Source organism: Klebsiella sp. S69 (genome assembly GCF_016516145.1).
GTDB classification, from domain to species: Bacteria; Pseudomonadota; Gammaproteobacteria; order Enterobacterales; family Enterobacteriaceae; genus Klebsiella; species Klebsiella oxytoca.
Map to the genome: position 1 here is coordinate 286,772 of NZ_JACVUU010000001.1, position 51,821 is coordinate 338,592.

A 51,821-nucleotide genomic window follows, 5' to 3' on the forward strand; every position below is an offset into this window, starting at 1 on the left:
TATCGGCATCTTTTTAATGGGCCTGCCGCCGGTCTATCTCCAGACGCTGCCCCTGACAATTCGACCGCTATTAGGCAACGGCTTATTAATCGGCGTGCTGCTGGCGGTGGTGATGGAAAATCTCATTCCCTGGGATCGTATTAAGTAATGACATTAAAAAGGATGAACCATGAAAATAATTATTGCACCGGACTCTTTCAAAGAAAGCGTAAGCGCCAGCCGCTGCGCCCAGGCGATTAAGGCGGGCTTTACCTCTATTTTCCCGCAGGCGGAGTGCATCTGTCTGCCGATCGCCGACGGCGGCGAGGGGACGGTGGAGGCAATGGTTGAGGCCACCGAGGGTAAAATGGTGATGCTGCCGGTCATGGGGCCGATGGGCGATTTTGTCGGCGCTTTCTATGGCCTGAGCGGCGACGGACACACCGCGTTTATTGAGATGGCGGCGGCCAGCGGACTCATGCTGGTTCCCCCCGACGAACGCAACCCCCTGCAGGCCACCAGCTACGGCACCGGTGAGCTGATTCGCCATGCGCTGGACGCCGGCGTCCGTCACATAATTCTCGGTATTGGCGGCAGCGCCACGGTGGACGGCGGAATGGGGATGGCTCAGGCGCTGGGAGCACGCTTTGTTGATGAACGCGGCGAGAGCGTCGGCCTCGGCGGCGGAGCGTTAGAGCGGCTGGTCAACGTTGATTTACGCGATCTCGACCCGCGACTTCGCGAGTGCCGGATTGACGTAGCCTGCGATGTGGATAATCCGCTACTCGGCGAACGCGGCGCGGCGGCGGTCTTTGGCCCGCAAAAAGGGGCCTGCGCAGGCATGGTCGCCGTTCTGGAGCGCGGTTTAGAAAATTACGCTCAGGTGCTGCTGGCGGCAACCGGTCAGGATGTGACGGCGATGGTCGGCGGCGGCGCGGCCGGCGGGATGGGCGCGGCGGCTCGCGTATTCCTTAACGCCACGCTGAAATCGGGCATTGATATTGTGCTGGAGGCGGTTCATCTGGAGGAGGCGCTGCGCGATGCGGACCTGGTGATCACCGGCGAAGGGCGTATGGATTCGCAAACCGTCGGCGGCAAAGCGCCGGTTGGCGTGGCGCGGATCGCCAAAAAGCACGGCATTCCGGTTATCGGCATCGCCGGCGTGCTGGGTGACGGCGTCGAAGCGGTGCATCAGCATGGTATTGATGCGGTCTTTAGCATCCTTCCCGCGCTGGCGCCGCTGGCCGAGGTGCTGGATCGCGGCGAGCAGAATCTTTACGCCTGCGCGCGCAATATCGCCTGCGCCATCAAGCTTGGCCAGACGCTGCCTGCCTGAATAAAAAATGCCACGGTTCACACCGTGGCAAAATCCAACATAGCTAAACAAAAAAGTGAATTCTGGGCGTTTGATAACCAACCTGTTTGAACACTGCGCCCGCGTTTTGGCGGCTGGCGCCTTACCCGGCCTACGAAATTGACGATAGCAAAAAGTTGTACTGAATCCGTAGGCCCGCGTCAGCGGGCAATAGTAACGTTTGCAGCTTGTCAGCCATCAGATCTCAACGTCGCGGTTGCAGTCTTTTGAATAGATGTAGCTGAACGTTTCCCGTCCGACGCCGTATCCCGCCTGCAGGGAGTAAGCGCCCATAAAGATATAATCGCCTTGCTTGACCGGAACCCAGCTGTTGTCGAGGTTATACACTCCCTGGCCGGAGAGAATATAGGCGCCATGCTCCTGGACGTGGGTTTCAATGTAGCCGTGGCTGGCCCCCGGTGCGAAAGAGAGAATATGCATATTCATATCGAAGCCCAGCTCTTTTGGCAGGAAATCGATCAGAATAACGTCTTCCATTCCTTCATAATGAATACGCTCCAGCTGGCTGACGTTGCCGGTGACCAGATAAGGCGCATGGCCCTCTGTCGGAATATAGCGGCGCTTATAGAGGAAGAGCTGGCTATCGGCTGAATGGTTATTACTGAAAGTCATCCGCTCACCCGGCGGGCAGTAAAGATAACCGCCTTCGGTCAGCGCGAAGGATTTACCCTGAGCCCCGGCGATGATTTCTCCCTTAATCACATACAGGAAGGTCTCGATGCCCTCGCCGCCAAAACCGCTTTGATGACCGCCGTTTTCATGCAGCGTGACCAGATAATCAACAAAGGTGGCGCCTAATTTCGGCGTTGACAAAATAGTCACATCGCAATGTTCAAAACCCGGAATAACGTTCTTGACCAGACCGTCTGGCGTCAGCAGCGCGTAATTGCCGTGGCGCACGATGGAACGGCTGGCCAGTAAATCATCGCGATAGCCAAGCACATTATTTAAATAACCCATGATCGTTTCCTTATTCAGTCCAGGCCAGTTGATGCAACATTAAGGCGAGCGTTTTTACGCCTTCCGCCAGATCCTCGATATGCGTGCTTTCCGCCGGGTTATGGCTGATGCCTTTGATGCTCGGCATAAAGATCATGCAGGTCGGGAAGCAGGGAGCGAATATCTGCGCGTCGTGTCCCGCGCCGCTGTGCATCACGCGGAAATTCACCTTCTCTTTTTCACAAAGCGCGGTGAGCTGGGCCACCAGCTTCTTATCCATGGGAACCGGAGCCTCATCCATCCACAGGTCGATCTCAATGCCGATATCCATCTCCTGGCAGATCCGCCGCATATCGGCCTCAATGACCTCAGTAAATGCCGTTAACTCCAGAGCATCGGTATGGCGGCAGTCCATAGTGAAGACGGTTTTGCCCGGTACCACGTTGACGGTATTCGGCTGCGGGTCGACTTTACCGAAGGTGAGCACCAGCGGGTCACCGTGGGCTTTTGCTTTGGCGATAGATTCGCAGCAGATACGGCTAAAGGCGTGGACGGTATCGCGACGGTAGCCCATTGGCGTCGTGCCGGCATGGTTAGACTCGCCGGTGAGGGTGATGGTGTAGCGACGCTGTCCGACTATGGCGTTGACCACGCCGATAGACTGCTTGTTGGTTTCCAGCACGCGACCCTGCTCAATATGCAGCTCTACGAAGGCTTTAATATCCCGGCGCGGCGCCAGCGGAGCGCCGGGTAGGCTGAAACCGCACTGCTTCATGGCATCGATAAACGCCACGCCTTTAGCGTCTTTAATTTCGCGTACGTCCGCTGGATTAGCGATGCCGACGATATTTTTGCTACCCCAGAAGACGTAAGGGAAGCGGCTACCTTCTTCTTCCGCTAACGCCAGCACTTCCACGGTGCGCAGCGGCGCCCCGTAGGTCTCTTTTAGCCAGCGAACCGCCAGCCAGGCCGCCAGCGCGCCGAACTGGCCGTCAAGATTGCCGCCGTTAACGACGCTATCAATATGCGAACCGCTGAGGATAACCTCATCGGGAAAGCGCGTGCCGGGCAGGCGACCATAGAGGTTGCCCACTTCATCAAAGCGCGTTTCCAGTCCGCTTTCGCTCATTCTTTGCTTGAATGCCTGCTGCGCCTGCAGCCATTCTGGCGAATAGAGCAGGCGGGTTATGCCCCCGGTCGGGTCGGCGCCGAAAGAGGAAAGCCAGGGCAATGTCTCTTCTATTGCCTGTCGAAAATAATGAGCCATACGCAACTCCTGTATTTTAATTTATTGAGCAAACGGGGAATTGGTTTCATAAGAGCGGTTATATAAAGCGTCCGAAACCAGATAGTCATAAATCTCATCAACGATCTCGATACCGTTGACGGCGCTGTTTTTCTCATTGATATCCAGGTTCTGCCCGGGGTAATACACCTGGTTAAATCCGGGCGCTGGCGTGATGGCGTTTAATTCACGCATGGTGTCGCTGATATGCTGGCGGAATAGCGCGCTGGAGGAGAAAAATGCCGGGTTGATGACGATATGCAGCTGGCCCAGCTCGCGTCCCTGGCTCAGGTTGTCGTACATAGAGCTGACCTGGCGGCCGAAGGGGAGATTGAGCAAAATGCCGGAGAGGACGTCGATCATCATCATCAGGCCGTAGCCTTTCGGGCCGGCTGCCGGAAGCAGGGCGTGAACGGCAAAAGGATCGCGGGTCGGCGCGCCGTTTTTATCCACCGCCCAGCTATCGGGAATGGTTTCATGGCGCGAGCGGGCGTCGAGAATTTTCCCCCATGCCTGTACCGTGGTGGCCATGTCGAAGGTGATGATATCATCGCCCTCGCCGGGCGCGGCAAAGGCCAGCGGGTTGGTTCCGTAATAGATTTCCGCCCCGCCAAAAGGCACGACCATCGGGTCCGACTGGCACAGCGAAATCCCGATTAGCCCGGCGCGGGCGGCCTGCCGGGTGAAGTAAGAGATCGCTCCGCTGTGGCCCATACGCCGGATGCCGACCACGGCCACGCCGTTTTCCCTGGCCAATTCTATCGCGTGCTCCATGCCCATTTTGGCGGCCACCTGACCGGCGGCATTATCGGCATGCAAAATACCGCTGCAGGGGCCGTTCTTTTCAAAGGTGAAGGTGGGATGACGATTGGTTCCGCCTTTTGAAATACGTTCCGCATAATATTCAACGCGAACCGCGCCGTGCGAATGAATACCCCTGGCATCGGCATAAACCAGTACATCGGCAATGATATCCGCATGATTGCGAGTAAGCCCTGCTGTATTCAGCTTATTGGCAATAAGCTGATGAAGTGTTTCCCGACTGACTTTCATCTGTCTTCCTTTTAACGACGGTGTAGAGCCTGACTGCCAAATAAAATACGGGGAAAATAAACTTAAATTGTGATCTGTATTGGTAAAAATAGTTAGTTAGATTTTATTTAATAATCACCGTGGGTTTGTCAGAAGGGACCCGGTTAATCTATTCATTAAAAAACTCGGGCTAATGCCTTCGGCTTTATTTGAAAGCGTCTTGTAATAATTCTCATGTGATTCCGGTCACGCCGTCGATAATTTTATCCCGTTAGCCTGATGGCAGATTAACCATGCTCATTCAATTGCAATGGGTGCAATTATTGGGGAGTTATTATGATCCATGCCTTTATTAAAAAGGGCTGTTTCCAGGATTCGGTCAGCTTAATGATTATTTCACGCAAGCTGAGCGAGTCGGAAAATGTCGATGATGTTTCAGTCATGATGGGCACACCGGCAAATAAATCGCTGTTGGAAACGACCGGGTTCTGGCACGACGATTTTGCCAGCGCGACGCCAAATGACATTTGCGTGGCGATCCGCACCGATTGCGCGGATGCGTCGGTTACGCAAATGATCGCTGCCCGTCTTGATGAGGCCCTTACCGCCCTGGCGCAGGGGAGCGGGCAAAGTCAGAGCCTGAGCGTGGTTCGCCGCTGGCAAAGCGCAACGCAGAAGCTACCGCAGGCCAATATGACCTTAATTTCCGTTGCCGGGGAGTACGCCGCGGAGCTTGCCCATCAGGCGCTCAGCAGCGAGAAAAACGTCATGATCTTCTCCGACAACGTCACGCTGGAAGATGAAATCGCGCTCAAAACCCGCGCCCGTGACAAAGGGCTGCTGGTCATGGGGCCGGACTGCGGCACCGCCATGATTGCCGGCACGCCGCTGGCTTTCGCCAACGTTACGCCGGAAGGCAACATCGGCGTTATTGGCGCGTCCGGCACCGGTATTCAGGAGCTGGTCTCGCAGATTGTCCTCGGCGGCGAAGGGATCAGCCATGCGATCGGTCTCGGCGGCCGCGATCTGAGCGCCGAAGTGGGCGGTATCAGCGCGCAAACGGCGCTGGAAATGCTGACCCAGGATGCGCAGAGCCAGGTGCTGGCCTTTGTTTCTAAACCTCCCGCCGAAGCGGTGCGTCTGAAGATCATCGCCGCCATGAAGCGCAGCGCGAAACCGGTGGTGGCGCTATTTCTCGGCTATACGCCGCCGATCGCCCGCGATGAAAACGTCTGGTTCGCCCGCACGCTTGACGAGGCCGGGCGTCTGGCCTGCCTGCTGGCGCGAGTGGGGCGGCGTCAGGCAAGCCTTCCCGCGGTGGCGGGCAAGCAAATTCGCGGCTTATACACCGGCGGTACGCTAGCTGCTGAATCCGCAGGATTGCTGGCAGAACGGCTGAACATTACCCCTGATGCGCATCACCCGCAGGGCATGATGCTCAACGCGCAGGGGCACCGGGTCGTCGATCTTGGTGACGATTTTTACACCGTCGGCCGTCCGCATCCGATGATCGACCCCTCTCTGCGCAACCAGCTGATTGCCGAACTTGGCGCGGAAACTCAGGTTGGCGTACTGCTGCTGGACGTAGTGATTGGCTACGGCGCCACCGCCGATCCGGCCGGCTCGCTGGTCGAAGCATGCCAGCGGGCGTGGGCGACCAGAGCCGACGATAGTCCGCTGCACGTTATCGCGACGGTGACCGGAACCGAAAGCGATCCGCAGTGCCGCTCCCGTCAGATTTCAGTCCTTGAAGATGCGGGGATCGCCGTGGTCGATAGCCTGCCTGAAGCTACCTTGCTTGCCGCCGCGCTGATTAGCCCGCCGCGGAAAGCCGCTCCTGCCCCGCGCGCCGGCCTGCTGGACGGCGTGTCGGTGATTAATGCCGGCCTGCGCAGCTTTGCGCTCGATTTACAGACCGCCGGAACGCCGGTTGTTCACTATCAGTGGGCGCCGATTGCCGGTGGGAATAAGAAACTGGCTCGTTTATTAGAACGTTTGCAATAAGAGGTCTCTATGTTTACATCAGTGGCGCAGGCCAATGACGCAGTAATAGAACGAATTCGTAATGCACGTCCGCACTGGCTGGATGTGAAGCCAGCGGGTTCTTTAATCGGGGCGCTGAATCAAAACAAAACGCTGCTCCACGCCGGGCCGCCGATGCGCTGGCAGGAGATGACCGGTCCGATGAAAGGGGCCTGCATTGGCGCCTGCCTGTTCGAAGGCTGGGCGCAGGATGAGAAAACGGCCCACGCGATGCTGGAAAACGGCGAGATTACCTTTATTCCCTGCCACCACGTTAATGCCGTAGGGCCGATGGGCGGTATTACTTCGCCGAATATGCCGATGCTGGTCGTGGAGAACATCGCCGAAGGTAACCGCGCGTATTGCAACCTGAACGAAGGCATTGGCAAGGTGATGCGTTTCGGCGCCTACGGCGAAGACGTGCAGCAGCGCCTGCGCTGGATGCGCGATGTGCTGATGCCCGTCCTCAGTGCGGCGCTGAAACAGATGACGCGCGGCATTGATCTCACCGCGATGATGGCGCAGGGCATCACCATGGGCGATGAGTTCCACCAGCGTAATATCGCCACCTCCGCGCTGCTGATGCGCACGCTGGCACCGCATCTGGCGCGACTCGACCACGACAAACAACAGATCGCCGAAGTGATGGATTTTCTCGCCATCACCGATCAGTTCTTCCTCAACCTGGCGATGGCCTACTGCAAATCAGCGATGGATGCCGGGGCGCAGATCCGCGCCGGCAGTATTGTCACCGCGATGACCCGCAACGGCGATATGTTCGGTATTCGCGTTAGCGGACTGGGCGACCGCTGGTTTACCGCACCGGTGAATACGCCGCAGGGGTTGTTCTTTACCGGTTTCTCTCAGGAACAGGCCAACCCGGATATGGGCGACAGCGCCATTACCGAAACCTTCGGCATCGGCGGCGCGGCGATGATTGCGGCGCCGGGGGTGACCCGCTTTGTCGGCGCTGGCGGAATGGAGGCGGCAAAATCCGTTTCGGAGGAGATGGCGGAAATCTTCCTTGAGCGCAATATGCAGTTGCAGATTCCTGGCTGGGATTTCCAGGGTGCCTGTCTTGGACTGGATATTCGCCGGGTGGTTGAAACCGGTATTACGCCGCTCATTAACACCGGGATCGCCCATAAAGAAGCGGGGATCGGCCAGATTGGCGCCGGAACCGTCAGAGCGCCGCTGGCCTGTTTCGAGCAGGCGCTGGAAGCGCTGGCGGACGAACTGGGCGTGAGTTGAGGTAGCGCGATGGAGAGGATTCGTCCGCTGATAGGCAGCGTCGATGCGCCGGATCATCGCCAACCGTGGCGAACCGGCGGCCTCTGGCGGCGCACCATTAACCTCTATGTTGCAGGCGGCGCGCTGCTGACGCTACATCATCGGGGGCAGGGCGTGAGCCCCGGCGGATGGGTTGTTCGTCATCGCGATTTTATCCGGCTGCACGCGGCGCTGCGGACGGGGGCGTCGCCGATAGCGCGGAATGACGGTATTCAGGTCGGCGATCTTTTGCTGATGCCGCCGCGCAGGCGCTGCTCCCTGCGGCTCCGCTGTCAATCCGTAAACGCTTATCTCCCGCCAGCGCTGATGAGTCGACCGGAGGAGACCGGGCTGTTCGGGCCGCTGTCGCAGGCTATCGAGCTGCGGCAGCATCCCGAGCTGCGCCAGCTTCGCCACTGTTTTGCCTCCGCGCTGGCCGGCAACGCCGTCGACTGGCGCCTGTGGCTGGGCAAGGGGCCGGGCCTGACGCCCAGCCTGGACGACATGCTGATCGGCATGATGCTGGCGGCGTGGCGCTCGGGGCGCATGTCACCCTGCGGCGGAAGGGCATTTTTTCGCGCCTCCGGCGATCTGCGCGCGGCCACCACTCAGGTGAGCGTCAACTATTTACGCTACGCCAGCGAGGGGCGCTTCGCTTCGCCGCTGATGCATTTTGCCTGCGCCCTGCAACGTGGACGACGTCTCGAGCCCGCCGTCGAAGCGCTGCTGGCGATGGGGCATACCTCCGGCGCCGACACGCTTCTGGGATTCTGGCTGGCGCAACATCTTATCTAAGGACTTTTTATGAAAACGCTGGTTGTTGCCCTTGGCGGCAACGCTTTATTACAGCGCGGGGAAGCGCTGACCGTAGAAAATCAGTACCGCAATATCGATAGCGCGGTTCCCGCGCTGGCGCGTCTGGCGCAGACGTATCGGCTGGCCATTGTGCACGGCAACGGGCCGCAGGTGGGTCTGCTGGCGCTGCAAAATCTGGCCTACGGCGACGTTGAGCCCTATCCGCTGGACGTGCTGGTCGCGGAGAGCCAGGGCATGATTGGCTATATGCTGGCCCAGCGCCTGGCGCAGGAATCACTCATGCCGCCGGTATCGACGGTGATGACCCGCATTACAGTCTCGTCAAACGATCCGGCCTTTTCGGCGCCGGAGAAGTTTATTGGTCCGGTTTACGATCCGGAGCTGCAAAAACGGCTGGAAGATGAGTACGGCTGGAGGATGAAGCGCGACGGTAAATATGTGCGTCGGGTGGTTCCTTCGCCGACGCCGGTGAGGATTGAGGAGAGCGAGTCGATTGAGCGTCTGCTGGGTGAGGGGCACGTGGTGATATGCTGCGGCGGCGGCGGAATTCCGGTGCTTGAGAGCGGGCAGGGCGCAGAGGCGGTGATTGATAAAGACCTCGCTGCCGCGCTGCTGGCGGAGCAGATTGATGCCGATGGCCTGGCGATCCTGACCGACGCGGATGCGGTATATGAACATTGGGGCACCCCCATGCAGCGACCGATCCGCGAAGCGACGCCGGAAGAGCTGGCGCCTTTTGCCCGCGACGACGGCGCGATGGGGCCGAAAATCGCGGCGGTAAGCGGCTACGTGCGCCGTCGGGGCAAGCGGGCGTGGATTGGGGCGCTGTCACGTATCGATGACACCCTTGCCGGGCTGGCGGGAACCTGCATTAGGCCCTGATGCACAGATAAAATCACGCGGCGAAGCAGACGCTGAAATATCCTGCGCTCTTTCCCCGGGGGCGGCGCTCGACGCGCCTTGCCCGGGCTACGGGTTCGTGCAGTTTGCGGATTTTGTTGAATGGCTCCGGGGCAAATGATGGTTGGTCTGGTAGCCCGGCTAAGGCGCAGCGCGCCGCAAGCCGGGATTCAGGCGAAGGATTATGCCAGAGAGGTAGCCCGGACAGGTGCGCAGCACCGCCTCCGGGACTGTGGAGAGCTGGATTACGCCAGCTGCGCCTGTGCCCAGAATACACCGCTGGCGTATTCCGGCGGCAGCAGCGGCTTCAGCGCTTCCAGCGTCGCGCTCAGGCGATCGGTATCGCTGTCGGTCAGGTTCAGGTGGCCGACTTTACGTCCCGGACGCACCTCTTTATCGTACCAGTGCAGATGCACCAGCGGTAGCTTCAGCCAGTCATAGTTGAGATCGGTACCGATCAGGTTGATCATCACCGACGGGCTGTTCACTACCGGCGGCGGCAGCGGCAGATCGGTAATCGCCCGCAGATGAAGCTCAAACTGGCTGATGGACGCGCCGTTCTGCGTCCAGTGGCCGCTATTGTGCACGCGTGGCGCCAGTTCGTTAATCAGCAGACCATCAGCGGTGACAAAACACTCCATCGCCATCACGCCAACGTAGCCCAGCTCATTCATGATCGCCGTCAGCATTTGTTCGGCCTGCGCCTGCTGGCGGGCGTTGGCCTGCGGAAAGGCGACGCTGGCGCGTAAAATACCGTCCTGATGCAGGTTGCGGGTCAGCGGATAGAAGACCGTGCTGCCGTCCCGGGCGCGTGCGCCGACCAGCGACACTTCGGCGGAGAAGTTAATCCCCTGCTCAACGATACACTCGCCGTAGTTATCATCCGGCAGCTGCGCGGTTTCATTTTCCCGCAAACGCCACTGACCGCGGCCATCATAGCCGCCGACGCGGCGCTTAACGATAGCCAGCTCGCCGAGACGGGCGAATACCGTCGGCCATTCGCTTTTCTCCGCCAGAAGCTGCCACGGCGCGGTAGCGAGCTCTAGCTTATCGAACAGCTGCTTTTGCGTCAGACGGTCGGCGATAACCGGAAAAACGTCGCGGTTGACGAAGGCGGAATGACGTGCCAGCTCGCGGGTCAGCGCCGTTTCCGGCCAGCGTTCAATCTCTGCGGTAATCACGCTTTGCTGTACCGGCACTGCTTCCGGGTCGGCTTCGAGACCGACCGGCCAGACCGCAATACCCAGCGGTTCGCCAGCCTGGCGCAGCATTCGGCCTAGCTGGCCGTTACCGAGAACGCAAACTTGTTTCATGCCGCACCCCGCGGATCCGGGTTATCCAGCACTTCATCGGTTTGCGCCTGGCGCCAGGCGCTGAGGCGCTGGTGCAGTTCCGCATCGTGCTGGGCGAGGATCTGCGCCGCCAGCAGGGCAGCGTTGGCGGCACCGGCTTTACCGATAGCCAGCGTACCAACCGGGATACCGCGCGGCATCTGAACGATGGAGTAGAGGCTGTCTACGCCGCTCAGCGCTGCGCTCTGCACCGGCACGCCCAACACCGGCACCAGCGTTTTCGCCGCAATCATGCCCGGCAGATGCGCCGCGCCGCCCGCACCGGCAATAATCACCTGAAAACCATTGCCTTGCGCGCCTTCGGCGAAGCTGAACAGTTTATCGGGGGTGCGGTGGGCGGAGACCACTTCGACATGGTACGGAACGTTCAGGGCATCAAGGATTTCTGCGGTAAACTGCATGGTAGCCCAGTCGCTTTTGGACCCCATCACGATGGCGATACGCGCCGAATTATTGCGGGAAGACATGCGTCTTAAAACTCCTGTGGGTGTGTTGCACACTGCTTTAGAGGCCACAGAGAATAGCATGAACTCCCGGCAAGGAAAACGGTTGCGTGCGCATGGCTAGCCCTCTTTTGTCTCGTCGTGACTGGGGGCAACGCGCCGGTTATGGGCGGTGGTCGCGCTGGCAAAAAAGGTAAAAACCAGCACCACTCCCCAGGGCAGCATAAGAATGCTCATGACCAGCATGTATATTTGCACAAAGCGGTCATCATGGGGACGTGTGCAGAGCAGATAGATTGCGTAAAAATAGAGCACCCAGAGTAAAACTGCGATTCCCACTACGCTGAGCGAGCCGAGGTAGATAAACGCCAGACCGAAAAAGCTTACCGTAATCGGGGCGATGACGGCGATAACCATTCCCCAAATCAGGGGCTGACTCCACTTTTGCATGCTCGTTCCTTGAGAGTGGTTTGCTGGAAAATTAACCTGGGGTTAAACGTCAGGACAGCCATTCTGCTGCCTGAAGTGCTTTTTCGGAATAGTGCTTGCTGGAACTCAGAAGGGGAACTGAATCAGTTCGACCTTTTCGGCCGTCACTTTGACCATTGAACCTTCGCTATGCCATGCGCCCAGAACCACGCGATATGCGGATTGACCGTTGGCTTCTAGCGGATGGACGGCAGGACGGTGCGTATGCCCGTGAATTAGCCATTGAACGTGATGTTTTTCCATAACGTCAACGACCGCCTGTGGATTCACATCCATAATTTCCATCGACTTGCTGCTGTTGGCCGCTTTGCTGTCGGCGCGCATTCTGGCAGCGATACGGCGGCGGATAAACAGCGGTAGGGCCAGAAACAGGCGTTGGATCCAGGGATTGTGCACTTTCGCGCGAAACGCCAGATAGCCGGCATCGTCGGTGCAGAGGGTGTCGCCGTGCATAATCAGCACCTTGCGCCCGTAGAGGTCGAGAAGCTTCTCTTCCGGCAGCAGGGTCATGGCGCTTTCGCGGGCAAAGCGCTGACCGACGAGAAAATCGCGGTTGCCGTGAAGGAAGTAGCAGGGGACGCCGGAATCGGCCAGCGCTTTCAGCGCTGAAGCAATTTGCCGATGCAGCGGGTTGGGATCGTCATCGCCGATCCAGGCTTCAAACAGGTCGCCGAGGATATACAGGGCGTCCGCCTTGCGGGCTTCCCCCTGTAAAAAGCGCAGAAAACCGGCGGTAATCGCCGGTTCTTCCGTTTGCAGATGTAAATCCGCAATAAAAAGTGTCGCCACGAATTATTCGCTGACGGTGACGCTTTTGATCACAACATCTTCTTTCGGCACATCCTGATGCATGCCGCTGCGGCCGGTGGCGACCGCTTTGATTTTGTCGACCACGTCCATACCCTCAACGACTTCTGCGAATACGCAGTAGCCCCAACCCTGCAGGCTTTCGCCGGAGAAGTTCAGGAAGTCGTTATCGGCGACGTTGATGAAGAACTGCGCGGTGGCGGAGTGAGGCGCCTGAGTACGGGCCATCGCCAGGGTGCCGCGGGTGTTTTTCAGACCGTTGTTAGCTTCGTTCTGAATAGGAGACTTGGTGGTTTTCTGATTCATGCCCGGCTCAAAACCGCCGCCCTGAATCATAAAACCGTTGATGACACGGTGGAAAATGGTGTTGTCGTAGAAACCTTCACGACAGTAGTCCAGGAAGTTTTTAACTGTTTCCGGCGCTTTGTCGTCAAACGTCTTGATTACGATATCGCCATGATTGGTGTGGAAAGTAACCATTTTTGCATCCTGTTCCGATGATTGTGGTGCCTGCACCCGGTGTCGGGTGAGATATAGGGGGCTGTTATAGCATAACCGCGAGGTTGGATCACCTTGCAATGTGTGCTGCTTCGGGGTTGAATTAAGGTTAGAATACGCGACTTATATCCACACACGTCTACACGGAATCTTCGATGTTAAAAATTTTTAATACACTGACGCGCCAAAAAGAAGAATTTAAACCTATCCATGCCGGGGAAGTTGGCATGTACGTGTGTGGTATTACCGTTTACGACCTCTGTCACATCGGTCATGGCCGTACCTTCGTCTCCTTCGACGTGGTTGCGCGTTATCTGCGTTTTTTAGGCTACAAGCTAAAGTATGTGCGCAACATCACCGACATTGACGACAAAATCATCAAGCGTGCCAATGAAAACGGCGAGAGCTTTGTTGCGCTGGTGGACCGCATGATTGCCGAGATGCACAAAGACTTCGACGCGCTGAATATCCTGCGCCCGGATATGGAGCCGCGAGCGACTCATCACATTGCGGAAATTATTGAGATTACCGAGCAGCTGATCGCTAAAGGCCACGCGTATGTTGCCGACAACGGCGACGTTATGTTCGATGTCCCGACCGATCCGAACTATGGCCAGCTGTCGCGTCAGGATCTCGACCAGCTGCAGGCCGGCGCGCGCGTTGATGTCGTTGACGTCAAGCATAATCCAATGGACTTTGTGCTGTGGAAAATGTCGAAAGAGGGCGAGCCAAGCTGGCCGTCGCCGTGGGGCGCGGGCCGTCCGGGCTGGCACATTGAGTGTTCAGCGATGAACTGCAAACAGCTGGGCAACCATTTTGATATTCACGGCGGTGGTTCGGATCTGATGTTCCCGCACCATGAAAACGAAATCGCCCAGTCCACCTGCGCCCACGACGGCGAGTACGTGAACTACTGGATGCACTCCGGGATGGTGATGGTTGACCGCGAGAAGATGTCAAAATCGCTGGGCAACTTCTTTACCGTGCGCGACGTCCTGAAGTTCTATGACGCGGAAACCATTCGCTACTTCCTGATGTCCGGCCACTATCGCAGTCAGCTGAACTACAGCGAAGAGAACTTAAAACAGGCGCGTTCCGCGCTGGAGCGTCTGTATACCGCGCTGCGCGGAACCGATAAAACCGCAGCGCCGGCCGGCGGCGAAGCGTTTGAAGTGCGCTTCATTGAAGCGATGGACGACGATTTTAATACTCCGGAGGCTTATTCCGTGCTGTTTGATATGGCGCGTGAGGTTAACCGCCTGAAAACCGAAGATGCCGCCGCGGCCAACGCGATGGCGGCGCATATGCGTAAGCTCTCTGCGGTGCTCGGTCTGCTCGAACAGGAGCCGGATGCCTTCCTGCAGAGCGGCGCGCAGGCGGACGACGGGGAAGTGGCGGAAATCGAGTCTTTGATTCAGCAACGTCTGGACGCGCGTAAAACGAAAGATTGGGCGGCGGCGGATGCCGCGCGTGACCGTCTCAATGAGATGGGCATCGTGCTGGAAGATGGCCCGCAGGGTACCACCTGGCGCCGTAAGTAGTCTCATTCTCTCTTTTTAGCCGGGGCCATCCCCGGCATTTTTTTGCCCTGACTCAGGCTAAGAAACGAAGCGCGGTCCTGATTTCGCCTTCGCACGCTCCTAACCAGCGGCTGAAGCGTTCGTCGCAGGCGGAAGTGCAGGTTGCCGGAGGCAGCCAGGGGACCGGCTGTGCTACAAAGGACGTGGTATCGGAAGATGGCGGCGCTGACTGAAGTGCAGGAAAACGAGAGACCATCTGTCGGGGTGGGGGGACAGGCGCCGGTTGCGGCGCCTGAACGTGTTACTCGGTAACGGTAACGCTCTGACCTTCAAAGCTGACCGTCTGACCGGCGACGATTTTACAGCGTTTACGGGTTTCCACCGCACCGTCGACTTTGACCAGACCGTCGGCGATAGCGATTTTAGCCTGCGCGCCGCTTTCGCTCCAGCCTTCCAGCTTCAGCAGATCGCACAGTTCAACGTGCGGGTGTTTGCCTAAAGAAAAATTCGCCATCTCAGGCCTCCTGAATATCGTGATACTCTTCACACGCCTGCAGCGTGTTCTGAATGAGCGTGGCTACGGTCATCGGGCCGACGCCGCCGGGAACCGGCGTAATGTACGACGCGCGCGCGGCGGCATCTTCATAAACGACATCGCCAACCACTTTGCCGCTTTCCAGGCGGTTAATCCCGACATCGATCACGATCGCGCCTTCTTTAATCCACTCGCCCGGAATAAAGCCCGGTTTACCTACAGCCACAATCAGCAGATCGGCGTTTTCAACGTGATGACGCAGATTTTTGGTAAAACGGTGGGTTACGGTGGTAGTACAGCCTGCCAGCAGCAGCTCCATGCTCATCGGGCGTCCGACGATGTTGGAGGCGCCAATGACCACCGCGTTCAGGCCGTAGGTATCAATGTTGTAACGCTCGAGCAGCGTGACGATCCCGCGCGGCGTGCATGGACGCAGGCGCGGGGCGCGCTGGCACAGGCGGCCAACGTTATACGGGTGGAAACCGTCAACGTCTTTGTCCGGCGAAATGCGCTCCAGCACTTTGACATTATCAATGCCGGCGGGCAGCGGCAGCTGAACCAGGATGCCGTCGATAGCGCTATCCGCATTCAGGGTGTCGATAAGTTCCAGCAGCTCTGCTTCGCTGGTGGTTTCCGGGAGATCGTACGAGCGGGAGACGAAGCCTACCTCTTCACACGCTTTGCGCTTGCTGCCGACATAAATCTGCGATGCCGGGTTGCTGCCGACCAGCACGACGGCCAGGCCTGGTGCTCGAAATCCGGCCGCCACGCGAGCCTTCACTTTTTCCGCAACCTCAGAGCGTACCTGCTGCGCAATCGTTTTACCGTCAATAATTTTTGCTGCCATCAGAGAGAGGATTCCATCTGTATCTTTACGAAAGGGGGATGGCGATATTTTGTCAGAAGCCAGCCTCGCTGTCAGTCTTCGTTTAAGATTTTATCTTGCTTTGGTAAGGCGACCGCTGCAATCCCTGCATAATCCTGCCGCGAGCGGAGCCAAAAAGCGCATGGAGTCGAAAGCAAAGTTACCGTGCATAAACATAAGGTTGAATAAACTTTATACTCCTTTCGCAGCTAAACCAGGCAGGTTGCGCAGACAACCGCAGTTTCGCGGCAAAATACATTGACTCATCAGGCGTGGACCGTATAATTCCGGCGATTGCACATCACGAAGCTCCCGCTTCTCAATGCGCCCTTAGCTCAGCTGGATAGAGCAACGGCCTTCTAAGCCGTAGGTCACAGGTTCGAATCCTGTAGGGCGTGCCATTTAAAATCAACAAGTTACGCTAGTTTTAATCCAGCCTGATTTCCTCCTTGTGTCGTATTTGTGTCGCTAGCGCCAAAAATGGCGTCAATTTTCCGTGCGTGTTCGGTCAGGTGGTTCGGTGCCAGGTGAGCATAACGGCGCACCATCTCGATGCTCTCCCATCCTCCCATTTCCTGCAAAACAGAAAGCGGGACGCCGGACTGTATTAACCAACTTGCCCAGGTGTGCCGAAGGTCGTGAAAACGGAAATCCCCGATCCCCGCTTTTTTCAACCCGGCACGCCAGGCGTTATTGTCATCCACCCGCATTTTTCTCACCGCGGGCGTCAACGTTCCATCAGGGCGATGTTTTGCCGTGGTGTGAACGAACACCCACCGGGAGTGCTTCCCTATCTGGTCCCTTAATACCCTGCATGCGGTATCATTCAGAGCTACGCCAATCGCCTTGCCCGCTTTTGCGTTCTCCGGATTTACCCATGCAACCTTTCTCTGCATATCGACCTGCTGCCACTCAAGCCCGATGATGTTTGAGCGGCGCAGTCCGGTCGCCAGTGCAAATATCACCACTGGCTTAATGCTCTCCGGCATGCACTCGATCAACCGCTCAGCTTCTTCTCTGGTCAGCCACCGTATCCGCTTACTGATAGGCTTGCGGGTTTTGATAACAGGAGCTGTTTTTATCCAGCCCCAGTCATTCGCCGCAGCCCTGAGAAGGGATCGAATGAAGGAAAGGTGTTGCGCCTTCGTCGCCTGTGAAACCTGACATGGCTTGTACTCAGGAACAGGCTTACCCTTCCTCAGCGCGGCATCACGCTTACTCTCCCACACCTGCAGGTGTTTACGGTTGATCATCCCGTTAACGGCTTCATGCACTTCCTCCGCCGTTATCTTCGAGACATCACGGCCGGAAAAATGCTGCAGCCAAAACTCAATTTTGGTTTTGTCATCATCAAGCGATCGCTTATGGTCCTTTTCCCGCAGCCACCGGATGCAGCACTCTTCGAAGGTTCTGACGGGCAGGTCGCCAATCTGGTCAACCCGCCACGCTTCCGCCTTCAGCTTGTCGTGGAGCTCCTGAGCCTGCTTTTTGTCCCCCGTGCCAAGAGATCTCCTAACTCTTTTTCCTGACGGCGTAAAGAAATGACAGTGCCACACGCCGCCCCTGAGGGTGATTGACATAAAACTTCTCCTTTATGTTCACCCGCGTTCGCGATGACAGGATCGCGCGGGGTTTTCAAATATGCAATACAAGCCGCCTCAGTTGTTCTGTACTTGTTGCCGACCTTGCGGCCGGCGAGTTCTCCAGATTCGATGAGACGGTAGATCACCCGCGCCGACACGATGAGCAAATCGGCAGCCTGCTGTGCTGTTATCGGTTTGTCAGACGCCATATTTCCTCCCGGTTACGCCGCACGCTGGGCGCGCAGCGATTTAATGTGCTCGCTCGTCTCCAGTTCGGCGCGTATCTGCGTCGCCTCACGGTGATCGAGGTGCTCAAAATCATTGTTAAAACGGTCTACTGAAGCGGTGTTTATCCGGCCCTGTCGCCAGTAGCGGACTATCTGTGATGAGCAGCTGTGGATGATGACGGGCCAACCGTGCTGGTCAGCGTAAATCTGACCCCGTTGAATTAGCTGGAACATTGGTTAACTCCTGCGGCCCCTGCATCACCTGCACTTTTTTGCTACTCCTGCAATTCTTCGCTGCTCCTGAATCTTTTTCTTTCTCCTGCAGCATGAGGAATACAATCGCGACCGCGCGCAGCGGGTTGCGGTGAGTAGAGGTGACTCCCGATTCGTGTGATGCTGTCCATACGGTCTTGCCTGATGGGATGAGGCCGATCCGGCGTTTCTTCATTGCCGGGTAAAGCTCTTCGGCGCGCCGCAGCGGGAAATACCCGGTGTTCTGTACCGTGTTGAACCAGTTCCATGACAGCTGCGCGGCAGAACTCTCGTGCGGGTGAATGGTGGCGCTGTATTTTGGTTTGAGGAAATAGGCCAACCTGACGCTAATCTCCCCATCACTTAGCTTGCTGTAATCCATCATATCCCCCTCTGCTTATTCTTCAGCTCGATAACAGATTGGCATTCCGCGCACGTCTGACAGCCTGGAACGGCAGCGCGCCGCGGCGCTGGGATATCCTCGCCGCATTCCGCGCAATGCTCAGCTGATACGGCGTTGCGGTCGATGCGGTGAGCGGAAAGGGCAGCGTTACGCTGAAGCTCTTCAATCTCTGCTGCGGTATCGATGATGTCGGCCATAGTCAATGCTCCCGGAACTGTCGGTTAATTCGGTTGAAGGTGAACGCCAGCAATAAAAAGGGAGCCTTAAGCTCCATGGTGATTAGTGCCTTCATGCTGCACCGCCTTCATTCTTCTCGGCTTCGACCGCCATCTGCTCAAGACGTCGCGATAACTCGGCGGCAAGCGTCTGGAACTCTTCCTCGGTAGCCACCGGGATCGGCACAAAGCGAATCCCGATGTGTGCGAGGTGGTTGGCGATTTCGAGGCTTTTCCTCAAATCAACTGGTGATGCTCTGTTCATGCTGCACCGCCAACGTTTCGCAGCCAGATGCAGACGGCGCCATCTTCCGTTTCGTGAATTGAACCGACAAACCAACCATCACCGGCAGGGGGTTCGGGCTGCCACGCTGAGATGTCATAACCGTCCACATCGGGATCGACATCATCCTCATCGCGGAACTCCACTTTCCACTCAAGGCCGTTCTTATCCAACCAGGCGTTAAATTCATCAGGTGAGATAGACTCGCGCCCATCGCAAAATTCATCGTAAAGCGGGTGAGTCCAGTAGCCGTATTGGTCGCGTTCGACGGGTAGGGGTTTAAATTCTGTTGTCATTGTTCGGCTCCAAACCGCCCATTTAGGCGGCCAGTTTTGACGACGAACTCCAGGAGGCTAACTCCCAGAGCTTCAATTTTCTTGTGATGCTTGTTGATGATGGGAGGCACCGTTTCGTTCCAGTTAGGCTTTGGCTTCTTGCGCATGGCTTGCTGGATTTCATCGGTGCGGCGGCAGGCGGCGCGGATGGCGTTTTCATTTGCTGGTGTCATGCGGCCTCCCTGCGGGCGAGAAGTTTCGCCCCGAAAGCCATCAACTCGTCCCGGTCCACAGTTGCGAAGTGGCAGTGTGTACGCGGATACGGTCGCCAGATGATAAGCATCGAGCCTTTGTTATTTCCCGAGACAGGTTTACCGGTGACCGGGTTGATAAATGCCAGCCGCCCGGCGGTGATGAAGCGAACCTCGCTAGCAGTCTGGATCGCCTCTTTGAACCAGCCAACAGAAGTGTCTGCCGGAACCAGCATGACTGTGCCGATCTGATTGGCGCTCTCGGCGGCGGCCTTCTTAACAAATGGTGTAATGTCGCTGTATGGCGGGTTCAGCCAGACGTAGCCAGGCACATTAAGGTAATCAGCCCATGGCGTTTCAAGCGTATTCTGCTCGGCGGTGATGAACTTCCGGCATAGCGCGTTATGCGGCGCTGCGGCGGCATCAAGCTGGAAGCAAAACTCAGCATCAAGGGAAGCGAAAAGGGCTGGTGGAGTTCGCCAAAGGTCGCGCTGATCCGCTGGTGTTTTTGTTTCGTATACGTAATCCATCTTCACCTCACTATGAATTTTTGAGGATGGAGAATGCTGCCGCTGCCACTCGAGGAACCTGTCCATTGCCAAGGGCTTTAATTCGGTCCACCCTATGGGCCAGCCCATGAACCACTCGACCCATTCCGGGTTCAGCTGTCCATCCTGGTGTGGCTGCGACCCATCCGGCAATGGACGCATCTTTATCGCACTCGGTAAGTCTGGAGTTCTGCGTAGCCGCTCGCTTGGACAGTCGCCTCGGATCGTTGACTTCGCCGTGGGCCACAATCCACATCCTGTCTCTTTCATGGGGCGCCCCGCAGTTCGATGCTGAAAGACGAAACCACTCGCAGCCATACCCCATCTCGGCAAGGTCACCGATGACCACGGCAAGACCTTTTCCCCTGAGTCGCGGCGAATTTTCCACGCAGACGAATGCAGGTCGTACTTCACTGACGATTCTCGCCATTTCTGTCCACAGTCCGGAACGACGTCCGTTGATGCCGGCGCCATTACCATTTGCGCTAATGTCCTGGCAGGGAAACCCGCCAGAAACGACGTCAACAATTCCTCGCCATGGCTTTCCGTCAAAACTGCACACGTCAGACCAAATCGGGAAAGGTTTGAGGATTCCATCATTTTGTCGTTGCGCGAGAACTTGTGCGGCGTAGGCATCACGTTCAACTGCGCATACTGTCCGCCAGCCAAGGAGGATACCTCCGAGTATTCCTCCGCCAGCGCCTGCGAAAAGAGCCAGCTCATTCATGCCACCTCCTGCCTTTCCCGATATTCCTCAGCGAGCCGCTGCGCCTTTAATGGATTGCTGACCACTTCACCCAAAGGCATTAGCCAGCCGTTACCAATGAAGGGAAGGCACAGTGTGCCAACCCTGATGTCGTCGTGAGCGTGAGTCATAGCACTGACTCCATTTCGTCGATGTAGAGGCCCTGAGCAATCAGGCGGCGACGGCGGGCGGCACGCGCTATGCAATCCTGCCGTCTACCTTCCTGCGAGTGCTCTATGGCGCGCCGGGTGAACAACCGCGACTTACCCTGCGGCGTAATGACTTTTGGCTTTGTGACCAGGTCGAAAGTGCGGTCGCAGATGCCGTCCTCGTTAAGCCATTTTTTTGACTCAACTATCTGCGCTATCTGCCCTGAGCCGCGGGTAATGCCATTGGCCACCCGGTTAAACTCGATGAGAGTTACGCCGAATTTCTCAGCAATTTCGCTACCGGTGACCGGGCGGCCGCGCGTCTGAATCATCCAGATAACGCGTTCACGGAGGCCGGAGAATTGCCCGGTGCGCCCGGGCCGACGGTAGAAGGGTGTGCGTTTCATTTCCACTGCTCCCCGAACGTGAATCCGATCTCCGCCAGCGCCTCGTCCATCTTGCTGATGAACTCCGGCACCATTTCGTTGAAGTCGGACATGTATTTGTCGTCGCGCTCAACAACCACGTGGTGAATGCCTTCTCTCTTCATGCGAGGATCATAATTCGCGAAGTACCAGGCATCCTTGCCGGTTACCCACATGCTGAATTGCACCTGGGCCATGTAGGCGGATTTGATAGCCTCAAAGCCGCCAAGCCGGAATTTCATGAAGTCGCGAGAGGTGAAGGGGCACTTCAGCTCAAGGCCGCGGCCATCACTGCACAGGCCGTCTGGTGAGCAGGCGGTACGCATGCCTTCGTCCCGGAACAGGATCGGTGACTCGGTGACCTTCAAGTCAGTGGTGAACTCAAACAGCGCCCTGGCGTCGTCCTCGTACTGCTTCCCCCAGGCCAGGGCTTTGGCGTTAACTTCCGGCGCAGCGCCGGTACACACTTCGGCAAGGAGCGTAAGGAAATAGGACATCTTCATATCAGTCCACTTTTTGCCAGATCTTGGCTTGGCAATGACGTTGTGCACTTCAGAGGCAGTAATAACGCCGAGCCTGAGTTTATGCCACGCCTCATCCCCCTGTTGGATAGTGGTTACGTCAATACCGGTCCGGGCCAGGATAATATCTGGTGTCATGCTGCCGCCTTTTGCCTGAGGAACCCGAGAGCCTTAATACCTTCCAGTTCTGTCAGGTCGGCTGGCTGCGAGATAGGGCGTTTGAAAATGCGTGAACAGAGAGGGAGAAGATCGGCATCCCATGTCTTATCCAAGGAGACAAGCAGGTCGTTAATCTCTTTCTGCGTGGTTTCGCTAAGCGGCGTTATATCGCGCTCAGGCTGACGCTCTGCTGTAAAGTTGATACCTTCTTCGCCCTCGGTGTTAACGTGGTCTATGGCGGCGTCCAGGCGCTCACGGCGAGGCCAGTATTTTGCTGCCTGCTTCACGACTGTTTTGAGGATCATCTGTTCTTCGTCAGTGACCCATGGACACTTTTTACTGTTGTCAGATTTGTACTTCTTCCATGCTTCAGACCGGTCACGGATGGAGTAGATGGCATCGATGCGCATCGTATGGGTGAGGTAATCACCATCGTCAGTTTTTACCGTTACATACGCGCCTACGATGTCCCCGCGCTGCTCTTCAGTATCGAAGTCGTTGTAGATGTGGATCGGCGGCTTATCGAGCCCCTCGCGGCGGAACTGGTCGTTTCTGCGAACAATTGCCGACTGGCACCACTTAATGGCGCCAGACTGCTGCGCAATGTGCATCAGGCCCATGTAACTGATGTCGAGGCAAATTGCCCCTTTACGCGGAACCAGGTAAGCCAGCTTCTGGGCTGGGTTTAGCGAAATGCCGATGGCCGCAACGTTGATGATCGCGTTCTGCGTGCTGGTCTGGTTCTGGAATGCAACTTTCGCGAGGTAGTCGTTGTTCTGAAATAGCTGGATGGCGAACTGACTTTCCTTCGCCCACACCATCCGCTCGTCAGTGGCCGCCTTAATGAAAAGCGGCTCCTGTTGTTTGACGAAATCAACAAGGGTTAAGCTCATAATCCCTCCTTAAAAAGGGCAGGTTGAATGAAGGCGGTCCCACTCTTCTTCTGCACGGTCATAGCAAAGGTGAGTGATATAGTCGTTGTAATGCTCTAGTGCTCTATCACCGGTTAGCACTAGAGTGGCTGCTGTTGGAAGGAAGAGGGAGCGCATTGAAAGCGGGTCTTTCGGGAACATGGCGATCAATTCTTTCGCCCGCTCGTCGATCCATTTCTCTTTCTCGTCGGTGAGCTGCTGCTCAACCCAGCGCCGATCTTCAATGCGGTCGTAAGTGAGGTATGCGTTCATGGCTGAACTCCTGAAATTTGGATGTACGAATCCCGCCCGCTTGAAGCCAGGCAGATCGGTTTAATTGGTTGGTTAGTTGCTTAAGCCGTTTCCGCGTCCATCAAGGTAGATTTCGATAAGCAGGGCTTTGGTGTAGGTACGCTCGCATCCGCGGTGAAGGTACAACTTGCCGCGCTTGTGAGCTGATGCCGTCCAGGTGCCATCGCGATGCTTAACCAGCATGCCTGGCTGAACGGCACCGCGGTTAACGGTCTGGGTACCGTAGTGCTGACTAATCACGCAGGGCCTCCATCACAAACAAGGATACCAGCAGGTATATGGCTATTAAGCCAATGCAGATGCGGGTCAGGTTTCGCCAGCACCGGCGCGACATACCGCAACGACCATCATCAAATTCATCGTGATTCATATCACCCTCGTTGCCTTATCGCCGGCCAGCGGAACAAGAAAGACTTCTGCGCTTAATCTCTGGCGGTGGATGGCCGCCGGTTGTCATAAATGGGCAGACTCGAAAATCTGCCTATGTATGGCCGATAAAAAACCCGCCGGAGCGGGTCATGACACCTTCTGTAGTGCTGATGTGCGTGGGTAGTAAAACTTCGGTTTCGCCGTCGACCCTTCCTTCGGATCAACCTTTACGGTGTAACGCGTTTGTTTTTTGTATTCCCACACTTCCGTAATCACACCAGTTTTCGTCTTCCAGCTGCCCGCAGCCTGGCTTGACCACGTAACAACATCTCCTTTCTTAAACTCCATCGCCTTACCCTCTGTCGTTACCCGCTGATGCGGGAGAAATGCTTTGGCGATTGGATGGCCGGCGCTGATCTCCGGCTTACTGGTTAGAGCGCCCGCACTACCAGTGACTCTGTCTTGAGGCGCAGATTGGTTACTGCTTGCCATGAGCGCTGTGAATACATCGGTCGAGCATCAGCCTGCTCATTCATCCAATCCCAAAACATTCCCTGTTTTGGTCAGCGCCAACTCCCTGCCAGTGTTGCCCGTTCTCACGCCGTTCTCGCTCTCGCGCGGGGATACTCTCTCACCGACCGGATCGCACCCGGTGATACAGCACGTTTCTCGTGTAAGGGTCTAAACAGGTCATTGACGCTGTAAATCTGCATGTTGTTAAAAAGCAGGCGACTTGCTGTCCGCCGCTGGCTAACTTCGCTCAGCTGTCGATGTTTCGTTTCGATGGATTGATAATAGCTATGAGTATTATTGATATCAATACGTATTGGTATTGTTTAATAGCAATTGAAATTAAATGACTGATAGAGAAAGGAATTTATTTTTGTAAAAGATGCGTGACATGCTCAAAAAAAACATCAATGAGGGTATGGCTATGGCGCTAGGTATGGATATGGATCGGGATGAGTTACGCGAAGAGCGTGCAGCGTTTATCGCTTGCGAGATAGGTGGGGCGGTAGTTGATCTGATTATTGAGGGTGTAGCAATCAATCGTGACGTTATCGTTGACCAGCTGGAAGCAAAGCGCCGCTCCGTTGGGAACGTTATTCACAAAGGGTTACTACGGGATTCTGCGGAGTTCATGAGGAAAGGGCAGTAAAAACCCGGCGCGGTGGCCGGGTTAGGTTATTTCTTTTTGGTGGCTAATGCAGCCTGTTGAGAGCTGCTGCCACTACCAATCGGGAACTTAGCTGCTGCAAGTGCCTTGTAGGCGTTATCCACTACCTGTTGTAAGCTCACGCTTCCCCCCATCATTTTCTCTTAAAAAATTGATAATTCAGTTCTTTATCAAAATAATGCTTGCGTTTCATCCAAACGAAACCATCACCCTTAGATAATACAGCAACGTCAATAGGTCCGCCAACACTGTCGCTATCATTTGAGACCTTACGCTTAAAGGCGGTGAGGTTTACAAGTGATTCAGCCATATAACCTAAATCAACCTTGGCTAGAGAACCCAGCACTGAAAGCACTTTTTGCACATGATTTAACGTCATATGGTTTTGAATTGCTTCAAGAGTATCACCTTGAGTTGTTGCAATGGTTGCATCGAAGGCTGCTTCAATCTCATATCTAGAGATTGACGGATGCTGTGCCGATATCAACCCAGTCACTTCCATTTTTAATTTCTGAAGAGAGCCAAAGACTGAATCTTCTACACATTTTATAATTCCTTGGCTACACCCTTGCATAAAGGTGTGCACCTCATCCTCTTGCGCGAAAGGGAAAATTCCAATTGAAGAGCCAGTATTGTCTTTATCCTTGGTGCTTGGTTTCATAATTTTCCCATTATAAACACCGTAAATATGATGTGACTCAATTGCTGGATAAAATTCCTGATCCCCATAGCCAGCAAAAACAATCCCTGAATAAGTCTGCAAATCATTTTCTTTACACATATAAGAGGAAAGAAGCAATGCTAGCGCTTCCTTTAATGATTCAGGATATGGGTTGTCAGGATTGTCAATGTTGGGTTGTATTCTTAAGGCGCATAATTGATATGTTATTGGAGAGAGTTCACTAAATGCTAATTCGAAATCTTCTTTCGTAAAGGAATCAAAAAATGGATTCTCATATATCTCAGAGAATTTTCTTCGACAGCGTTGCTCAATAAAATCGTGGTATTCATCAAAAGATGGGGCGGCATTATTTATTTTAATAAAGCCAGCAACGTCCTCATCCTGCACATCCTTTAACAACTTTGGTAAGATAGCATCTGAAAACAAGCTAAAGAAATATTTCCCCTGCATATCAACGGTGACAATATTCTGATTATTCTGAACGAAACTAAAGAAATCGGCAGCATACTCGCTAATAAAGTCAAAAGACTTGTCACCAAGGCTTTTTCTGTAAGCTTTGATCATCAATTCCCATGGGGCACCGCATATACCCGCGTTATTATATATCATCAGTGCGACGGGGTGATGCTTTGAAAGCTCAAATAATTTATCTGCGTTATTATATATTTTTTCGGAGAATCCATTTGTAGTAGTTACAGCTGAGTCTGCGGCCAATGCTATGCCAGAACGATTATAAACTGCAATTTCTGCTGTCATCTTTTGCTCCATCACGTCGGGATTAAAATATTAATAATAAATGTCAGTCAAATTTTGCTTCATTCACTGATTAGTAGTTTTGGCCCTAGTGATGCTTTTGAGCCTTAATGGCGTTATTGATGTGAGATATAATACCGTTCACCATCTATGCGCCGACCAGAACACCTTGCCTCTGAGCCAAACGTCTCTTCAGGCCATTGCTATAGCTTGTTGTAAGCAATTGATTCGTGAATGAGCGCCTTCCCCATGATGTAAAGCTGGTCCTGGTTCTCCTCAGTCACGTACCAATCCTTATATGCCGGGTTATCTGATAGTACAGCTAACTGCAAGCCCTGCATCTGAAGCCGCTTGACGTGAAAATGCTGCCCAAATACGAAAGCGTAAACACCATCAACCTTGAAGCTTCTTACTGAAACGTCAAAGAACAGACGATCGCCTGATTGGATTGTTGGGCACATACTATCGCCGTCAACAGTCATTACTTTCACATCTGCTTGTGAACGGTTACCAAACAGAGAACGCGCATGTTCAGTGGTGAATTCAATGGCGTGAAGGACCTCGACGAATTCGGATATCATAAATGAGCCAGGTCCCGCGCTTACAGTAAGGTCAAGTACATCGACCCTGAAAACACCTGCAGGGGAAGTGTTCTGCTTTGGTGGGGCAGATACAGGTTCTTGCCCATCATCACGCATCGGACCAGACCCAGTTGAAAGCCAATCTGTTCTCACTCCGAGAGCCTTTGCTATCTCAACTATTTTTGTTGAGCCACGAGCATTCCCACTAGTTAACCTCCAGATCGTTGGCTGAGCCACTCCAGACGCCTTCGCCAAGGCACCCTGAGACATACCAGATAGTTCCATCGCCAGGTTAAGGCGATCTGCAAGAGTTTCTTTTTTCATAACATTAAATTTATACGCTTGCGTATTGGTGGTCAAAACACGTTTAGCTATTGCCATAATCAATACGCATTGCTATTATTAATTCAAACCAATACTCATAGGAATTGGAATATGACGAACAAAACCATCCAGCGCGCGATTGATATTGCTGGTAGCCAAAAAAAGTTAGCCGACTTGTGCGGAGTAGCGCAGCCGACTGTATGGCGCTGGTTGCACGGCGGTGGCATCGACGCTCGTTACGTAATGAAGATTGTCTCTGCTACCAACGGAAAACTAAAACCAGCAGATATCCGTCCTGATCTTGCTCAACTGCTTGGTGCTAGTAATACATCCGCCTGAGCCGCGTTAAAGCTTAACGCTCTTTAACAATCAGGAAATTAAATCTAACGGCTGAATTATCAGCCATTTGGAAACTATTTAACTAAGGGAATGCAAATGCAATCACTTACGTATCAACACAATACCGGATTCGTTCCGGCCGCGATGATAAATCGCGCTCAAACAGAGCAGGGTCACGATCATGACCTGATCCGAGATGCAGTAAGAGCCTGGGCGTCGGCTATCGACAATCAGGACGTGGTATCAGCATTGATTATCAATGAGTACCGGGAACAGGGCGGCGATTCAATCAGCTTTCCTGGCGATATCAGCCGGGCCCGGCAGAAACTCTTTCGCTTCCTGGATAACCGGTTTGATTCCGATCAGTACCGCGAGAACGTTCGTCAGCTGACACCGGCAATCCTGGCTGTTCTGCCGCTGGAGTTTCGCAACCGCCTGGTGCCTCAGAACGACACGATGTCTCTGATTGCCTCTGCAATGAAAGAGTGTGCAGAAGCAAAGCAGGCCGTTCTGCTGGGCGCTCCAGAGCACCAGAAGCTGAAGGAGGTAAGCGAGGGTATCGCTTCGCTGTTTCGCCTCATGCCGGAGCAGGTAGGCCCACTGATGACGATGGTGACATCGATGCTGGGGGTTATGTGATGGGAAGTCTCAATAAAGGCGAAAGCCGCGCTGTTGGTAGCAGCTACGGCTTTCAAGACACTGTGTTACGCCAAGTAACGGGAGTAAGTATGTCAAATACCGCAAAAATTCTCAACTTTCCTGATGTAGTTTCGGGAATACAGGAGCTGCGAGTGGCAGATCTCGACGATGGGTTTACGCGCATCGCCAATGAGCTCCTTGAGGCTGTCATGCATGCAGGCTTGTCGCAGCATCAGCTTTTGGTGTTCATGGCTGTCATGCGCAAAACATACGGTTTCAATAAGAAATCTGACTGGGTCAGTAACGAGCAGATTTCGGAGCTGACCGGCATTCTCCCGCATAAGTGCTCAGCTGCAAAAAGCGTCCTGGTTAAGCGTGGGATATTAACTCAAACCGGTCGTGTTATCGGGATTAATAAAACGGTCAGCGAATGGTCATCTTTACCTGTAAAAGGTACAGAAAAAAAACCTTACCTGAAAAAGGTAAATTTACCTGAATCAGGTAAGAAAAGTTTACCCGAATCAGGTAACGGCTATTACCCAAATCAGGTAAACACAAAAGACAAACATACAAAAGACAATAAAGACAATAGTAATAAACCCCCTAAATCCCCCCGGGCGGTTTCGTTCGATGCGGCCAGTGTTCAACTGCCTGACTGGCTGTCCGTAGTAACCTGGTCTTCGTGGGTTGAATACCGTCGTGACCTGAAAAAGCCGATCAAGTCTCAGCAGACCGTGACGCAGGCCATCAACCTGCTCGACCGCTGCAGGCTGAACGGATACGCGCCTGAAGAAATCATTAACCGAAGCATCGCCAATGGCTGGCAAGGTCTGTTTGAACCTGACGGACAGGCGAAGCGCAGCCGAGATGCAGGGCAGGAAGGCCTCCACTGGAACAGCCCGGATGCATGGAGGGATTTCCTGTGAAACCTGAACTCTACCGCGCAATAAACAATCGGGATGGTGCAGCGATGGCAAGCATGGCCGGGGGCACCCCTGAGCATGGCCGGGTTGTGAATTCAGACGCTGAGCGCCTTGTTGACGCGCTGTTCATGCAGTTGAAGCAGATTTTCCCGGCAGCAACGCAAACCAACCTCCGATCCGATGCTGACGAGCGAGTGGCTAAGCAGCAGTGGATTGCGGCATTTTCGGAAAACGGTATCCGCACCCGCGAACAGTTATCCGCCGGTGTGCGCCATGCAAGAGCCAGTGAGTCGCCGTTCTGGCCATCGCCCGGACAGTTCATCAAGTGGTGCAAGGACAGCGGCACGGTCCTCGGTATCAAGCTGGCTGATGTGATGGGTGAATTTCAACGTTACAACCGCGAGAAGGGGCTTCACACCGGAGGCGCGGAACGCTTCCCCTGGTCTCACCCGGTCATGTACTGGATTGTCACCGATACCCGGCGGGCAATGTATCAGCGACAGCTCAGCGAGGCGGAAACCGAGAAATATGCCGCCAAAAAGCTGGAAGACTGGGCGCTTAAAGTCGCCGCCGGAGAGCAAATACCGTCACCGGTACTGGCGCTGGAGAACAACCAGGAGGCAATTCCGACAAACCATGTCAGTCGGCAGCAGGGTTTTCATCCGGAAGGCAAAAGCTTTGGCTGCATGCCTGGCGCCGCATCACTCGGCGCGCTAACCCCGGCTCAGTGGCTGCGGGACGAATACCTGATTGGCAAAGAAAAGGGGCTGATTCAATGAAACGTATATCCGGAACTCAAATCGTCATCAATTTTATCGGCAGTCATCCCGGTTGCACTTTTTCAGAGATACGCACCGGAACGGGCCTGGACTCTTCTGTCGGTATCGTTTGTGGAGCGTTTTAGCCCCCGCCCGCCAGTACTGGCGAGGGTTTTCATATTTCATGCATGTGCATGAAAACTGCTACAGAAAGCGGGCAGGCGTGGCGGGGATACGAGCGCGCGTTCAGGGCGCAAAGCTAGCTGAAAGCAAAGGTGATTAAGTCTTAAAATGGGCGTTGAACCGTTTTATGAGTACCATTTTGACGTTTTTTGTCATAAAGTGTCCTAAGATTTGGTTGTTGGTGACGTTTGTTGCTTTTGCAACTAAGATTATTCAACCACCAGGAGGGGAAAAATGCTTATTGAATTCAATGTTGAGAACTATCTCTCAATCAAAAACAAACAAACATTTTCACTTATTGCTAACAAAAGTAATGAGTTAGAAGAGAATATCTTTACAGTTGAAGGAAACGTTAACCTTAATGTTCTCAAGTCAGCTGTTATTTACGGTGCTAACGCAGCGGGAAAATCGAATGTGCTTCTCGCTGTCAGAGCTATGATGGATATCGTTACTCAATCTGCATCTAATACTCAGGCTGGCGAAGAGGTTCCTGTATTCCCTTTCAAGCTTGATTCAGATTCAATTAAAAATCCTACTGAATTTGAAGTTACTTTTATTGCAGAGGGCATTCGGTATCAGTTTGGTTTTTCTGCTACAAATGAAAGAATTATTGATGAATGGCTCTTTGCGTACCCAAAAGGAAGACCTCAAAAGCGGTATTTCAGAGCTTGGGATGAAGAGAAACAGGAATATGAGTGGGATTTTGGCGCATCACTGCTTGGTGAAAAACAAGTTTGGCAGCGCTCAACTAGAAATAATGCCTTGTTCTTATCTACAGCTGTTCAATTAAATAGTGAGCAGCTTAAGCCTGTATTTACTTGGTTTAAAAAAACACTGAGACTTTCTGGTATTAAAGGATGGGCCAATACATTCTCCGCCAAACGCTGCACTGAGGATACGAAGAAAGATATCTTGAATTTCTTGAAAGCTGCAGACATTGGCATTGATGATGTTTTAGTTACAAAAGAAAAATTTAATCCAGACGATTTGCCCTCTGATATGCCAGATGATATCAAAAAAATCGTTATTTCTAACATGAAGGATAAAGATATCCTTGATGTTACTACCGTGCATTATAACGATAAAGGGGAGCCGGTTAGTTTTTCTCTTGAGGAAGAGTCTCATGGCACTCAAAAACTTTTTTCTTTAGCTGGTCCATGGCTGGACGCCCTCGATAATGGATATGTACTATTTATCGATGAGCTTCACGATACATTGCATCCAAAGCTGGTTAGTTTTTTGGTAAATCTTTTTAATAGTCCTGATACTAATAAAAAAGGTGCTCAGTTAATTTTCTCAACGCATGAGACATCCATTCTGAATCAAAGCATTTTTAGACGCGATCAAGTCTGGTTTTGTGAGAAAAATGAACTCAGTGAAACCAATCTATATCCATTGACTGATTTTAGCCCAAGAAAGGGAAGGGAAAATCTAGAAGCCGCATACCTAGACGGTAGATATGGAGCATTGCCGTTCATCAAGAAATTGACGGGGATTTGATATGGGAAGCGAGGATTTATTTAAAAAGAAACGTGGTCCTAAAACTGCTAAGGATCTGGCAAGACGTAATGCAGTTAAATCCCCTCTCGCTAAAATATTAATTGTTTGTGAGGGTAAGAAAACTGAACCAAACTATTTTGAGGATTTGATTAACCATTATGAATTACTTACAGCAAGTGTAATTGATGTAACTGGTGAGTGTGGCTCTAGTCCAATGTGTGTTGTTCGTCATGCAAAAGAAAAACATAAAGAAATGACTGAAAAGGGGGCTCCTTATGATCAAATCTTTGTAGTGATTGATAAGGATGCCCACACTGACTATGTGGCAGCACTCGATGCTCTCAGGAGAAGTAAACCAAGTTCAAGTTGGTTTACTGTAAATTCAGTACCTTGTTTTGAGTATTGGTTACTTCTTCATTATACCTATTCGACAAAGGCATTTAGAAATTTACCGGGTAACAGTTCGGGAAATCAAATTGTCAGTGAGTTAAAAAAATATATTAAGAACTATGAGAAAGGCGCAAAAGGGATTTTTCATAAAACCCTTAATGCTCTAGATTCAAAAGATTTAAATGAAGTAGTCCTGAGGGCTAAGAGAAGTTTACAGGCAGCTGATGCTAGCGATACTGATAATCCAAGTACAAAAGTTTTTGAGTTGGTTGAAAGACTTATCCAGCTTAAAAAACAAATAGAGTCGAATCGTAAACAGAAACGATCTTAAGAGCGTTTTGATTGCCCCCCTAAACCACCTTTTGGGGAGGTGGTTTAGGGGGGTAATCAAAAACCGCCCGGAGAAGGGCGGTTGTTATCAAAGGTTGACAAGCTGCGCGTCAGTCTTCATCGGTCAGGTATGGGTTAAAGCGTATAACTTCGTCACCCAGCCACTAGTTAACTTCAGTGATGCGGCACTGCAGCGGTGTCAGCTCGTTGCGTACGAAAACGCGCGCCGCTTTTTCAACATCACCGAACCCGCCAGTATTTGTTGGAATAATCCCCATCAGCTGCGGCGGCACGCGGTGAGCTGCCAGCATGTCATCACGGCTCACGTTCTTAATGTTTAGAAACTCATCCTTTGCCGCTACTTCTGACAGTGGAATGATCTGGATGCCGTTTTTTTTCCCGTTGGGGGAGTACATAAACAGGTTGCGGAAGTTGCCCGGTCCCTTGGAGCATTTCATTACTCAAAGCCGCGCAGCACGCGCGGCAATGATATATAATCTCCTCATAACAAGAGGGGTTTAATTATGGAAAGAAAGAACATATCAAAAGAAATCAATAAATTAAATACGCAAACAGCCCTGTCTGCGTCTTTTGCCTTAATCGTGCTTGTAGGGTTAATTGTCAAATTGCATCTGATGGGCGCTGACTTCTATGCGTTTTTAGTATTTGCCGCAACAGCACTATATGTGTTTTTTTTTGCAAAGCAGATTATAACCTCCAACAGCATGTTAACTGAGTTAGCAAGAAAATATGATATCTCTGAGGTTTATTCGGGGAATACATGGCTATTCCCAAAGCGACCGCAAGAGCAGCTCAAGGTTGTTCTAAGTGTGAGAGCCATCAATGAGATTTCAAGTGAAGCAGATATCGAAGGTGCACTATCTGAAAGTACATATAAATCCCTAAAACAATCAGAAGATATTAAGTTTTATGGTATTGATAATATACCTTTGTTATCACAAGCCTCTCAGTCTTTAGGCATTCCACTTAGCAATGAGATACAGATCGTTTCTGCGATGGTCACTAAAAGCGAAGAGATTGGAAAGCACTTTGATATTTATCGTGACTATATGGCTAATGGCTATCGTCGTTAGTCGGTACGTGAAAATTGTCGCATAAAGGCTGAGAAAAGAAGGAGGGAAAGACATGTCAGGATATAACATTGCAGCTAAACTAAAAGACGAGCAGGACAAGGTTAACGTTGACCTTGCCGGGTCCGGCGTCGCCTACAAAGAGCGCCTTAACATGCCTGTCGTTGCCGAAGTAGTCGCCAGAGAACAACCGGAGCCTTCGCGAATACTTCATGGAGCGCGTGCGCTACTACCGCGAGCAGAGCATCCAGTGGCCCCGAGCATCAGATCCACGCTACATCGAAATGGTATAGCTAAATAAAAAATAAGGAGAGGTATGGAGCGACAAATTTTAGTTTTTCGCGGCGAATTCGATTCCTACGTTACGTGTCAACCATATGTTGGAAGAATCCCTCCTGAGATACGGTCCATAGTTTTAGAGAATGAAAAATATTCTTTAACGGTGTATCCGTACGAAGGAGAAAGCTTTCTGGTTGCCCACCAGAGAGAGATAAAACATGAATCACTTGAGGAAGCGATCAAGATTTATAAACCGAAGCCATTAAATTGATTTTACGTTATCAACCAGCCATAATCATGTCATCGGAGCCTGAACAACTCCGGTGACTTCTGCGCATTTAAGGGGACTTAAATGCGACCACAATCTGAACTCCTCACTTTGTCACAGATGCAGAAATGCACCTGCGACTTTCTACATTCTGCGGTTTCCGTTAAGGAGGCCGTATGACTCTTCCAGTAGACGGCATCAAACTCCATCGCGGCAACTTCGCGACCATCGGCCAGCAGATTCAGCCGTTGCTGGATGCCGGGCAATGCTTCCGCCTGCAGGTTAAGCCATGGCGCGAGAAGCGCAGCCTGTCGCAGAACGCGCTCAGCCATATGTGGTACACGGAAATCAGCGACTACCTCATCGCCCGCGGTAAGGCCTTCGCTACGCCTGAGTGGGTCAAAGACGCGATGAAGCACACTTATCTCGGCTACGAAAGCAAAGACCGGGTAGACGTCGTGTCCGGAGAGGTGACTACGGTTCAATCCCTCCGCCATACCGCCGATCTGGAAACCGGCGAGATGTACATCTTCCTGTGCAAAGTCGAAGCCTGGGCGATGAATATTGGGTGTCACCTGACCATTCCGCAGAGCTGTGAATACCAGCAACTGCGCGATAAGCAGGAGGCCTGATGTCTACTCCACTTTCCCGCGTCATCACAAACGAAATCTTCCGCGTACCGGCGCGCCGCCAGCGCAAGGCCGTGGTTAAGCCGTCCGAAATCCCGACCATGAAGGACTACACCGCCCGCCTGGTTGATCAGAAATGGCTGCGTCTCGCGGCGAGGAGAAAATCCGCATGAGCATGTATCAACGCATTAATGGCGCTGACTGGCGCAATATCTTCGTCGTCGGCGATCTGCATGGGTGCTACACGCTGCTGATGAGTGAGCTCGAAAAGGTTTCGTTCGACCCGGCTCGTGATTTGCTGATCTCGGTTGGTGACCTTGTTGACCGCGGCGCGGAAAACGTCGAGTGCCTGAAGCTGATTACTATGCCGTGGTTCCGGGCTGTGCGCGGAAACCATGAGCAGATGATGGTAGACAGCCTTTCAGAGTACGGAAACGTCAATCACTGGCTGGTAAATGGTGGCGGTTGGTTCTTCAATCTCGACTATGACAAAGAAGTGCTGGCTAAGGCTCTGGTTCACAAAGCGGCTGATCTGCCATTCGTCATCGAGTTGGTTACCGCTGAACGGAAGGTTGTTATCTGCCACGCTGACTACCCGCATAACGAATATGCGTTCGATAAGCCAGTATCAGAAGAAATGGTGATCTGGAATCGTGAGCGGGTTAGCGACGCTCAGGACGGCATTGTCTCGCCGATAGCCGGTGCTGATCTTTTTATTTTCGGACACACCCCAGCCCACCAGCCCGTGAAGTATGAAAACCAGATGTACATCGATACCGGCGCTGTGTTCTGCGGAAACCTAACGCTGGTGCAGGTTCAGGGTGGTGACCATGCGTAAACCATCCCGCCGTAAATGCAAAGTATGCGGTGAATACTTCGTGCCGAAATTCCACGATATCCGGATCCGCTGGTGCTGTCCGGAGCACGGCACAATCATCGCGATGGAAGAACGAGAAAAGGAGAAGGTGAAAGCCGCGGCTAAGCGCATCAAGGAGCAGAAGGAAGCCGAGAAGGCTGGGCGAAAACGCCGACAAGAAAAGCGTGAGTCACTAAAGTCTAAATCCCAGTGGGATAAAGAGGCTCAATCGGCCTTCAACCGCTACATCCGTATCCGGGATGAGGGGAAAGAATGTGTCAGCTGCGGCAATCCACTCTTCGGAAAAAGCAATTATCTGACTGGTAGCGCCATCGATGCCAGTCATTACCGCTCGCGCGGCGCTGCATCGCATCTTAAATTCAACGTGTTTAACGTCCACTCCGCCTGCACCCGGTGCAACCGTCAATTGAGTGGTAATGCCGTCGAGTACCGTATTCGGTTGATTGAGCGCATCGGGCAGGAACGTGTAGAGCGCCTTGAGTCTGATAATGAACCGCGCCGATTCGACATCCCGTACCTGCAGCGCATCAAATCCATCTTCACCCGTAAAGCCCGCGCGCTGGAAAAACGCCGGGCCCGCCGACAGGAGGCCGCATGAACCACGCCGACTTCCTCCAATACCAGGCAGAAAGCGTTAAGCGCGCCAGCCTGCCACCAGTAGCAAAGCACAGCCAGACCAAAACCAACCAGCCACATAAGGAAGCCGCATGAACAATCAGCAACTGGAATACGTACGTCAGCAGCTCATTGTGGCGACCGCAGATCTTAGCGGGGCGACGAAAGGGCAACTGGTAGCTTTCGCTGAGAACGCGCAATTCACAGCAACGGCGCGCAGCCGGGGAAGGAAAAAGGTATTCGACAAGGATAAGCAGCGCATGGTGAACCCGGACGGCCCAGCGATGGCCGGCAGCCAGTCCCGCACGAAAGGCTCCGCAATCGCCCTCGTTCTGCCCGTTGAGTATTCGACGGCGAGCTGGCGCCGGGCATTGCTTTCGCTGGAAGAGCATCAGAAATCCTGGCTCCTCTGGAACTACAGCGACAATATCCGCTGGGAGCACCAGGAGACGATAACCCGGTGGGCATGGGAGCAATTTAGCGAGAATCTTGCCGGCGTTCGCATTGCAAAGAAAACTGTCGATCGCCTGCGTCAGCTTATCTGGCTGGCGGCGCAGGACGTGAAAGCAGAGCTGGCGGGCCGTGATACTTACGAATATCAGAAGATGGCGGAACTGGTCGGTGTAACGCCAAAGAACTGGTCCGAGACGTTTACGGAGCGCTGGATTGAGATGCGCCACATCTTCCTGCGCCTAGACAGCGGTGCTTTGTTGCAGGTTACGCGATCACGTTCACAACAAAAGGCGACAAATTTCGATAGAAGTCTTGCAAAACTGGATTGAAACGCATATATTTCATGTAAATCTGATATCGTCGCCAAAGCTTTGATTGTCGACACAAAGAATTCAAGCCCGAGGTTAACACCTTGGGCTTTTTGCTTTCCGGCGATACGACAGGGGGATTCGCGAGATACTTTGCATCAGTACCCCTGTCACATCGTCGTATGGCATTGAAAAAAAATTGGTCGGATGTAAAATTTCCGGCGTGGTGAATCCTCCGGTGCGGAGGGGCGGAAGTGACAAGGCGGCATCATGATGATAATGCCATATGAAAAATTGACCGCGAGCAATGGTTGGTCAGCCAAAGGCTCACCGGGAGGCATCCGGCACCACAATCACCTCAAAATTAGAAACAGCAGTGGCAGGCTCGCTTCGGCGGGCCTTTTCTTTAGGCAAAAAAAAGCCCGCATGGTTTCATGCAGGCAAGGCAGTTACATTTAGATTTTGTCCCGGTATATGTTTTTTTGTCCGGAAATCGAAAGATAATTTCTCGAATTCATTTTGTAAATAACGGATTCAAATCACAGGGCCATGCATTTGCATGGCTTTTTTATTATCAGGTCCCGCGGGAATCATCATCGACACGCTTCGTTGTTAAATCCAGCCTGACGGGCCTGACCCTTTTCAAACACACACAGCGCCAACCGGAAATACCGGAGGTGAGAGATATGCGTATGCCCTACAAACAAGATTTCATCGCCGCTCTGCTGGCAGCTAAGGAGCAGGGCATTGGCGCACTACTAGCTTTTATGATGGCGTACCTACGAGGCCGGTATAACGGTGGCGCCATGACGAAGACGCTAATTGATGCGCTTATGTGCGCAATGATTGCCTGGTTCGTTCGTGATCTACTCGACTTTACGGGGTTGAGCAGCAATCTCGCCTACATCGCCAGCGTGTTCATTGGCTATATCGGTACGGACTCGATCGGCAGCCTGATTAAGAAGTTCGCCGCCAGAAAAGCAGGGGTTGATGATGCAGGAACTCAATAAGCAGCGTAGAGCATTTCTGGATATGCTCGCCTGGTCTGAAGGTACCGATAAGGCAGGTCAGCCGACAAAGAATCGTGGTTATGATGTGATTGTTGGTGGTTCGTTGTTCAGCAATTACGCCGATCATCCCCGAAAACTAGTTACGTTAAACCCCAAACTAAAATCTACGGCTGCCGGGCGGTATCAGCTGCTGGCCAGATGGTGGGATGCGTACCGGAAACAACTTGGTTTGAAAGACTTCTCTCCGGCATCGCAGGACCAGGTCGCTCTCCAGCAGATTAAAGAACGTGGCGCGCTGCCGCTCATTGATAGCGGGCTGATTCGTCAGGCTATCGATCGCTGCAGCAATATCTGGGCGTCATTACCCGGCGCCGGCTATGGCCAGTTTGAACATAAGGCCGAAAACCTCATTGCAAAATTTAAAGAGGCTGGCGGTACGGTAAAAGAGTCAAAGTCATGAGCCGATTAACTGCACTCCTCATTGCTGTTGTCGCCTGCATCATCGTGTCGCTTGGCTGGGCGCTTAACCACTATTACGACAACGCCACCAAGTTCAAAGAGCAGCGCGATAAAGCAACGGTCAGAGCGGAAAACGCCGAGACTGTTAGCAATAGCGTAATCACTGCCATGAACCTAATCAATGACATTTCCCGGATAACCCAGAATGCAAAGACCGAACTTTCCCAGGCAGGTGAGCAGCGTGTTATCTACATCAGGCAGGCGCTTGAAGGCGATCAGTGTGCTAAGCAGCTTGTTCCTGCTGCCGCTACTGACATCATGCGGGAATACGCGGACGGTTTACGTGCCGGCGCCGGTGGTCCCGATTAGCGCTGACCTTACTGCAGACACAACGATCCCCAGAATGGATGTTCCGTTCACGTGGCAGGCTAGTCTGGAGTTAAACGCGAAGCTTTACTCTGCGCTGGGGCAGTGCAATCTGGATAAGGCAGGGATTAGAAGTATTGAGAAAGCTCGACAAACAGAGAATGAGCATTCAAAGCAAGTTCAATAGCAGCATTAAAGAACAGGCAATAGGAAGCGGCCAAGTCGACATAATATTTTTGTTTCATAAATCCTCCATTAAGTTCAGATAGCGCCAAGTGTTGGCTTCTATTGTGGCACTTAAATCATCTGCACCATGAAGGATGTCTTGTCTCTTATAGTAGACAAGTGCTCTTATTGTGTACGTTAAATGAGTCTGCAGCAATCACTCTCAAAGTAGGGTTGTGACCATGCTCCTACTCTTCATTCTCCTGTCTATATGGCTCTGTTGACTACCGGAGAAACTGGGCTGGACAGAAGTCAGCCCATCCATCTCACAGCGGGTGCTCGTAACCGAGCATCCGGCACGCAGCAAGGGGCTGCGATGAGATAAGAGCCTGCATTACTGAAGCCACTCTCTGGAGTGGCTTAGATAATTATAATTTGCAAAAATGTTTAGATGTCTAGATTTTTGGTTGTGTCGATACCTAATTGTTCGTATATAGATTTGGCATAAGCTGTGTAACCGAGAGTATTAACAAGGCTTTCTACAGACTTATTCTCGAAAATCTCATGCTTTAAAAGTACGTCATCGTTAGACGTAAGTGTCATGAGCCAATGACCTTTCTCAGTATCATAAACACGCAAAGCTGTGTCTTCTTCCCGGATATGTTCGTAAGCCACTTCTTCACCATTAAATGCAATATCAGGGCCATTTTTAACTTTTAAAGTAACCTTTTCCATTATAAAACCTCATTGAGAAACATATGGCACTCACCGACAAGCAAGAAATGTTCTGTCGCGAGTACCTCATCGATTTAAACGCCACGCAAGCGGCTATTCGGGCGGGGTACAGCGCTAAGACTGCTAACCGCATTGCCGCTAAGTTGTTGTCAAAAGTTGACATCCACAACAGGATCGCCGAACTCAAGAGTAAGCGCAACGAGGATGTGGGCATCGATGCAGATTATGTGTTGCGTCGTTTGGTTGAAATCGACCAGATGGATGTTATGGATATCCTTAACGACGATGGCAGCCTGAAGGCTATCAACCTCTGGCCAAGGTCGTGGAGAACGACGCTCACTGGGCTGGATATTAGCACTACTATCCAGAACTTCGATGAAGAGTCGGCCGAGACCATCCTCAAAAAGATTAAGTGGCCGGACAAAGTGAAAAACCTCGAATTGCTGGGCAAACACGTCCGAGTGCAGGCTTTCAAGGAGCAGGTTGAACAGAAGGTAACTGCAACTCATAGCATTATGCCCGTTCCGACCTGCGATAACGTTGATGAATGGGAAGCGGCAGCGCAAAAGCAGCAGAGCGAGGTTCTTGGTGGATGAATTACAAAGCTGTCTGGAAACCTTTGCCGGGGTCACAGTCGCTGTCCCTGAGTTGTCCGTGTAACGAAATCCTCTACGAGGGAACGCGTGGGCCTGGTAAAACCGCCGCACAGCTGGCGCGCTTTCGTCGCCTCGTGGGTCTGGGATATGGCTCTTTCTGGCGCGGTGTCATTTTCGATACCGAGTATAAGAACCTCACCGACATTATCACCCAGTCAAAGCGTATGTATCGCTTGTTTAATGACGGCGCGCGCTACCTGGCATCAGCCTCGGAATTGCGTTGGGTGTGGCCGACTGGTGAAGAGCTTCTCTTCCGGTTCGGGAAAGAAGAGAGCGACTACTGGGATTATCACGGGCAGGAATTCCCCTTTATCGGATTCAACGAACTGACAAAGCAGCAATCTGCCGAGTTCTACGAAATGATGTTCTCCTGCCGGCGCTCATCGTTCAGGCCAGAGAATTACCCGCTTGCTAACGGCTCTCTGCTTAAGCCGATCCCGCTGGAGACCTTCAGCACGACCAACCCCTTTGGCATCGGCCACACATGGGTAAAGAAACGATTCATAGAGCCAGCTCCCCGAGGGACTATCATCCGCGAAACGCAGCGGGTATTTAACCCGCAGACGGAGAAAGAGGAAGATGTGACGCTCACCCGCGTTGCAATCCACGGCTCGTTCAAAGAGAACCCGTATCTTGATCCGCAGTACATCGCGACCCTGATGGCTATTAAAGACCCGAACCGGCGTAAAGCGTGGGTAGAAGGCTCATGGGATGTCACCAGCGGCGGGCGCTTTGACCACCTGTGGAATGAATCGCTGCACGTCATTAAGCCGTTCCGCATACCGGATAGCTGGACCGTCGATCGTTCTCATGACTGGGGTGAGTCGAAACCGTTCTCTAATCTATGGTGGGCGCAGGCTGATGGCACTGCCGCCGAGCTGCCAGATGGTCGACAGTTCTGCCCGCCGGCAGGTTCGATAATCCTGATCGGAGAATGGTACGGCTGCCCGCCTGACGAGCTGAACAAAGGCCTGAATATGTCATCCACCAACGTCGCGAAAGGCGTGGCGTGGATTGACAAGCGGCTGGCGGGCGAAGACGTCGACGAGCCGGAAGAGATTCAAATCGACGGTGTCACCCAGGGCCAGCTTCACATTATGCCTGGCATCTGCAGCGAAGTTATTCCTGGACCGGCTGACGGCGCGATATTCAACACTGGTGATAACGAGTTATCTATCGCGCAGAAGATGGAAGCGCAGGGAGTTACATGGTTGCCTGCTGACAAAAAGCCCGGCTCCCGCATCAATGGCGCATCGTTATTCGCTGACATGCTGGAAGCTGTTATCGAAGGTAAAAAGCTGGAATCAGGCGTGCCTGAGAAGCCAGCATTCTACGTTTTCGACTACTGCCGAGGCTGGATTAGCCGTATCCCTGTGCTTGTCCGCGACGATAAAAACCCTGACGACGTAGACACCCAGCAGGAAGATCATGACTGGGATGGTACTCGTTACCGCGTACTGCACTCACCGAAAAAGGTTGGCGCAGTCTTCTTCTAAGGAGCTCATCAGTGAGTGAATTAAGCACCGGGGAGCAGTTCCTCGTTAATGCCCTTGCTGATGCAATTGGGCGCCAGCGCATGCTCTACGCAGGGCGTAATGGCAACGTCAAACGGACAAAGTTATGGGACGAGTTCGGTTATCCGGACACACTAACTTTCGACAACTTCTATCGACAGTATCGCCGCGGTTCAACCGGTTTTGCAGCAGTTCATAAATTGCTTGATTCCTGCTGGATGGACAGGCCGACCATTATCGATGGTGATGAAGACAGGGAGTCGACCGAAACCACCCCATGGGAAAAGTCAGTTACCAAACTGATGAAAAAGCACTGGGCGAAAATTAAAGACGCTGACCGCCGCAATATGGTTGGGCGTTACTCAGCACTTCTGATTCAGGTGAAAGATAATCGAGACTGGAGTGAGCCTGTTGATGTGGCACTGGTTCAGAGGCTAGGTAGTGCTGCACTGGTTAAACTGATCCCGGCATGGGAGCCGCAAGTCAAACCTGGCAACCTTGATATTGATACTTGGTCGGAAACCTACGGGCAGCCCGTCAGCTATCAGTTTAATGAACAACCGATAGGCGACGAGGGCACGTATAGCAGCCCTCGTTCGGTTCAGGTGCATCCTGACCGTATCATTCTGCTCTGTGAAGGCTCAGAGGATGAGAATATCCTGTCGGGAATCCCGCTTCTTGAGGCCGGCTACAATGACCTCCTTGATATTGAGAAGACGAAAGGCGGTAGTGCTGAGGGGTTCCTGAAGAACGCCAGCCGTCAACTGGCGATGGAGTTCGACGCCGCCACCCAAATTGACACGCTCATCAAGCAAGCCAAAGATGCTGGATATAACAGCCTTGGCGATGCGATGAATGACAAGGTGAATAAGCTTAACCGCGGTACGGATGCGGCAATAGCCATGCAGGCAGGGAAGGCGAGCGTTCTCTCTGTCGCTGCTGCTGACCCAACCCCAACCTGGACAGTATCGGCAAACTCATTCGCTTCGACGATTCAGTGTCCGTTCAACATCATGTTCGGCAAACAGACTGGTAACCTCGCATCAGAGGAAGATAAAACGGCCTGGGCCAACCGATGCAACGAGCGTCGCTGGGGTTTTATGTCCGACGTCATCACGCGAGTGATAGAGCGATTTTGGACCATCGGCATTATCGACCCTCCGGCATCGGGCGAGGTCACGCTGGTATGGTCTGACTTACTGGCGCCAAGCGAGAAAGAGAAGATCGCAAACATGGATAAGATGGCCGATGTGGCGCAGAAAACTCAGCAAGCCTTCGGCACCCCGGCGGTCGATGAGAACGAGGTAAGGGCAGTCGGCGAGCTTGAGCCACGCAAAGAGGTCATTCCGCCCAACCCCGAAGACAAGGTGACAACCGATGATCCTCTTTCCGATGACTCAGGAGCAAAAGAGTAAAGTCGGTACGCCGATAATCCCCCGCAGCAAAGTCGACCCAACTCAATCAGCCAGGCCGGTTAGCAAGATGTTTCAGGATATCGAAGGCCGGTATCTGAACATAAAGCGCAGGCTAAAGGCACTATTTGACCAAAGGCTTACAGGGCTGCAGCGAGAGGCGAACGCACATCAGTCGTGGATGATGTGCAACAACGAGGGTTCCGACCCTTCGCTGTATCAGGTCAACGCCGGTAAGTTCATCTATGACATGACCGCCGCTGAGCTGGCCGACCTGCTGCAGGTTGTGCAGTCAATTTTGGATGATGAGCTTCTCGATGGCGGCAACCAGAACCTATGGGCGATGGACTACGTCATTGCGGAGTATGACCGCGGCACGCTAAACGCCTTCACCAACCTTTCGGTGCAGTCGCAGGTATATGCCAGCCAGACAACTCTACAGCAGCTTTTAAACAGCCCCGGTTATCTGAACCAGATAGCGGCGGCCAGGCTTACAACGTTCAGTGACTGGAAGGTCATCAGCGACACCACCCGCGGCGACCTGACCAACATTATTACCGATGCGGTTGCGCGCGGCGTGAATCCTCGTGAGACGGCAAGCGTCATCAGCAAGCGTCTCGATGTGTCGATGTCGAAGGCTAAGACCATCGCTCAGACTGAGCAGGTCGGCGCGCTTCGGCAGGCACAGTGGAATGAAACTGACTGGGCCGCTGACCGGCTGGGGCTGAATACCGGCCTGCTGTGGCTGTCGGCGCTCAAGCCAACGACGCGCACCTGGCACGCCAGCCGTCACGGCAAGGTCTACACCACAGAAGAGGTGCAGGACTTCTACGCCGAGAACGGCAATCGTTACAACTGCTATTGCAGCCAGATTCCGGTGCTTCTCAGTGACGATAGAAGCATATTCAACGAAGGGTTGGCTGATAAGTTAAAAAAAGAGAGGATAAGCTGGAAGGAAGGAGCATAATTATCATTCATTCAATGCCATAGAGGTAATCATGCTAAAAAAATACTTCGTTGCTTATCAGATCTTAAAACATGGCGAGCAACCTATTTATGGTTCTGCTGTTCTATCCGATCATGACGATGTTGAACCAGATGTTTTCTTCAGCAAAGTAGCAAGAGAAATAGCCAAAAAACATATGGTACTGCCTGAAGGGGTAATCATCACAGCCTTCAATCGGGTTAATTAACTACTAGATAAATTAATTTTGGCGTAACTCAATTGGTAGAGTAACGCATCAACGCGACCATTCTATTGTTGGTCGTGCTCGGTACGGCATGATGTTGACGCTTGACGAGAGCGCTGGTTCGAATCCGGCAGCCAAAAACAATTTCTGACCCAGCCATAGCGCTGGGTTTTTTATTGCCTGTAATCCACCAATGAGGCCCATATGTGGACACTTAGATACGATGGACGCGGTTGGGTTTATTCGAAGCCGGGAGTAACGATAAAGCTACGGTATGAAGACGGCGAGGTGCTTAATGTCGAAGCATCCTGGTGGTTCCCTGTTAAACCCACAAAGAAGCAACTCCGCCAAGCGCGCAAAAATAAACTTTACTAACGAGGACCCAGCATGAAACGCAACCGCGTTAACGTGCTGACCGTCGTCAACTCCGCTTCAAACATCACTACTGAAACCATCGACGGCAAGCCACATATCGTGGTTCGCGGCATCACGCCTGTCGTGGACGATATCGTGATGAACCGGAAGTTGTACCCGGCAGCAGAAATCGAAAAGGCCTACAACACGCTCGAGCGTAACCCGATGCCGCTGGGCCACCCGAAAGTGGACGGCAAGCATGTGTCGGCGCGCGATGTCCGGGCGGTGAACGAGTACCACGTCGGCGCCTGGCTACAGAACGTCAGCCACAAAGACAGAAGAGTGACGGGAGACATGTACGTCAACCGCCAGTACGCCGAATCCAGCGATAAGGGCAAGCGCCTGATTAACCGCCTGGATGAGATGCTGGCCGGTACCAACTCAGAACCCATCCACATCTCCACAGGATTGCTGTATTCCGGCATTGCCGCTAATGGCGAGTCAAAAGGCAAAAAGTACAACGAGATCGCCACCAACATGATGTTTGATCATGTGGCGGTGCTGCTCGATGAACCCGGCGCCGGAACGCCAGAAGAAGGAGTCGGCATTTTCGTAAATGCTGAAGGCGACGAGCTTGAAATTGAAGTAGTGAACCTCGCTGATGCTGACGTTCCAGACCCGCAAGATGCCTCATTCAAAACATTTTTCAACCAGCTAAAGGCGTTTTTCAGCGCCAACAGCGATTCAACCCAGAAGGAAACAGACCCGATGAAAGAGCTCATCGTTAATGCGCTGAAGGCCAAAGGTAAATCGGTTGACGGTAAAACCGATGCCGAGCTGATGGACGCGTACAACCAGATGCTGGCAGAAAACGCCGACAGCAAAGAAGAAACGCCTGAAGAGAAGGCCGCACGTGAGAAGAAAGAAGCGGATGACAAGAAGGCTAAAGAGCAGACCACCAACAGCGAAGAAATGCCAGCGTGGGCGAAAGTCCTTACTGAGCAGGTCACCGCACTTAACAGCCAGATCAATGCCAACGCTGACAAAGAGAAGGGCGAAAAGCGCGCAGCTGTGAAGCTGGCGATGAACATGAGCGATGAAGAAGTTGCAGATCTGGACGGTAAGGCGCTCGATGCAATGTACGCCAAGTGCCAGACCTCTTTCGGCCTGAACGCTGCATTCCGCAATCAGGCAACCAACACCCAATCAGTCAGCGAAATGCCGGAGTAAAAAATGGCTAAAGACGGAAAACATATTATCCACGCCGGCGGCGTGTTCCCTAATCCGCTACTTAACCGTGAAGGCGGGGCAGTTGCATCGACTCTGCCTGGTACTGTTGGCTTCTTCAGTACTGCTGACAAGTTCACGGCCTCTGTAGCCGGGGCAGAATCCGCCATCAAGTATGTGGCAAACAAAGACTACCTGCGCTGCCTGAGTGTTGATGACGCAATCCCAGCCAATGAATTGGTTGTTGGTATTCATCCGCTACCTGGCATGTTCCTAAACGTGCGAGCAGCAGCGGGCACCTACACCAAAGGCCAGCCGGTTGCAGTAGCCAACGGTCAGATCACTGCGGTTGCAGACGATGCCGCCGTATTCGCCTATGTCGAAGAAGATAAAGCAGTCACTGCGGTGGCGGGCGATCTGATTCGCGTTGTGTTCAAATAAGGAGCACTGAATGTTTGTATTCTCCAAGTCTATCGGCGAGAAGACCGGTAACCTCGCGGTAAACCAGGCGCAATGGCGCGCTCTCGAACTTGAACGAAACGCCAGTGCTCAGGCAGCAGCTGATTTTCTGGCGCGCACTCAGTTCCGTGGTGATGCAGAAAACGCCCCTTATCTCGACGCGGTGAACGCAGTTGACGATATCCGCCGCCTGTATCGGGCTTTCGACACAACTGTGCTTCAGCAGTTCGAGCCGAATACCGAATTCACTCTACTAAACGATCTGATGCCGCTGTCTCGCTCCGTGCGAATTGAGCAGTCTCGTTACGATTACGCTCGTACCGGCGGCCGCGGCTGGGCACATACTTCCATGTCCGGTCAGGTCGGTGCGGCGCTGGATGCTCGCAGCTATTCCTTCGACGGCACCATGGTACCTATTCACGACTCTGGCTTTAAGTTCGAATGGCGTGATCCAATCTTCAACAGCCCGCAGGCATTGCAGTCGCAGTCGGATGCGCAGCGTGGTTCCGTTGAAGACGTTCAGCGTCGTTACGTTGACTACATTTTCAACGGCTTCCGTGACAAGGCTGGCAACTTCGCTGTGTTCGACGGCCTGACCTGGAAAGGGTTGCGTGACGATGAGCGTGTAGCGCAGATCGACCTTGGCGCCTCTGGCCTTAACATCGACTTCACCTCTGGCACAGCAACATCACAGGCTATCCGCGCTGGCGCAATCGCACTACGTGATCAGATGCGTCGCGTGAACAACCAGTATGCAGAGCAGACCTGGTACGTATCCGGTGAAATCATCTCCAACCTGGAGCGCTATTTCTCCGACAACTTCCAGTCCGGCACGATCATGGATGAAATCCTGAAACTGACCGGTGTAGCGGCGATTAAAGAAGACAGCCAGCTTTCAGGTAACGAAATTGTCATCGTTCCGCTGTCTGCTGGCGTCATTGCTCCAATCGTTGGCCAGGCTATCGGTACCGTTGCCTCCCCGCGTCCGGAATACAACAGCGACTACATCTGGCGCACCTGGGGTGCAATGGGGTTGATGGTTAAGCAGGACATCAACAATAAATACTCCGTAATTCACGCATCAAGCTAAGGATAAATCATGGCACTGGTAGAAATCGTGGCAAGCAACCTGCACGCCGGTGCCAGCCTCCGCAAACTGGAGGTTGGTTCGGTGGTGGATGTAGACGACGCAACGGCGGAGCGCTGGATCAGCACTGGCAAAGCAAAGGAGACCGACAAGAAGAAAGGCGAGAAGCTTTCCTTCGAAGTGGCTACTCCGTCCACGCCTGCAGCAGAACTGACTGCCCTGCAAAAGCAACTCGCCGACGCGCTGGAGCTGAACCAACAGCTAATCGCCGATGGTGAAGCGAAAGACAAGGCTCACGCCGACGCGCTGGCAGCAGAAACAAAACGCGCAGACGAAGCCGAAGCCGCACTGGCAGAAGCAACCAAGAAGGCGAAATAACCATGGCTGACCCAATCACAGCGGCAGACGTGCAGGCGTACCTCGGTGAATTGGGTTATTCCATTCCCGGCGCGCTGCTGGATCCGATCCTCTGCGTGGTTAACAAGATTATCCCGTGCCTTGATGGTGCGGGATATGACGACTGTACGGCAAAACTTATCCTGATGTATGCCGCTGCGCTCATGGCGACGTCTTCTGGTGCTCGGCGAATAAAATCGCAGGGGGCGCCGTCCGGGGCGTCCCGCTCGTTCGATTACGGAGACGATGGCATTACCTGGCTGCGCGACTCCCTTGCGAAACTCGATACCAGCGGCTGCACCGGTGAGCTGCCAATCAGCGCCGGTAACAGCGTCGGCTTGTTCATGGTGGTCGGGGGCTGCTGATGGAATGGAAATCCGTTAAACAGGCCATGCCGCGCTCTTTCGCCAGGGTGTGGGTGATGACCGATACCGGGCGGGAGACTACCGGCTACGTGAAATCGGATGGCGAGTGGTTCATCAACTGCCCGCGCATCCGGGAGACTGGCGCGAAGGTGCTGAGGTGGAAAGAATGAAGCGAGGCGGGTTACTGCAAAACAGGCGACTTTATCGTGTTGGCGAGGCAGCCATGAGCTCGTTCACTCCACTAAATGCACTCAAGCGCAGCGAGAAACTTAAAGGCCAGAGCGGAAACGTGACGGTTGTGCTGCGCTGTAAGGAGGGCTGATGTCATCGGTAGCGAACTGGTCATACACCGCGACGGCAACCATCTGGCGGCGCATACGCGATGCCGACGGTAGCGATACCGACGGCGGAGGCCAGCCGTACGGTTGGGAAGCGCCGATCGCTATTCTTTGCGACTATCAGGGCGGGCTCTCTGCGAAAATCGGTGACCTCGGCCGGGAGATCGTGGTTAAAAACACGATATGGACCGAGTCCGCAACGGCGCGGGAGGGAGATTACATCCTGATTGGCGCGTCGACCGATGCGGCTCCGCCGGACGAGGCCGACGAGATACGGCAAATCGTTCAGTTCGCTGATACGTTCGAGCGACTGGCGGACGATTTCGCAATCATTACACAGGTGTAATTATGGGCGCTAAAGTTCGCGGCATCCGCCAGGCCAAGGCCAATCTCGACCGCATCATCAAGGGCGTACAGGGGCGCAAGGTTGTGCGCGCGCTGCAGTCGGCGATGATGCTTATCGGCACCCGGGCGGCATATTACACCCCGATCGACACCTCAACTCTGATTAATAGCCAGTTCCGCGAAATCGACGCTGGCGGGGTTCTCATCACTGGGCGCATCGTTTACTCAGCCAACTATGCTGCGTACGTGCACGAAGCGTCAGGCAAGCTGAAAGGCCAGCCGCGCGCGCACTTCGGCGTGACCAGTAACCGGTCTGAGTTCGACCCGCAGAAACCGAAAGAATTCGGTGGCGGGACAGGAAAGGGCAACTACTGGGATCCGCATGGTGAACCGCAATTCCTGACCAAAGGCGCAAATGATGAGCGCGATAACGTTGATGCGGTGATGCGCAAGGAGCTTTCGCTATGACACCTCCGATGTATATGCGCCTCAAAGACCTCTTTGTGGCTGAGGGGCTCACCGCGGGGTTTAAGGTCCAGTGGCGGCAATGGCGCGATACCGGGAAAGATGCCGATCAGTTCATCGTGTTCCGGCCTTCCGGCGGCACCGACATCATCTACGACCTCGGCGGCGACTGGTATGTGATGGTCGACGTTGTTTCCTCGAAAGCTAATCCAGATGCTGCTGACGCCGCGGTGAATGCCATCGTTGAATACGTCAGTGCGCAATCTGGTGCTGATGACTGCGTCGGCGCGTTGCGGCTTGTCGGCAATGTCCCGGCGGCTATACCCACCGAAGAGGGCCGGTTAGTAACCCGGCTGCTCATCTCCTGCACATACGGCGAATAATCGTCAGAATCACCCATCAGGCTGCCATCGGGCGGCCTTTTTATTTTGAGAGGTACACATGCAAGGCTGTGCTAATGATACCGGCAAGCTGATTGGTAAGGTGGCCGTGCTACGCATGGCTTTTGGCTGTGCTGACACAATGCCAGCGCTAAGCGCATTTATGCGACTTGGGGCGTTGACCACCAAGGGGATTGACTACTCGATGAACACAGTCAGCTCTGAAGCTGATGATGCGAAGGGTATTGTCGAGAACCTGGTAAACAACATGGACCTGACCATTTCCGGGGAAGGGGAGTTACGCAAATCTGATAAGGCGAGCGAAGTCGGTGCCTGGCGTCTTTCAAAGTACATTTTTGACGAGATTCAGGCGGGCCGTCAGCCGACCTTGTGGGTGCGTCTTGATTTTGTTGGTGAAGATGCTGGTACCTACATCGTGGGTTATTTCAACACCACGTCATGGTCTACGGATATGGGGACCAGTGATATTGCCACCTTCTCCGGTGAGTGGAAAGTTTACGATGCCGATAGTGTGCAGTTTGTGTTGGCTAACCCGATTGCTGTTACCGGCGTTACTGTTGCACCGACTACCGCAAGCCTTGTTGAGGGTAGCACCCAGCAACTGAATGCGACCATCGCACCGGCCAACGCAACCAACCAGGCTGTAACCTGGACAACATCTGATGAAGATGTCGCGACGGTAAATGCTAACGGTCTTGTAACTGCGGTTGGTGCTGGTACTGCAACCATAACTGCCACCACTGGCGACGGTAGCAAGACCGCGACCAGCGCAATCACAGATACTGCGTCGTAAGCAGACCAAAGGGTGGTTTCGACTGCCCTTGATTCTGACTATGGAGTAACTATGACCCCCATTAAAGAATTAGGCGAATGCATTATCGGATTCGGTGACCGGGAATTCTTTTTCCGGCCGTCGTTCCGCAACATGGCGCGCATCGGTGAGCCTGCTGAAATCGTCCAGACGTTCTATGACCTTTGCAATGATGAGGCTACGCCATTCGCGCAGCGCGCGGCTCAGGCCTATATCCGTGACGAGTACAGCCGGCTTCCTGATTGCGTGCTGCGATACATTCAGAGCGGACTACTGACACGCAAAGCCATTATGGCCGCGCATACGGTGCTTACGGCATGCTGTGACGACGATATCGGCGATCTGGTTGGATGGATGAAGCCAGCTAAATCACGTAAGCGTGGCTTTGTCTGGCGCCCGGGCAGCATGCCGCCGGAAAGTATGGTCATCGTCGCGCAAAACCTGATGATGCATGGCATCATCGGCAAAGCGAAGGTGCGCAAGCTGCAGCGTTACGAAACGAACGAGACAACTGCAGAATTCCGGGCAGCCGACTACATCATGGCGGCCCGTAACCATTTCTGCATAAGCCGGGAAGAGGCTGAGAACCTCACGATGACAGAATTCAGCTTACTTCTGAATGCTAAATATCCAAACCAAAAGGGCTTCACCAGAGAGGAGTTTGATTCCGTAATGAGTGAAGATGATAAGCGCTGGAATGCAATGCTTGCAGCTGAAGAAGTTGGTAAAATGAACAAGCGCCTAGGGTAGCTCCCGAAAAGGCGGAACGTAGACCGCTCTGGCGCACCTGCCATCTACGGAACCTGCTACGAGGTTTAGAATGAATGACCATTTAAGTCAGCGCTATCTTTTAGAATGCTTTGATTATGCGCCCGATACAGGTTTGCTTTCCTGGAGACGCCGTCCAATCCATCATTTCACTAGCGAAGTCGCTATGAATCGATTTAATGGTAGGTTTACCGGAAAGGAGGCGTCCAGCTCGTTGAACGGACGATATTTATATGTTTGTGTGAACAAGAAGCATCACCTTTGCCATAGGATTGTATGGTGCATGCATCATGGGTCATGGCCTGAAGACGATGTGGATCATATTAACGGCAATAAGTGTGACAACCGCATAGAAAACCTACGATGTGTCAACAGAAGCCAAAACATGTCTAATGTTGGTATGCAAAAAAACAACAGCTCTGGTTTTATCGGTGTCTTTTGGGCG

70 protein-coding genes, 1 tRNA gene and 4 pseudogenes (2 of these 75 running past the window's edge) are annotated in these 51,821 nt (G+C 53.3%); 45 read left to right on the plus strand and 30 right to left on the minus strand.

Going from position 1 to position 51,821, the window contains the following annotated elements; all coding sequences use genetic code 11:
• Both IAE27_RS01320 and glxK read left to right on the plus strand, forming a co-directional pair.
• Positions 1–148, plus strand: the end of a protein-coding gene (locus IAE27_RS01320) for a uracil/xanthine transporter (RefSeq protein WP_154022502.1). The gene continues 1,160 nt to the left of window position 1, outside the view; only the last 148 of its 1,308 coding nucleotides appear in the window; its start codon lies beyond the left edge, outside the window; the stop codon is at positions 146–148.
• 21 nt (positions 149–169) lie between these two features.
• The gene (glxK, locus tag IAE27_RS01325) at positions 170–1,315 is read left to right on the plus strand and encodes a glycerate 3-kinase (protein WP_004099756.1); all 1,146 of its coding nucleotides are present in this window, start codon (positions 170–172) and stop codon (positions 1,313–1,315) included.
• Between the two features lie 216 nt (positions 1,316–1,531).
• On the opposite strand, the gene allE is transcribed toward glxK, so the two are convergent.
• The 3 genes from allE to allD are packed head-to-tail and all read right to left on the minus strand — an operon-like array spanning position 1,532 to position 4,631.
• On the minus strand, positions 1,532–2,314 hold the full coding sequence (allE, locus tag IAE27_RS01330; protein WP_004111069.1) for a (S)-ureidoglycine aminohydrolase: 783 nt from the start codon (positions 2,312–2,314) through the stop codon (positions 1,532–1,534).
• 10 nt (positions 2,315–2,324) lie between these two features.
• Positions 2,325–3,560, minus strand: a complete 1,236-nt coding sequence (allC, locus tag IAE27_RS01335) for an allantoate deiminase (RefSeq protein WP_049128585.1) — start codon at positions 3,558–3,560, stop codon at positions 2,325–2,327.
• 21 nt (positions 3,561–3,581) lie between these two features.
• Positions 3,582–4,631: an ureidoglycolate dehydrogenase gene (gene allD / locus IAE27_RS01340; RefSeq protein WP_004099759.1), complete on the minus strand. Its 1,050-nt coding sequence runs from the start codon at positions 4,629–4,631 to the stop codon at positions 3,582–3,584.
• A 315-nt stretch (positions 4,632–4,946) separates the two neighbouring features.
• On the opposite strand from allD, the gene IAE27_RS01345 reads away from it, so the two are divergent.
• Genes IAE27_RS01345 through IAE27_RS01360 form a run of 4 tightly spaced genes read left to right on the plus strand, consistent with a single transcriptional unit; the run spans position 4,947 to position 9,599 of the window.
• Entirely contained in the window at positions 4,947–6,614 is a 1,668-nt protein-coding gene (locus IAE27_RS01345; RefSeq protein ID WP_064370505.1) for an acyl-CoA synthetase FdrA, read from the plus strand.
• Positions 6,615–6,623: 9 nt separating this feature from the next.
• Positions 6,624–7,883 carry a DUF1116 domain-containing protein gene (locus tag IAE27_RS01350; RefSeq protein WP_004099762.1) on the plus strand — a complete coding sequence of 420 codons (1,260 nt, stop codon included), beginning with the start codon at positions 6,624–6,626 and terminating at the stop codon, positions 7,881–7,883.
• Between the two features lie 9 nt (positions 7,884–7,892).
• The gene (locus tag IAE27_RS01355; RefSeq protein ID WP_004099764.1) at positions 7,893–8,696 is read left to right on the plus strand and encodes a DUF2877 domain-containing protein; all 804 of its coding nucleotides are present in this window, start codon (positions 7,893–7,895) and stop codon (positions 8,694–8,696) included.
• Positions 8,697–8,705: 9 nt separating this feature from the next.
• Complete coding sequence (locus tag IAE27_RS01360) at positions 8,706–9,599, plus strand: carbamate kinase (protein ID WP_154022503.1); 894 nt, start codon at positions 8,706–8,708, stop codon at positions 9,597–9,599.
• A 263-nt stretch (positions 9,600–9,862) separates the two neighbouring features.
• Here the strand turns inward: IAE27_RS01360 and purK are convergent, their stop codons facing one another.
• The 5 genes from purK to ppiB form a co-directional block, all read right to left on the minus strand.
• Positions 9,863–10,930, minus strand: a complete 1,068-nt coding sequence (gene purK, locus IAE27_RS01365) for a 5-(carboxyamino)imidazole ribonucleotide synthase (RefSeq protein ID WP_053064670.1) — start codon at positions 10,928–10,930, stop codon at positions 9,863–9,865.
• On the minus strand, positions 10,927–11,436 hold the full coding sequence (gene purE / locus IAE27_RS01370) for a 5-(carboxyamino)imidazole ribonucleotide mutase (protein WP_024273859.1): 510 nt from the start codon (positions 11,434–11,436) through the stop codon (positions 10,927–10,929). The genes purK and purE overlap by 4 nt, the downstream gene beginning before the upstream one ends.
• Before the next feature lie 96 nt (positions 11,437–11,532).
• The gene (locus IAE27_RS01375) at positions 11,533–11,862 is read right to left on the minus strand and encodes a hypothetical protein (RefSeq protein WP_070557225.1); all 330 of its coding nucleotides are present in this window, start codon (positions 11,860–11,862) and stop codon (positions 11,533–11,535) included.
• Positions 11,863–11,967: 105 nt separating this feature from the next.
• Complete coding sequence (gene lpxH / locus IAE27_RS01380) at positions 11,968–12,690, minus strand: UDP-2,3-diacylglucosamine diphosphatase (RefSeq protein ID WP_070557226.1); 723 nt, start codon at positions 12,688–12,690, stop codon at positions 11,968–11,970.
• A gap of 3 nt (positions 12,691–12,693) precedes the next feature.
• Entirely contained in the window at positions 12,694–13,188 is a 495-nt protein-coding gene (ppiB, locus tag IAE27_RS01385; RefSeq protein WP_004099775.1) for a peptidylprolyl isomerase B, read from the minus strand.
• Positions 13,189–13,361: 173 nt separating this feature from the next.
• On the opposite strand from ppiB, the gene cysS reads away from it, so the two are divergent.
• Entirely contained in the window at positions 13,362–14,747 is a 1,386-nt protein-coding gene (gene cysS, locus IAE27_RS01390; protein ID WP_070557228.1) for a cysteine--tRNA ligase, read from the plus strand.
• Positions 14,748–15,027: 280 nt separating this feature from the next.
• Here cysS and ybcJ read toward each other — a convergent pair whose 3' ends face one another.
• Positions 15,028–15,240 (minus strand): ribosome-associated protein YbcJ, encoded by a 213-nt coding sequence (gene ybcJ / locus IAE27_RS01395; RefSeq protein WP_004099787.1) that lies wholly within the window; start codon positions 15,238–15,240, stop codon positions 15,028–15,030.
• Between the two features lies 1 nt (position 15,241).
• Entirely contained in the window at positions 15,242–16,108 is an 867-nt protein-coding gene (gene folD, locus IAE27_RS01400) for a bifunctional methylenetetrahydrofolate dehydrogenase/methenyltetrahydrofolate cyclohydrolase FolD (protein WP_004099791.1), read from the minus strand.
• 342 nt (positions 16,109–16,450) lie between these two features.
• On the opposite strand from folD, the gene IAE27_RS01405 reads away from it, so the two are divergent.
• Positions 16,451–16,527, plus strand: a tRNA-Arg gene (locus tag IAE27_RS01405).
• A 15-nt stretch (positions 16,528–16,542) separates the two neighbouring features.
• Here the strand turns inward: IAE27_RS01405 and IAE27_RS29510 are convergent.
• From IAE27_RS29510 to IAE27_RS01480, 16 genes are all read right to left on the minus strand, one after another.
• The gene (locus IAE27_RS29510) at positions 16,543–17,700 is read right to left on the minus strand and encodes a site-specific integrase (protein ID WP_320159724.1); all 1,158 of its coding nucleotides are present in this window, start codon (positions 17,698–17,700) and stop codon (positions 16,543–16,545) included.
• On the minus strand, positions 17,583–17,918 hold the full coding sequence (locus tag IAE27_RS29910) for a helix-turn-helix domain-containing protein (protein WP_004151317.1): 336 nt from the start codon (positions 17,916–17,918) through the stop codon (positions 17,583–17,585). The genes IAE27_RS29510 and IAE27_RS29910 overlap by 118 nt, the downstream gene beginning before the upstream one ends.
• Positions 17,919–17,930: 12 nt before the next feature.
• Positions 17,931–18,170, minus strand: coding sequence for a DUF4222 domain-containing protein (locus IAE27_RS01415; RefSeq protein WP_200091532.1), 240 nt, complete (start codon positions 18,168–18,170; stop codon positions 17,931–17,933).
• The gene (locus IAE27_RS01420) at positions 18,133–18,573 is read right to left on the minus strand and encodes a hypothetical protein (protein WP_227685206.1); all 441 of its coding nucleotides are present in this window, start codon (positions 18,571–18,573) and stop codon (positions 18,133–18,135) included. Before IAE27_RS01420 ends, IAE27_RS01415 begins: the two co-directional genes overlap by 38 nt.
• Positions 18,570–18,788 carry a TraR/DksA family transcriptional regulator gene (locus IAE27_RS01425; RefSeq protein ID WP_200091535.1) on the minus strand — a complete coding sequence of 73 codons (219 nt, stop codon included), beginning with the start codon at positions 18,786–18,788 and terminating at the stop codon, positions 18,570–18,572. Before IAE27_RS01425 ends, IAE27_RS01420 begins: the two co-directional genes overlap by 4 nt.
• A 91-nt stretch (positions 18,789–18,879) precedes the next feature.
• Positions 18,880–19,071, minus strand: a complete 192-nt coding sequence (locus IAE27_RS01430) for a DUF1382 family protein (RefSeq protein WP_022650956.1) — start codon at positions 19,069–19,071, stop codon at positions 18,880–18,882.
• Positions 19,068–19,385, minus strand: a complete 318-nt coding sequence (locus IAE27_RS01435; RefSeq protein ID WP_200091538.1) for a hypothetical protein — start codon at positions 19,383–19,385, stop codon at positions 19,068–19,070. Before IAE27_RS01435 ends, IAE27_RS01430 begins: the two co-directional genes overlap by 4 nt.
• Positions 19,382–19,597, minus strand: coding sequence for a hypothetical protein (locus tag IAE27_RS01440; protein WP_200091541.1), 216 nt, complete (start codon positions 19,595–19,597; stop codon positions 19,382–19,384). Before IAE27_RS01440 ends, IAE27_RS01435 begins: the two co-directional genes overlap by 4 nt.
• On the minus strand, positions 19,594–20,145 hold the full coding sequence (locus IAE27_RS01445; RefSeq protein ID WP_200091542.1) for a phage N-6-adenine-methyltransferase: 552 nt from the start codon (positions 20,143–20,145) through the stop codon (positions 19,594–19,596). Before IAE27_RS01445 ends, IAE27_RS01440 begins: the two co-directional genes overlap by 4 nt.
• A gap of 10 nt (positions 20,146–20,155) precedes the next feature.
• A complete protein-coding gene (locus IAE27_RS01450; protein ID WP_200091544.1) occupies positions 20,156–20,890 on the minus strand; it encodes a DNA cytosine methyltransferase in 735 nt (244 codons plus the stop codon).
• On the minus strand, positions 20,887–21,039 hold the full coding sequence (locus IAE27_RS01455; protein ID WP_200091546.1) for a DUF1317 family protein: 153 nt from the start codon (positions 21,037–21,039) through the stop codon (positions 20,887–20,889). Before IAE27_RS01455 ends, IAE27_RS01450 begins: the two co-directional genes overlap by 4 nt.
• Positions 21,036–21,464 (minus strand): regulator, encoded by a 429-nt coding sequence (locus IAE27_RS01460; protein ID WP_200091548.1) that lies wholly within the window; start codon positions 21,462–21,464, stop codon positions 21,036–21,038. The genes IAE27_RS01455 and IAE27_RS01460 overlap by 4 nt, the downstream gene beginning before the upstream one ends.
• The gene (locus IAE27_RS01465) at positions 21,461–22,141 is read right to left on the minus strand and encodes a lambda exonuclease family protein (protein WP_200091550.1); all 681 of its coding nucleotides are present in this window, start codon (positions 22,139–22,141) and stop codon (positions 21,461–21,463) included. Before IAE27_RS01465 ends, IAE27_RS01460 begins: the two co-directional genes overlap by 4 nt.
• Positions 22,138–23,055 carry a recombinase RecT gene (locus IAE27_RS01470; protein WP_154023047.1) on the minus strand — a complete coding sequence of 306 codons (918 nt, stop codon included), beginning with the start codon at positions 23,053–23,055 and terminating at the stop codon, positions 22,138–22,140. The genes IAE27_RS01465 and IAE27_RS01470 overlap by 4 nt, the downstream gene beginning before the upstream one ends.
• A 9-nt stretch (positions 23,056–23,064) precedes the next feature.
• Positions 23,065–23,346, minus strand: a complete 282-nt coding sequence (gene gamL, locus IAE27_RS01475) for a host nuclease inhibitor GamL (protein WP_154023046.1) — start codon at positions 23,344–23,346, stop codon at positions 23,065–23,067.
• A gap of 72 nt (positions 23,347–23,418) precedes the next feature.
• The gene (locus IAE27_RS01480) at positions 23,419–23,625 is read right to left on the minus strand and encodes a phage encoded cell division inhibitor protein (RefSeq protein WP_015705909.1); all 207 of its coding nucleotides are present in this window, start codon (positions 23,623–23,625) and stop codon (positions 23,419–23,421) included.
• Positions 23,626–24,706: 1,081 nt separating this feature from the next.
• Between IAE27_RS01480 and IAE27_RS01485 the strand changes: the two genes are divergently transcribed.
• Positions 24,707–24,913: a hypothetical protein gene (locus tag IAE27_RS01485; protein ID WP_200091658.1), complete on the plus strand. Its 207-nt coding sequence runs from the start codon at positions 24,707–24,709 to the stop codon at positions 24,911–24,913.
• A 151-nt stretch (positions 24,914–25,064) separates the two neighbouring features.
• Here IAE27_RS01485 and IAE27_RS01490 read toward each other — a convergent pair whose 3' ends face one another.
• Positions 25,065–26,369 carry a hypothetical protein gene (locus tag IAE27_RS01490; protein ID WP_200091552.1) on the minus strand — a complete coding sequence of 435 codons (1,305 nt, stop codon included), beginning with the start codon at positions 26,367–26,369 and terminating at the stop codon, positions 25,065–25,067.
• Between the two features lie 200 nt (positions 26,370–26,569).
• The gene (locus tag IAE27_RS01495) at positions 26,570–27,328 is read right to left on the minus strand and encodes an XRE family transcriptional regulator (RefSeq protein WP_227685207.1); all 759 of its coding nucleotides are present in this window, start codon (positions 27,326–27,328) and stop codon (positions 26,570–26,572) included.
• 54 nt (positions 27,329–27,382) lie between these two features.
• Here IAE27_RS01495 and IAE27_RS01500 point away from each other — a divergent pair, with 54 nt between their 5' ends.
• From IAE27_RS01500 to IAE27_RS01525, 6 genes are all read left to right on the plus strand, one after another.
• Entirely contained in the window at positions 27,383–27,610 is a 228-nt protein-coding gene (locus IAE27_RS01500; RefSeq protein ID WP_200091560.1) for a helix-turn-helix domain-containing protein, read from the plus strand.
• A gap of 96 nt (positions 27,611–27,706) precedes the next feature.
• On the plus strand, positions 27,707–28,249 hold the full coding sequence (locus tag IAE27_RS01505; RefSeq protein WP_200091564.1) for a toxin YdaT domain-containing protein: 543 nt from the start codon (positions 27,707–27,709) through the stop codon (positions 28,247–28,249).
• Positions 28,250–28,338: 89 nt separating this feature from the next.
• Entirely contained in the window at positions 28,339–29,175 is an 837-nt protein-coding gene (locus tag IAE27_RS01510) for a replication protein (RefSeq protein ID WP_200091572.1), read from the plus strand.
• Positions 29,157–29,951: a replication protein P gene (locus tag IAE27_RS01515; RefSeq protein ID WP_200091576.1), complete on the plus strand. Its 795-nt coding sequence runs from the start codon at positions 29,157–29,159 to the stop codon at positions 29,949–29,951. The genes IAE27_RS01510 and IAE27_RS01515 overlap by 19 nt, the downstream gene beginning before the upstream one ends.
• Before the next feature lie 396 nt (positions 29,952–30,347).
• Positions 30,348–31,613 (plus strand): AAA family ATPase, encoded by a 1,266-nt coding sequence (locus tag IAE27_RS01520; RefSeq protein ID WP_200091580.1) that lies wholly within the window; start codon positions 30,348–30,350, stop codon positions 31,611–31,613.
• 1 nt (position 31,614) lies between these two features.
• Positions 31,615–32,334, plus strand: a complete 720-nt coding sequence (locus IAE27_RS01525) for an RloB family protein (protein ID WP_200091584.1) — start codon at positions 31,615–31,617, stop codon at positions 32,332–32,334.
• Positions 32,335–32,497: 163 nt separating this feature from the next.
• Here IAE27_RS01525 and IAE27_RS01530 read toward each other — a convergent pair.
• Positions 32,498–32,791: pseudogene (locus IAE27_RS01530) on the minus strand (capsid portal protein); the annotation flags it as partial.
• Positions 32,792–32,857: 66 nt separating this feature from the next.
• Between IAE27_RS01530 and IAE27_RS01535 the strand changes: the two are divergent.
• From IAE27_RS01535 to IAE27_RS01580, 11 genes and pseudogenes are all read left to right on the plus strand, one after another.
• Positions 32,858–33,427, plus strand: a complete 570-nt coding sequence (locus IAE27_RS01535) for a hypothetical protein (protein WP_200091586.1) — start codon at positions 32,858–32,860, stop codon at positions 33,425–33,427.
• Between the two features lie 52 nt (positions 33,428–33,479).
• Positions 33,480–33,717 (plus strand): annotated as a pseudogene (locus IAE27_RS29915) (DNA polymerase III subunit theta).
• 430 nt (positions 33,718–34,147) lie between these two features.
• Complete coding sequence (locus IAE27_RS01545; RefSeq protein WP_200091588.1) at positions 34,148–34,603, plus strand: YbcN family protein; 456 nt, start codon at positions 34,148–34,150, stop codon at positions 34,601–34,603.
• Positions 34,603–34,773, plus strand: a complete 171-nt coding sequence (locus IAE27_RS01550) for a NinE family protein (RefSeq protein WP_182409946.1) — start codon at positions 34,603–34,605, stop codon at positions 34,771–34,773. The genes IAE27_RS01545 and IAE27_RS01550 overlap by 1 nt, the downstream gene beginning before the upstream one ends.
• Positions 34,770–35,438, plus strand: a complete 669-nt coding sequence (locus IAE27_RS01555) for a metallophosphoesterase (RefSeq protein ID WP_200091590.1) — start codon at positions 34,770–34,772, stop codon at positions 35,436–35,438. Before IAE27_RS01550 ends, IAE27_RS01555 begins: the two co-directional genes overlap by 4 nt.
• Complete coding sequence (locus IAE27_RS01560) at positions 35,431–36,075, plus strand: recombination protein NinG (RefSeq protein WP_200091592.1); 645 nt, start codon at positions 35,431–35,433, stop codon at positions 36,073–36,075. Before IAE27_RS01555 ends, IAE27_RS01560 begins: the two co-directional genes overlap by 8 nt.
• Complete coding sequence (locus IAE27_RS29525) at positions 36,072–36,188, plus strand: hypothetical protein (protein WP_227685208.1); 117 nt, start codon at positions 36,072–36,074, stop codon at positions 36,186–36,188. Before IAE27_RS01560 ends, IAE27_RS29525 begins: the two co-directional genes overlap by 4 nt.
• Positions 36,185–36,874: a bacteriophage antitermination protein Q gene (locus tag IAE27_RS01565; protein WP_200091594.1), complete on the plus strand. Its 690-nt coding sequence runs from the start codon at positions 36,185–36,187 to the stop codon at positions 36,872–36,874. Before IAE27_RS29525 ends, IAE27_RS01565 begins: the two co-directional genes overlap by 4 nt.
• Before the next feature lie 665 nt (positions 36,875–37,539).
• Positions 37,540–37,863, plus strand: coding sequence for a phage holin, lambda family (locus tag IAE27_RS01570; protein WP_200091663.1), 324 nt, complete (start codon positions 37,540–37,542; stop codon positions 37,861–37,863).
• The gene (locus IAE27_RS01575) at positions 37,847–38,323 is read left to right on the plus strand and encodes a glycoside hydrolase family protein (protein ID WP_200091666.1); all 477 of its coding nucleotides are present in this window, start codon (positions 37,847–37,849) and stop codon (positions 38,321–38,323) included. Before IAE27_RS01570 ends, IAE27_RS01575 begins: the two co-directional genes overlap by 17 nt.
• Positions 38,320–38,691, plus strand: a complete 372-nt coding sequence (locus IAE27_RS01580; RefSeq protein ID WP_200091596.1) for a DUF2570 domain-containing protein — start codon at positions 38,320–38,322, stop codon at positions 38,689–38,691. Before IAE27_RS01575 ends, IAE27_RS01580 begins: the two co-directional genes overlap by 4 nt.
• 609 nt (positions 38,692–39,300) lie before the next feature.
• On the opposite strand, the gene IAE27_RS01585 is transcribed toward IAE27_RS01580, so the two are convergent.
• On the minus strand, positions 39,301–39,588 hold the full coding sequence (locus IAE27_RS01585) for a hypothetical protein (protein ID WP_200091598.1): 288 nt from the start codon (positions 39,586–39,588) through the stop codon (positions 39,301–39,303).
• A 23-nt stretch (positions 39,589–39,611) separates the two neighbouring features.
• Between IAE27_RS01585 and IAE27_RS01590 the strand changes: the two genes are divergently transcribed.
• The 19 genes and pseudogenes from IAE27_RS01590 to IAE27_RS29850 all read left to right on the plus strand — a co-directional run.
• The gene (locus IAE27_RS01590) at positions 39,612–40,184 is read left to right on the plus strand and encodes a terminase small subunit (RefSeq protein WP_156529839.1); all 573 of its coding nucleotides are present in this window, start codon (positions 39,612–39,614) and stop codon (positions 40,182–40,184) included.
• Positions 40,181–41,740 (plus strand): terminase, encoded by a 1,560-nt coding sequence (locus IAE27_RS01595; protein ID WP_200091600.1) that lies wholly within the window; start codon positions 40,181–40,183, stop codon positions 41,738–41,740. Before IAE27_RS01590 ends, IAE27_RS01595 begins: the two co-directional genes overlap by 4 nt.
• 11 nt (positions 41,741–41,751) lie before the next feature.
• Positions 41,752–43,173 (plus strand): anti-CBASS protein Acb1 family protein, encoded by a 1,422-nt coding sequence (locus tag IAE27_RS01600; protein ID WP_200091603.1) that lies wholly within the window; start codon positions 41,752–41,754, stop codon positions 43,171–43,173.
• A complete protein-coding gene (locus IAE27_RS01605; protein ID WP_200091605.1) occupies positions 43,136–44,137 on the plus strand; it encodes a phage minor head protein in 1,002 nt (333 codons plus the stop codon). The genes IAE27_RS01600 and IAE27_RS01605 overlap by 38 nt, the downstream gene beginning before the upstream one ends.
• Before the next feature lie 31 nt (positions 44,138–44,168).
• Complete coding sequence (locus IAE27_RS01610) at positions 44,169–44,363, plus strand: hypothetical protein (RefSeq protein ID WP_156529843.1); 195 nt, start codon at positions 44,169–44,171, stop codon at positions 44,361–44,363.
• A 17-nt stretch (positions 44,364–44,380) separates the two neighbouring features.
• Positions 44,381–44,500: pseudogene (locus IAE27_RS01615) on the plus strand.
• Positions 44,501–44,747: 247 nt separating this feature from the next.
• Complete coding sequence (locus IAE27_RS01620; protein ID WP_200091607.1) at positions 44,748–45,944, plus strand: DUF2213 domain-containing protein; 1,197 nt, start codon at positions 44,748–44,750, stop codon at positions 45,942–45,944.
• A gap of 3 nt (positions 45,945–45,947) precedes the next feature.
• Complete coding sequence (locus IAE27_RS01625; protein WP_200091609.1) at positions 45,948–46,382, plus strand: hypothetical protein; 435 nt, start codon at positions 45,948–45,950, stop codon at positions 46,380–46,382.
• A gap of 10 nt (positions 46,383–46,392) precedes the next feature.
• Positions 46,393–47,490, plus strand: coding sequence for a major capsid protein (locus IAE27_RS01630; protein WP_006808954.1), 1,098 nt, complete (start codon positions 46,393–46,395; stop codon positions 47,488–47,490).
• Positions 47,491–47,499: 9 nt separating this feature from the next.
• Positions 47,500–47,865, plus strand: a complete 366-nt coding sequence (locus IAE27_RS01635; protein WP_200091611.1) for a hypothetical protein — start codon at positions 47,500–47,502, stop codon at positions 47,863–47,865.
• Positions 47,866–47,867: 2 nt separating this feature from the next.
• Positions 47,868–48,248 carry a hypothetical protein gene (locus IAE27_RS01640; RefSeq protein WP_200091613.1) on the plus strand — a complete coding sequence of 127 codons (381 nt, stop codon included), beginning with the start codon at positions 47,868–47,870 and terminating at the stop codon, positions 48,246–48,248.
• Complete coding sequence (locus IAE27_RS01645) at positions 48,248–48,418, plus strand: 50S ribosomal protein L13 (RefSeq protein ID WP_200091615.1); 171 nt, start codon at positions 48,248–48,250, stop codon at positions 48,416–48,418. Before IAE27_RS01640 ends, IAE27_RS01645 begins: the two co-directional genes overlap by 1 nt.
• A gap of 151 nt (positions 48,419–48,569) precedes the next feature.
• A complete protein-coding gene (locus IAE27_RS01650; protein WP_195322562.1) occupies positions 48,570–48,932 on the plus strand; it encodes a hypothetical protein in 363 nt (120 codons plus the stop codon).
• Positions 48,933–48,934: 2 nt separating this feature from the next.
• Complete coding sequence (locus tag IAE27_RS01655; RefSeq protein ID WP_200091617.1) at positions 48,935–49,399, plus strand: HK97 gp10 family phage protein; 465 nt, start codon at positions 48,935–48,937, stop codon at positions 49,397–49,399.
• A complete protein-coding gene (locus IAE27_RS01660) occupies positions 49,396–49,779 on the plus strand; it encodes a hypothetical protein (protein ID WP_200091619.1) in 384 nt (127 codons plus the stop codon). The genes IAE27_RS01655 and IAE27_RS01660 overlap by 4 nt, the downstream gene beginning before the upstream one ends.
• Positions 49,780–49,837: 58 nt before the next feature.
• Positions 49,838–50,590 (plus strand): Ig-like domain-containing protein, encoded by a 753-nt coding sequence (locus tag IAE27_RS01665; RefSeq protein ID WP_200091630.1) that lies wholly within the window; start codon positions 49,838–49,840, stop codon positions 50,588–50,590.
• A gap of 51 nt (positions 50,591–50,641) precedes the next feature.
• A complete protein-coding gene (locus IAE27_RS01670; protein ID WP_200091632.1) occupies positions 50,642–51,358 on the plus strand; it encodes a DUF6246 family protein in 717 nt (238 codons plus the stop codon).
• A 184-nt stretch (positions 51,359–51,542) separates the two neighbouring features.
• Positions 51,543–51,752: pseudogene (locus IAE27_RS29960) on the plus strand (HNH endonuclease signature motif containing protein); the annotation flags it as partial.
• Positions 51,753–51,761: 9 nt separating this feature from the next.
• A protein-coding gene (locus IAE27_RS29850; protein WP_241511166.1) for an AP2 domain-containing protein crosses the window boundary here: on the plus strand, positions 51,762–51,821 show its start. The gene runs 186 nt beyond the window's last position; only the first 60 of its 246 coding nucleotides appear in the window; it begins with the start codon at positions 51,762–51,764; its stop codon lies beyond the right edge, outside the window.

Excerpts from the sequence above, each read along its gene's own strand:
- purE (WP_024273859.1), bottom strand. The coding sequence starts at position 11,436 with ATGTCTTCCCGCAATAATTCGGCGCGTATCGCCATCGTGATGGGGTCC.
- gamL (WP_154023046.1), bottom strand. The coding sequence starts at position 23,346 with ATGAACGCATACCTCACTTACGACCGCATTGAAGATCGGCGCTGGGTT.
- IAE27_RS01360 (WP_154022503.1), top strand. The coding sequence starts at position 8,706 with ATGAAAACGCTGGTTGTTGCCCTTGGCGGCAACGCTTTATTACAGCGC.
- IAE27_RS01565 (WP_200091594.1), top strand. The coding sequence starts at position 36,185 with ATGAACAATCAGCAACTGGAATACGTACGTCAGCAGCTCATTGTGGCG.
- IAE27_RS01650 (WP_195322562.1), top strand. The coding sequence starts at position 48,570 with ATGTCATCGGTAGCGAACTGGTCATACACCGCGACGGCAACCATCTGG.
- IAE27_RS01665 (WP_200091630.1), top strand. The coding sequence starts at position 49,838 with ATGCAAGGCTGTGCTAATGATACCGGCAAGCTGATTGGTAAGGTGGCC.
- IAE27_RS01495 (WP_227685207.1), bottom strand. The coding sequence starts at position 27,328 with ATGGCAATAGCTAAACGTGTTTTGACCACCAATACGCAAGCGTATAAA.
- IAE27_RS01415 (WP_200091532.1), bottom strand. The coding sequence starts at position 18,170 with ATGTTCCAGCTAATTCAACGGGGTCAGATTTACGCTGACCAGCACGGT.
- glxK (WP_004099756.1), top strand. The coding sequence starts at position 170 with ATGAAAATAATTATTGCACCGGACTCTTTCAAAGAAAGCGTAAGCGCC.
- IAE27_RS01535 (WP_200091586.1), top strand. The coding sequence starts at position 32,858 with ATGGAAAGAAAGAACATATCAAAAGAAATCAATAAATTAAATACGCAA.
- allC (WP_049128585.1), bottom strand. The coding sequence starts at position 3,560 with ATGGCTCATTATTTTCGACAGGCAATAGAAGAGACATTGCCCTGGCTT.
- IAE27_RS01470 (WP_154023047.1), bottom strand. The coding sequence starts at position 23,055 with ATGAGCTTAACCCTTGTTGATTTCGTCAAACAACAGGAGCCGCTTTTC.
- ppiB (WP_004099775.1), bottom strand. The coding sequence starts at position 13,188 with ATGGTTACTTTCCACACCAATCATGGCGATATCGTAATCAAGACGTTT.
- IAE27_RS01455 (WP_200091546.1), bottom strand. The coding sequence starts at position 21,039 with ATGACTCACGCTCACGACGACATCAGGGTTGGCACACTGTGCCTTCCC.
- IAE27_RS01490 (WP_200091552.1), bottom strand. The coding sequence starts at position 26,369 with ATGACAGCAGAAATTGCAGTTTATAATCGTTCTGGCATAGCATTGGCC.
- IAE27_RS01605 (WP_200091605.1), top strand. The coding sequence starts at position 43,136 with ATGATCCTCTTTCCGATGACTCAGGAGCAAAAGAGTAAAGTCGGTACG.
- IAE27_RS01375 (WP_070557225.1), bottom strand. The coding sequence starts at position 11,862 with ATGCAAAAGTGGAGTCAGCCCCTGATTTGGGGAATGGTTATCGCCGTC.
- IAE27_RS01555 (WP_200091590.1), top strand. The coding sequence starts at position 34,770 with ATGAGCATGTATCAACGCATTAATGGCGCTGACTGGCGCAATATCTTC.
- IAE27_RS01525 (WP_200091584.1), top strand. The coding sequence starts at position 31,615 with ATGGGAAGCGAGGATTTATTTAAAAAGAAACGTGGTCCTAAAACTGCT.
- IAE27_RS29910 (WP_004151317.1), bottom strand. The coding sequence starts at position 17,918 with ATGGCGTCTGACAAACCGATAACAGCACAGCAGGCTGCCGATTTGCTC.
- IAE27_RS01520 (WP_200091580.1), top strand. The coding sequence starts at position 30,348 with ATGCTTATTGAATTCAATGTTGAGAACTATCTCTCAATCAAAAACAAA.
- IAE27_RS01620 (WP_200091607.1), top strand. The coding sequence starts at position 44,748 with ATGAAACGCAACCGCGTTAACGTGCTGACCGTCGTCAACTCCGCTTCA.
- IAE27_RS01450 (WP_200091544.1), bottom strand. The coding sequence starts at position 20,890 with ATGAATGAGCTGGCTCTTTTCGCAGGCGCTGGCGGAGGAATACTCGGA.
- IAE27_RS01645 (WP_200091615.1), top strand. The coding sequence starts at position 48,248 with ATGGAATGGAAATCCGTTAAACAGGCCATGCCGCGCTCTTTCGCCAGG.
- ybcJ (WP_004099787.1), bottom strand. The coding sequence starts at position 15,240 with ATGGCGAATTTTTCTTTAGGCAAACACCCGCACGTTGAACTGTGCGAT.
- allD (WP_004099759.1), bottom strand. The coding sequence starts at position 4,631 with ATGAAAGTCAGTCGGGAAACACTTCATCAGCTTATTGCCAATAAGCTG.
- IAE27_RS01610 (WP_156529843.1), top strand. The coding sequence starts at position 44,169 with ATGCTAAAAAAATACTTCGTTGCTTATCAGATCTTAAAACATGGCGAG.
- IAE27_RS01485 (WP_200091658.1), top strand. The coding sequence starts at position 24,707 with ATGGATCGGGATGAGTTACGCGAAGAGCGTGCAGCGTTTATCGCTTGC.
- IAE27_RS01430 (WP_022650956.1), bottom strand. The coding sequence starts at position 19,071 with ATGAACAGAGCATCACCAGTTGATTTGAGGAAAAGCCTCGAAATCGCC.
- IAE27_RS01625 (WP_200091609.1), top strand. The coding sequence starts at position 45,948 with ATGGCTAAAGACGGAAAACATATTATCCACGCCGGCGGCGTGTTCCCT.
- folD (WP_004099791.1), bottom strand. The coding sequence starts at position 16,108 with ATGGCAGCAAAAATTATTGACGGTAAAACGATTGCGCAGCAGGTACGC.
- IAE27_RS01350 (WP_004099762.1), top strand. The coding sequence starts at position 6,624 with ATGTTTACATCAGTGGCGCAGGCCAATGACGCAGTAATAGAACGAATT.
- IAE27_RS01560 (WP_200091592.1), top strand. The coding sequence starts at position 35,431 with ATGCGTAAACCATCCCGCCGTAAATGCAAAGTATGCGGTGAATACTTC.
- IAE27_RS01440 (WP_200091541.1), bottom strand. The coding sequence starts at position 19,597 with ATGACACCAGCAAATGAAAACGCCATCCGCGCCGCCTGCCGCCGCACC.
- IAE27_RS01670 (WP_200091632.1), top strand. The coding sequence starts at position 50,642 with ATGACCCCCATTAAAGAATTAGGCGAATGCATTATCGGATTCGGTGAC.
- IAE27_RS01445 (WP_200091542.1), bottom strand. The coding sequence starts at position 20,145 with ATGGATTACGTATACGAAACAAAAACACCAGCGGATCAGCGCGACCTT.
- IAE27_RS01420 (WP_227685206.1), bottom strand. The coding sequence starts at position 18,573 with ATGATGGATTACAGCAAGCTAAGTGATGGGGAGATTAGCGTCAGGTTG.
- IAE27_RS01635 (WP_200091611.1), top strand. The coding sequence starts at position 47,500 with ATGGCACTGGTAGAAATCGTGGCAAGCAACCTGCACGCCGGTGCCAGC.
- IAE27_RS01575 (WP_200091666.1), top strand. The coding sequence starts at position 37,847 with ATGCAGGAACTCAATAAGCAGCGTAGAGCATTTCTGGATATGCTCGCC.
- allE (WP_004111069.1), bottom strand. The coding sequence starts at position 2,314 with ATGGGTTATTTAAATAATGTGCTTGGCTATCGCGATGATTTACTGGCC.
- IAE27_RS01640 (WP_200091613.1), top strand. The coding sequence starts at position 47,868 with ATGGCTGACCCAATCACAGCGGCAGACGTGCAGGCGTACCTCGGTGAA.
- IAE27_RS01655 (WP_200091617.1), top strand. The coding sequence starts at position 48,935 with ATGGGCGCTAAAGTTCGCGGCATCCGCCAGGCCAAGGCCAATCTCGAC.
- IAE27_RS01505 (WP_200091564.1), top strand. The coding sequence starts at position 27,707 with ATGCAATCACTTACGTATCAACACAATACCGGATTCGTTCCGGCCGCG.
- IAE27_RS01550 (WP_182409946.1), top strand. The coding sequence starts at position 34,603 with ATGTCTACTCCACTTTCCCGCGTCATCACAAACGAAATCTTCCGCGTA.
- IAE27_RS01570 (WP_200091663.1), top strand. The coding sequence starts at position 37,540 with ATGCGTATGCCCTACAAACAAGATTTCATCGCCGCTCTGCTGGCAGCT.
- IAE27_RS01545 (WP_200091588.1), top strand. The coding sequence starts at position 34,148 with ATGACTCTTCCAGTAGACGGCATCAAACTCCATCGCGGCAACTTCGCG.
- IAE27_RS01460 (WP_200091548.1), bottom strand. The coding sequence starts at position 21,464 with ATGAAACGCACACCCTTCTACCGTCGGCCCGGGCGCACCGGGCAATTC.
- IAE27_RS29525 (WP_227685208.1), top strand. The coding sequence starts at position 36,072 with ATGAACCACGCCGACTTCCTCCAATACCAGGCAGAAAGCGTTAAGCGC.
- IAE27_RS01465 (WP_200091550.1), bottom strand. The coding sequence starts at position 22,141 with ATGACACCAGATATTATCCTGGCCCGGACCGGTATTGACGTAACCACT.
- IAE27_RS01585 (WP_200091598.1), bottom strand. The coding sequence starts at position 39,588 with ATGGAAAAGGTTACTTTAAAAGTTAAAAATGGCCCTGATATTGCATTT.
- IAE27_RS01425 (WP_200091535.1), bottom strand. The coding sequence starts at position 18,788 with ATGGCCGACATCATCGATACCGCAGCAGAGATTGAAGAGCTTCAGCGT.
- cysS (WP_070557228.1), top strand. The coding sequence starts at position 13,362 with ATGTTAAAAATTTTTAATACACTGACGCGCCAAAAAGAAGAATTTAAA.
- IAE27_RS01510 (WP_200091572.1), top strand. The coding sequence starts at position 28,339 with ATGTCAAATACCGCAAAAATTCTCAACTTTCCTGATGTAGTTTCGGGA.
- IAE27_RS01595 (WP_200091600.1), top strand. The coding sequence starts at position 40,181 with ATGAATTACAAAGCTGTCTGGAAACCTTTGCCGGGGTCACAGTCGCTG.
- IAE27_RS01435 (WP_200091538.1), bottom strand. The coding sequence starts at position 19,385 with ATGACAACAGAATTTAAACCCCTACCCGTCGAACGCGACCAATACGGC.
- IAE27_RS01580 (WP_200091596.1), top strand. The coding sequence starts at position 38,320 with ATGAGCCGATTAACTGCACTCCTCATTGCTGTTGTCGCCTGCATCATC.
- purK (WP_053064670.1), bottom strand. The coding sequence starts at position 10,930 with ATGAAACAAGTTTGCGTTCTCGGTAACGGCCAGCTAGGCCGAATGCTG.
- IAE27_RS01515 (WP_200091576.1), top strand. The coding sequence starts at position 29,157 with ATGGAGGGATTTCCTGTGAAACCTGAACTCTACCGCGCAATAAACAAT.
- IAE27_RS01355 (WP_004099764.1), top strand. The coding sequence starts at position 7,893 with ATGGAGAGGATTCGTCCGCTGATAGGCAGCGTCGATGCGCCGGATCAT.
- IAE27_RS01660 (WP_200091619.1), top strand. The coding sequence starts at position 49,396 with ATGACACCTCCGATGTATATGCGCCTCAAAGACCTCTTTGTGGCTGAG.
- IAE27_RS01500 (WP_200091560.1), top strand. The coding sequence starts at position 27,383 with ATGACGAACAAAACCATCCAGCGCGCGATTGATATTGCTGGTAGCCAA.
- IAE27_RS01345 (WP_064370505.1), top strand. The coding sequence starts at position 4,947 with ATGATCCATGCCTTTATTAAAAAGGGCTGTTTCCAGGATTCGGTCAGC.
- IAE27_RS01630 (WP_006808954.1), top strand. The coding sequence starts at position 46,393 with ATGTTTGTATTCTCCAAGTCTATCGGCGAGAAGACCGGTAACCTCGCG.
- IAE27_RS01590 (WP_156529839.1), top strand. The coding sequence starts at position 39,612 with ATGGCACTCACCGACAAGCAAGAAATGTTCTGTCGCGAGTACCTCATC.